The sequence below is a fragment of the Pseudoflavonifractor phocaeensis genome, assembly GCF_038439875.1.
Classification (GTDB): domain Bacteria; phylum Bacillota; class Clostridia; order Oscillospirales; family Oscillospiraceae; genus Vermiculatibacterium.
Window position 1 is genome coordinate 1 of the sequence record NZ_JBCDMT010000006.1, and the last position, 57,516, is coordinate 57,516.

General features: G+C 62.5%; 55 protein-coding genes (1 of these 55 only partly in view). 45 read left to right on the forward strand and 10 right to left on the reverse strand.

The window, feature by feature from the left end; genetic code table 11:
• Positions 1-235: 235 nt before the first annotated feature.
• Positions 236-1,243 carry an O-antigen ligase family protein gene (locus AAEU42_RS11880; protein WP_342233779.1) on the forward strand — a complete coding sequence of 336 codons (1,008 nt, stop codon included), beginning with the start codon at positions 236-238 and terminating at the stop codon, positions 1,241-1,243.
• Positions 1,244-1,285: 42 nt separating this feature from the next.
• Positions 1,286-3,001, forward strand: coding sequence for a WG repeat-containing protein (locus tag AAEU42_RS11885; protein WP_342233780.1), 1,716 nt, complete (start codon positions 1,286-1,288; stop codon positions 2,999-3,001).
• A gap of 27 nt (positions 3,002-3,028) precedes the next feature.
• Here the strand turns inward: AAEU42_RS11885 and AAEU42_RS11890 are convergent, their stop codons facing one another.
• The gene (locus AAEU42_RS11890; RefSeq protein WP_342233781.1) at positions 3,029-3,277 is read right to left on the reverse strand and encodes a helix-turn-helix domain-containing protein; all 249 of its coding nucleotides are present in this window, start codon (positions 3,275-3,277) and stop codon (positions 3,029-3,031) included.
• Between the two features lie 243 nt (positions 3,278-3,520).
• Here AAEU42_RS11890 and AAEU42_RS11895 point away from each other — a divergent pair, with 243 nt between their 5' ends.
• The 7 genes from AAEU42_RS11895 to tuf all read left to right on the forward strand — a co-directional run bounded on the left by AAEU42_RS11895 (position 3,521) and on the right by tuf (position 12,925).
• On the forward strand, positions 3,521-6,937 hold the full coding sequence (locus AAEU42_RS11895) for an S-layer homology domain-containing protein (protein WP_342233782.1): 3,417 nt from the start codon (positions 3,521-3,523) through the stop codon (positions 6,935-6,937).
• Between the two features lie 95 nt (positions 6,938-7,032).
• Entirely contained in the window at positions 7,033-7,713 is a 681-nt protein-coding gene (sfsA, locus tag AAEU42_RS11900) for a DNA/RNA nuclease SfsA (protein WP_342233783.1), read from the forward strand.
• Between the two features lie 351 nt (positions 7,714-8,064).
• Positions 8,065-8,307: a L7Ae/L30e/S12e/Gadd45 family ribosomal protein gene (locus AAEU42_RS11905; RefSeq protein ID WP_342233784.1), complete on the forward strand. Its 243-nt coding sequence runs from the start codon at positions 8,065-8,067 to the stop codon at positions 8,305-8,307.
• Between the two features lie 83 nt (positions 8,308-8,390).
• Positions 8,391-8,813: a 30S ribosomal protein S12 gene (gene rpsL / locus AAEU42_RS11910; protein WP_342233785.1), complete on the forward strand. Its 423-nt coding sequence runs from the start codon at positions 8,391-8,393 to the stop codon at positions 8,811-8,813.
• 204 nt (positions 8,814-9,017) lie between these two features.
• Positions 9,018-9,488 carry a 30S ribosomal protein S7 gene (rpsG, locus tag AAEU42_RS11915; protein WP_342233786.1) on the forward strand — a complete coding sequence of 157 codons (471 nt, stop codon included), beginning with the start codon at positions 9,018-9,020 and terminating at the stop codon, positions 9,486-9,488.
• Between the two features lie 14 nt (positions 9,489-9,502).
• Entirely contained in the window at positions 9,503-11,611 is a 2,109-nt protein-coding gene (gene fusA, locus AAEU42_RS11920; RefSeq protein ID WP_342233787.1) for an elongation factor G, read from the forward strand.
• Positions 11,612-11,722: 111 nt separating this feature from the next.
• Complete coding sequence (tuf, locus tag AAEU42_RS11925) at positions 11,723-12,925, forward strand: elongation factor Tu (RefSeq protein WP_342233788.1); 1,203 nt, start codon at positions 11,723-11,725, stop codon at positions 12,923-12,925.
• Between the two features lie 122 nt (positions 12,926-13,047).
• Here tuf and AAEU42_RS11930 read toward each other — a convergent pair whose 3' ends face one another.
• Positions 13,048-13,698, reverse strand: coding sequence for a nitroreductase family protein (locus AAEU42_RS11930; protein ID WP_342233789.1), 651 nt, complete (start codon positions 13,696-13,698; stop codon positions 13,048-13,050).
• Between the two features lie 33 nt (positions 13,699-13,731).
• On the reverse strand, positions 13,732-14,316 hold the full coding sequence (locus AAEU42_RS11935; protein ID WP_342233790.1) for a TetR/AcrR family transcriptional regulator: 585 nt from the start codon (positions 14,314-14,316) through the stop codon (positions 13,732-13,734).
• 197 nt (positions 14,317-14,513) lie between these two features.
• On the opposite strand from AAEU42_RS11935, the gene AAEU42_RS11940 reads away from it, so the two are divergent.
• From AAEU42_RS11940 to AAEU42_RS11970, 7 genes are all read left to right on the forward strand, one after another.
• Complete coding sequence (locus tag AAEU42_RS11940; RefSeq protein ID WP_342233791.1) at positions 14,514-15,068, forward strand: helix-turn-helix domain-containing protein; 555 nt, start codon at positions 14,514-14,516, stop codon at positions 15,066-15,068.
• A gap of 214 nt (positions 15,069-15,282) precedes the next feature.
• A complete protein-coding gene (locus AAEU42_RS11945; RefSeq protein WP_342234025.1) occupies positions 15,283-16,155 on the forward strand; it encodes an alpha/beta hydrolase in 873 nt (290 codons plus the stop codon).
• 29 nt (positions 16,156-16,184) lie between these two features.
• Positions 16,185-17,621: a Na+/H+ antiporter NhaC gene (gene nhaC, locus AAEU42_RS11950; RefSeq protein ID WP_342233792.1), complete on the forward strand. Its 1,437-nt coding sequence runs from the start codon at positions 16,185-16,187 to the stop codon at positions 17,619-17,621.
• A gap of 47 nt (positions 17,622-17,668) precedes the next feature.
• The gene (locus AAEU42_RS11955) at positions 17,669-19,015 is read left to right on the forward strand and encodes a D-serine ammonia-lyase (protein WP_342233793.1); all 1,347 of its coding nucleotides are present in this window, start codon (positions 17,669-17,671) and stop codon (positions 19,013-19,015) included.
• Positions 19,016-19,316: 301 nt separating this feature from the next.
• Complete coding sequence (locus tag AAEU42_RS11960; protein ID WP_342233794.1) at positions 19,317-20,168, forward strand: mechanosensitive ion channel family protein; 852 nt, start codon at positions 19,317-19,319, stop codon at positions 20,166-20,168.
• Between the two features lie 3 nt (positions 20,169-20,171).
• Positions 20,172-20,741 carry a hypothetical protein gene (locus tag AAEU42_RS11965; RefSeq protein WP_342233795.1) on the forward strand — a complete coding sequence of 190 codons (570 nt, stop codon included), beginning with the start codon at positions 20,172-20,174 and terminating at the stop codon, positions 20,739-20,741.
• A gap of 463 nt (positions 20,742-21,204) precedes the next feature.
• A complete protein-coding gene (locus AAEU42_RS11970) occupies positions 21,205-22,602 on the forward strand; it encodes a hypothetical protein (protein ID WP_342233796.1) in 1,398 nt (465 codons plus the stop codon).
• A 129-nt stretch (positions 22,603-22,731) separates the two neighbouring features.
• Here AAEU42_RS11970 and AAEU42_RS11975 read toward each other — a convergent pair whose 3' ends face one another.
• Positions 22,732-23,202, reverse strand: coding sequence for a DUF4830 domain-containing protein (locus AAEU42_RS11975; RefSeq protein ID WP_342233797.1), 471 nt, complete (start codon positions 23,200-23,202; stop codon positions 22,732-22,734).
• A 91-nt stretch (positions 23,203-23,293) separates the two neighbouring features.
• Here AAEU42_RS11975 and AAEU42_RS11980 point away from each other — a divergent pair, with 91 nt between their 5' ends.
• The 15 genes from AAEU42_RS11980 (at position 23,294) to trmFO (ending at position 40,513) form a co-directional block, all read left to right on the forward strand.
• On the forward strand, positions 23,294-24,007 hold the full coding sequence (locus tag AAEU42_RS11980) for a pseudouridine synthase (protein ID WP_342233798.1): 714 nt from the start codon (positions 23,294-23,296) through the stop codon (positions 24,005-24,007).
• A 141-nt stretch (positions 24,008-24,148) separates the two neighbouring features.
• Positions 24,149-25,240, forward strand: coding sequence for a PucR family transcriptional regulator (locus tag AAEU42_RS11985; RefSeq protein WP_342233799.1), 1,092 nt, complete (start codon positions 24,149-24,151; stop codon positions 25,238-25,240).
• A 101-nt stretch (positions 25,241-25,341) separates the two neighbouring features.
• Positions 25,342-26,034, forward strand: coding sequence for a cell division ATP-binding protein FtsE (gene ftsE, locus AAEU42_RS11990; protein WP_342233800.1), 693 nt, complete (start codon positions 25,342-25,344; stop codon positions 26,032-26,034).
• Positions 26,018-26,917 (forward strand): permease-like cell division protein FtsX, encoded by a 900-nt coding sequence (gene ftsX / locus AAEU42_RS11995; protein WP_342233801.1) that lies wholly within the window; start codon positions 26,018-26,020, stop codon positions 26,915-26,917. Before ftsE ends, ftsX begins: the two co-directional genes overlap by 17 nt.
• A gap of 24 nt (positions 26,918-26,941) precedes the next feature.
• The gene (locus tag AAEU42_RS12000) at positions 26,942-28,207 is read left to right on the forward strand and encodes a murein hydrolase activator EnvC family protein (protein WP_342233802.1); all 1,266 of its coding nucleotides are present in this window, start codon (positions 26,942-26,944) and stop codon (positions 28,205-28,207) included.
• A 61-nt stretch (positions 28,208-28,268) separates the two neighbouring features.
• Entirely contained in the window at positions 28,269-29,435 is a 1,167-nt protein-coding gene (locus tag AAEU42_RS12005; protein WP_342233803.1) for a S41 family peptidase, read from the forward strand.
• 87 nt (positions 29,436-29,522) lie between these two features.
• Positions 29,523-30,251 (forward strand): hypothetical protein, encoded by a 729-nt coding sequence (locus tag AAEU42_RS12010; protein ID WP_342233804.1) that lies wholly within the window; start codon positions 29,523-29,525, stop codon positions 30,249-30,251.
• A gap of 87 nt (positions 30,252-30,338) precedes the next feature.
• Entirely contained in the window at positions 30,339-30,815 is a 477-nt protein-coding gene (greA, locus tag AAEU42_RS12015; protein WP_342233805.1) for a transcription elongation factor GreA, read from the forward strand.
• A gap of 52 nt (positions 30,816-30,867) precedes the next feature.
• Positions 30,868-32,370 (forward strand): lysine--tRNA ligase, encoded by a 1,503-nt coding sequence (gene lysS, locus AAEU42_RS12020; protein WP_342233806.1) that lies wholly within the window; start codon positions 30,868-30,870, stop codon positions 32,368-32,370.
• A gap of 79 nt (positions 32,371-32,449) precedes the next feature.
• Positions 32,450-33,832 (forward strand): TrkH family potassium uptake protein, encoded by a 1,383-nt coding sequence (locus tag AAEU42_RS12025; RefSeq protein ID WP_342233807.1) that lies wholly within the window; start codon positions 32,450-32,452, stop codon positions 33,830-33,832.
• Between the two features lie 322 nt (positions 33,833-34,154).
• Positions 34,155-34,817 carry a potassium channel family protein gene (locus AAEU42_RS12030; protein ID WP_342233808.1) on the forward strand — a complete coding sequence of 221 codons (663 nt, stop codon included), beginning with the start codon at positions 34,155-34,157 and terminating at the stop codon, positions 34,815-34,817.
• Positions 34,817-35,569 carry a TrmH family RNA methyltransferase gene (locus AAEU42_RS12035; protein ID WP_342233809.1) on the forward strand — a complete coding sequence of 251 codons (753 nt, stop codon included), beginning with the start codon at positions 34,817-34,819 and terminating at the stop codon, positions 35,567-35,569. The genes AAEU42_RS12030 and AAEU42_RS12035 overlap by 1 nt, the downstream gene beginning before the upstream one ends.
• 18 nt (positions 35,570-35,587) lie before the next feature.
• Complete coding sequence (gene dprA / locus AAEU42_RS12040) at positions 35,588-36,808, forward strand: DNA-processing protein DprA (RefSeq protein ID WP_342233810.1); 1,221 nt, start codon at positions 35,588-35,590, stop codon at positions 36,806-36,808.
• A 41-nt stretch (positions 36,809-36,849) separates the two neighbouring features.
• Positions 36,850-39,171 (forward strand): type I DNA topoisomerase, encoded by a 2,322-nt coding sequence (gene topA, locus AAEU42_RS12045; RefSeq protein ID WP_342233811.1) that lies wholly within the window; start codon positions 36,850-36,852, stop codon positions 39,169-39,171.
• Positions 39,172-39,208: 37 nt separating this feature from the next.
• The gene (trmFO, locus tag AAEU42_RS12050) at positions 39,209-40,513 is read left to right on the forward strand and encodes a methylenetetrahydrofolate--tRNA-(uracil(54)-C(5))-methyltransferase (FADH(2)-oxidizing) TrmFO (RefSeq protein WP_342233812.1); all 1,305 of its coding nucleotides are present in this window, start codon (positions 39,209-39,211) and stop codon (positions 40,511-40,513) included.
• Here trmFO and AAEU42_RS12055 read toward each other — a convergent pair.
• Entirely contained in the window at positions 40,499-40,741 is a 243-nt protein-coding gene (locus AAEU42_RS12055) for a hypothetical protein (protein ID WP_342233813.1), read from the reverse strand. The genes trmFO and AAEU42_RS12055 overlap by 15 nt on opposite strands.
• A gap of 80 nt (positions 40,742-40,821) precedes the next feature.
• Here AAEU42_RS12055 and AAEU42_RS12060 point away from each other — a divergent pair, with 80 nt between their 5' ends.
• The 4 genes from AAEU42_RS12060 (at position 40,822) to rnc (ending at position 43,716) form a co-directional block, all read left to right on the forward strand.
• Positions 40,822-41,025 (forward strand): helix-turn-helix domain-containing protein, encoded by a 204-nt coding sequence (locus tag AAEU42_RS12060; protein WP_342234026.1) that lies wholly within the window; start codon positions 40,822-40,824, stop codon positions 41,023-41,025.
• A gap of 654 nt (positions 41,026-41,679) precedes the next feature.
• A complete protein-coding gene (plsX, locus tag AAEU42_RS12065) occupies positions 41,680-42,729 on the forward strand; it encodes a phosphate acyltransferase PlsX (protein ID WP_342233814.1) in 1,050 nt (349 codons plus the stop codon).
• Between the two features lie 82 nt (positions 42,730-42,811).
• A complete protein-coding gene (gene acpP, locus AAEU42_RS12070; RefSeq protein WP_342233815.1) occupies positions 42,812-43,045 on the forward strand; it encodes an acyl carrier protein in 234 nt (77 codons plus the stop codon).
• A 2-nt stretch (positions 43,046-43,047) separates the two neighbouring features.
• On the forward strand, positions 43,048-43,716 hold the full coding sequence (gene rnc / locus AAEU42_RS12075; RefSeq protein ID WP_342233816.1) for a ribonuclease III: 669 nt from the start codon (positions 43,048-43,050) through the stop codon (positions 43,714-43,716).
• A 52-nt stretch (positions 43,717-43,768) separates the two neighbouring features.
• Here the strand turns inward: rnc and AAEU42_RS12080 are convergent, their stop codons facing one another.
• From AAEU42_RS12080 to AAEU42_RS12090, 3 genes are all read right to left on the reverse strand, one after another.
• Entirely contained in the window at positions 43,769-44,458 is a 690-nt protein-coding gene (locus tag AAEU42_RS12080) for a TIGR01906 family membrane protein (protein WP_342233817.1), read from the reverse strand.
• The gene (locus AAEU42_RS12085) at positions 44,445-45,119 is read right to left on the reverse strand and encodes a lysoplasmalogenase family protein (protein ID WP_342233818.1); all 675 of its coding nucleotides are present in this window, start codon (positions 45,117-45,119) and stop codon (positions 44,445-44,447) included. Before AAEU42_RS12085 ends, AAEU42_RS12080 begins: the two co-directional genes overlap by 14 nt.
• Before the next feature lie 96 nt (positions 45,120-45,215).
• Positions 45,216-46,097 carry an effector binding domain-containing protein gene (locus AAEU42_RS12090; RefSeq protein ID WP_342233819.1) on the reverse strand — a complete coding sequence of 294 codons (882 nt, stop codon included), beginning with the start codon at positions 46,095-46,097 and terminating at the stop codon, positions 45,216-45,218.
• 205 nt (positions 46,098-46,302) lie between these two features.
• Between AAEU42_RS12090 and smc the strand changes: the two genes are divergently transcribed.
• The 9 genes from smc to rsfS all read left to right on the forward strand — a co-directional run bounded on the left by smc (position 46,303) and on the right by rsfS (position 56,023).
• Positions 46,303-49,875 (forward strand): chromosome segregation protein SMC, encoded by a 3,573-nt coding sequence (gene smc / locus AAEU42_RS12095; protein ID WP_425288218.1) that lies wholly within the window; start codon positions 46,303-46,305, stop codon positions 49,873-49,875.
• Between the two features lie 221 nt (positions 49,876-50,096).
• Complete coding sequence (locus AAEU42_RS12100; protein WP_342233821.1) at positions 50,097-50,336, forward strand: hypothetical protein; 240 nt, start codon at positions 50,097-50,099, stop codon at positions 50,334-50,336.
• A gap of 17 nt (positions 50,337-50,353) precedes the next feature.
• Positions 50,354-51,253, forward strand: coding sequence for a signal recognition particle-docking protein FtsY (ftsY, locus tag AAEU42_RS12105; RefSeq protein ID WP_342233822.1), 900 nt, complete (start codon positions 50,354-50,356; stop codon positions 51,251-51,253).
• 50 nt (positions 51,254-51,303) lie between these two features.
• Positions 51,304-52,020, forward strand: a complete 717-nt coding sequence (gene rph, locus AAEU42_RS12110) for a ribonuclease PH (protein ID WP_342233823.1) — start codon at positions 51,304-51,306, stop codon at positions 52,018-52,020.
• Positions 52,021-52,024: 4 nt separating this feature from the next.
• Positions 52,025-52,624, forward strand: a complete 600-nt coding sequence (locus AAEU42_RS12115) for an XTP/dITP diphosphatase (RefSeq protein WP_342233824.1) — start codon at positions 52,025-52,027, stop codon at positions 52,622-52,624.
• Complete coding sequence (yhbY, locus tag AAEU42_RS12120) at positions 52,608-52,913, forward strand: ribosome assembly RNA-binding protein YhbY (RefSeq protein WP_342233825.1); 306 nt, start codon at positions 52,608-52,610, stop codon at positions 52,911-52,913. Before AAEU42_RS12115 ends, yhbY begins: the two co-directional genes overlap by 17 nt.
• A 22-nt stretch (positions 52,914-52,935) precedes the next feature.
• Positions 52,936-54,135, forward strand: coding sequence for a nicotinate (nicotinamide) nucleotide adenylyltransferase (gene nadD / locus AAEU42_RS12125; RefSeq protein ID WP_342233826.1), 1,200 nt, complete (start codon positions 52,936-52,938; stop codon positions 54,133-54,135).
• A gap of 11 nt (positions 54,136-54,146) precedes the next feature.
• A complete protein-coding gene (locus AAEU42_RS12130) occupies positions 54,147-55,628 on the forward strand; it encodes an LCP family protein (RefSeq protein ID WP_342233827.1) in 1,482 nt (493 codons plus the stop codon).
• A 29-nt stretch (positions 55,629-55,657) separates the two neighbouring features.
• The gene (gene rsfS / locus AAEU42_RS12135) at positions 55,658-56,023 is read left to right on the forward strand and encodes a ribosome silencing factor (RefSeq protein WP_342233828.1); all 366 of its coding nucleotides are present in this window, start codon (positions 55,658-55,660) and stop codon (positions 56,021-56,023) included.
• A gap of 43 nt (positions 56,024-56,066) precedes the next feature.
• On the opposite strand, the gene AAEU42_RS12140 is transcribed toward rsfS, so the two are convergent.
• Positions 56,067-56,363 carry a hypothetical protein gene (locus AAEU42_RS12140; protein ID WP_342233829.1) on the reverse strand — a complete coding sequence of 99 codons (297 nt, stop codon included), beginning with the start codon at positions 56,361-56,363 and terminating at the stop codon, positions 56,067-56,069.
• Between the two features lie 322 nt (positions 56,364-56,685).
• Here AAEU42_RS12140 and AAEU42_RS12145 point away from each other — a divergent pair, with 322 nt between their 5' ends.
• On the forward strand, positions 56,686-56,994 hold the full coding sequence (locus AAEU42_RS12145; RefSeq protein ID WP_342233830.1) for a helix-turn-helix domain-containing protein: 309 nt from the start codon (positions 56,686-56,688) through the stop codon (positions 56,992-56,994).
• Positions 56,995-57,488: 494 nt separating this feature from the next.
• Here the strand turns inward: AAEU42_RS12145 and AAEU42_RS12150 are convergent, their stop codons facing one another.
• Positions 57,489-57,516, reverse strand: the 3' end of a protein-coding gene (locus AAEU42_RS12150) for a sigma-54 interaction domain-containing protein (protein WP_342233831.1). The gene runs 1,391 nt beyond the window's last position; 28 of the gene's 1,419 nt are visible here — the last part of the coding sequence; its start codon lies beyond the right edge, outside the window; it ends in the stop codon at positions 57,489-57,491.

The following is a 57,516-nucleotide window of genomic DNA, read 5'->3' on the forward strand; positions in this document are numbered from 1 at the left end:
ACAAAAAGGACTGGTCAATGACCAGTCCTTTTTTGCGTTTTGATTGACTTTCTCTGGCTGGAGTGTTATTCTGATACTACGAACACGGAATAAATGAGAGGATGTAACTCCGATGCCCCAATTTTTGGCGGTAGTAGCTTGTACTGCAGTTCTGGTGCAGGGCGGCTATTTTCCGGCGTTTTTTTTATGGGCAGGTGTGTCCCTGGGAATTGCCATATTGATAAGCCGGCGGGAATTGCGCTGCCCCAGACCGCTGTGGTTTTTGCTGGTGCTGGCCGGATGGTATCTTCTCTCCAGCCTGGTGAATGGACCGGCCGCTCCGGGGCTTTCACAGGCGGCTCTGCCGCTGGTGTGCTGTCTCTTTGCGCTCCTCTGTTTGTCCCTGGAGGTGGGGGAGCGGCGGGAGCTGCTGGTTTGGGTCTGCCGGTTCGGCGGCGGGGCCGCCATCGCCGCCCTTTTGGCCTTTTTGGGGATCCTTCCTATCCCGGGAAGTGTGACCGCCCAGCGGCTTCAATTTACGTTTCAGTACGTCAACGCCGCCGCCGTCTGGTTTGCCGCAGTGCTTCTCCTGCGGGGGGAACTCCGCGACCCGTGGGTGAACCGTCTGAGCCCCTTTGTGGCGGCCGCCCTGCTGCTGACCCGGTCCGCAGGGGGGATCGGCGCTTATCTTGCCATTCAGGCTTTGGTTTTGCTGGCCCAATATGGGAGGAAGAACTGGAAAGCCTGGGTCGTATCCGGAGCGGCGGTCCTGGTGGGCGCCGCCGCCGTGGCGACCCGCTTTCACCAGGCGCTCGGCACCTTTCAGGAACGGCTTGTGCAAAGCATGGATGGATTGCGAGGGATGCTGGCCGCTCCGCTGTTTGGCTACGGTGCCGGGAACTGGCCACAGGTGAAGGAATTGTTCCAATCCTACGATTACCGGGCCCAGGTGGTCCACAACAGCTATGTACAAGCAGGGGTGGAGGCGGGGTTCCCCGCCCTGCTGTTTTTGGCGGCGGCCGTGGTGTTGGCGCTTTTCCTCCTGAAGGGGAGCTCCCCGGCTTTGAAAGGGGCGGCTATCCTGATCCCGCTCCACGCCGTGATGGACTTTACCCTGTGCTTTTTTGCGGTGGACGCGCTGGCCATCGCCGCCGTTGCCCTGGCCGCGGGAAAGACCGGTAAGCCTCTGCCCAGGTGGCTGGCCCGGGCGGCGGGCGCTGTATGTTTGGTATTTTTTATCCTGCTGATCGTCTTGCGGCGGTGAGCGGGACAAAAATAAAAAGAGGAAACGAAAGAGGGAAACAGTATGAACAAGTGGAAAAAGTTCTTGGCGACCGCTTTGACGGCGGGCATGATTCTGGGGCTGATGCCCACGACGGCCTGGGCCGCCGCGGCCAGAGTCATCGTGGAGCCCACCTACGTCTATGGGCAGGTGTACAACTTCGACGCCAACAACACCGCCCAGGTGAGCGACGCCGAATGGAAGCCCATGACGGTTACCGCCAGCGACGCCGGCCTGACCGCCGCGCCCGCCAGCAGCCTGAGCGCCTATCAGGATGAGGCCACCGGAAAGTACGGCTATCGGGACGAGAACGACAAGATCGTCATCTCCGCCGCCTATGACGACATCTTCACCTGGAGCGCCGACGACTCCGTAAAGCTCCTGATCGTCGACAAGGACGGCAAGGACGGCGCCATCGACCGGAAGGGCAAGACGGTCATTCCCTTCCAGTACAGCTACCTGTGCCCCGCCTATGGCACCGATGGCAAATATTATGAGGCCATGACGGAGGAAGGCTGGGGCGTGCTGGACGCCAGCGGCAAGACGGTCATTCCCACGGTCTACGATTATATCACCAATTATGACGAGCTGCCCGGCGGCGTGCCCGTCTTCTGGGCAAGCCAGGGAGAAAGCGACGTCCTGGTGAGCGCCGTCAACGGCCAGCCGGTCTTTACGGTCCCGGCGGAGGTCTATGTCAGAGGAGACTTTAACGGCGGGAACCTTGTGGATGTGTGGAACAGCGCTATCCAAAAGGGCGGCTATATGGACGTTACCGGCAATCTGGCCGTGCCCTGCATCTTCGACGAAGTCCGTTCCTTCGTGGGCGATCTGACCTACGTGGGGATGAACGTGGAAGACAGCTATGACAGCAAATTTGCCGTGATGAACAGCCAGGGCGTGCTGCTGACCGACTATATCTACGACTATCCCTACGAGCTGTCCGGCGGGGACGGCCTTATTTCCGTGCGGGATCCCGAGACAAAGCTGTTTGGCTATATGAACGCCGCCGGCATGGTGGTCATCCCCTGCCAGTATGACACGGTGAGCAATTTTACCAACGGTCTGGCCGTGGTCAGCACGTATGATGCGGAGACCTACAACAACTCCTTCGGCATCATCGATACCACCGGCGGCATCGTGCTGCCCATCCAGTACGCCGATATCGGCGGCTCCTGGGAGAGCTACGACGGCGTGTCCGACTACGTGTGGATCGCCCAGCGGGTGGGCTATGAAAAGTATTACGGCCTGGCCAAGATCGACCGCACAGCGGCTTCCACCCCCGCCCCGGTGGAAAATCCCACCGCCCCCACCGCCGTGCCCACCAGCTACCCCGTTATCCTGGACGGCCAGCAGGTGGCCTTCGACGTCTACGCCATGAAGGACGCCAACGGCAACGACACCAACTACTTCAAGCTGCGCGACGTGGCCTTTAAGCTCAACGGCACCCCCGCTCAGTTCAACGTGGGCTGGGACGGCTCCGTCACCATCACCACCGGCGCGGCCTACGAGGCCAACGGCTCCGAGATGTCCGCCCCCTTCTCCGGTCCTCAGAGCGTCAGCGATGTGAAAACCACCACGCTGGTCAACGGCATTGAGACTGCGCTGGAGACCATCACCCTCACCGACGCCGGAGGCAGCGGCTATACCTATTATAAGCTGCGCGACCTGGGCGCCGCCTGCGGATTCGTGGTGGACTGGGATGCCGCCGCGGGCGCCATCGTCATCAATACCAAGGCCTGAACCTGAAACGAAGAAAAAGACAGCCGCTTAGCGGCTGTCTTTTTTTCGTGCTTTACCGGCGGGAGGGTAGGGCTCCGCCATGTCGGTCCGGCCCAGGAGATAATCCACGCTGGTGCCGTAGAGCTCGGCGATCTCCGCCAGCAGCTCGGGCACGATGGAGTTGACCCCATTTTCATAAGCGGAGTAGGTTCTCCGGTTAATGCGAAGCAGGTCTGCCACCTGCTGCTGGGTCCAGTCGTGATCCTCCCGCAGAGAACGTATTCTCGGATAAATCATGTGAGCCTCCGAAATCAAGCTTTTCTTTAGTATATACGGCGGAAATTCCGGCATTTGATTTTGGCATGATTTCTGCCGTTGACTTATGGCAGAATTTCTGCCATAATATGTTAAGGACGGACGCAAAACGGGAATTGGCAGAGAACAACGGGAATAAAAAATAACTTTTTCCGGCAATATTGGGAAAAAAGTTCCGCCTTTCCCACGGGGTGCGCCGCTGTTACAACAAAGGAGGGTATATTTATGAAACGCGCAAAGATTCTGTCCCTGCTTTTATCCTTTGCCCTGCTTCTCTCTCTGGTGACCCTTCCGGCCGCCGCCGGAGACAAGGGGGCCTTTCCCGATGTGGAGGGCCATTGGAGCGAGGAATCTGTGGGGCGCTGGGCCGGGTATGGGGTCCTGAACGGAGATGAGAACGGGACCTTCAGCCCGGATAAATCCATGACCAGAGCAGAGTTTGCCACGATGCTTGTGAATCTGATGGGCTATACCGAGAAGGCCCAAAACACCTTTCAGGATGTGGCGGCCGACGCCTGGTACGCGGATGCCATCCTTAAGCTGGCGGCCGCTGGCGTGGTGAAGGGCGACGGCGTCAACGCCAACCCCGACGCGCCCATCAGCCGGGAGGAGGCCGCCGTGCTCCTGTGCAGGGCCATGGGGATCGAGCCCGGCGGAGACGCGGGGCTGGAGTTTGCGGACCGGGGCGCCGTGTCCCCCTGGGCCCAGGGGGCGGTGGCCGCCCTGTCTGAGCGGGGCATGATTTCCGGCGTGGGGGAGAATACCTTCGCTCCCGGCCTGGATATCACCCGCGCCGCCGTGGCAAAGATGGTGGACAACATGGTGGCCGCCTATGTGGTGGACGACGCCGCGGAGCTCACCGGCGAGATCAATGGCGTGGTCATTGTGGCCGCCAACGCCGACGTGGTCCTCAAGGACGCCGCTTTGAGCGAGAACCTGATCGTCGCCCCCAAGGCTGGGGAGGCCGTCGTGACCCTCGCGGGCAAGACCGTGGCCGAAGGCAAGATCCTGGTGGACTCCGCCTCTTCCAGCCTGACCGTGGAAAAAACCGCCGCCGCGGGCGATATCATGGTATCCGCCCCCAAGGCTCAGGTGGCGGTGGAGGGCAAGGCGGGCTCCGTCGCGGTCTCCGGGCGTGCCGGCGGCGCCAGCCTTACCGTGGCGGAGACCGCTTCCGTGGACAGCGTGTCTACTGAGGCCGCCGGGACAAAAATGGAAGTGGCCGGGGAGGTAAAGGCCGTGGCCGTGGCGGAGAGCGCCGCCGGCGCGGACATCACCGTGTCCAAGGGCGCCAAGGTGGACAGCGTGGCCCTGGAGGCCGAGGGGGCCAAGCTGGCTGTGGCCGGCGCCGTCAAGAATGTGGAGGTGGCCCCCACCGCTTCCGGCACCGCCCTGACCGTAGAGAAGGGAGCCACCGTTTCCAAGCTGGAGACCTCCGCCGACGGCGTGAAGGTGGACGGCAAGGGTAAGGTGGAGAACATGACCGTCACCGCCGGTGAGGGCGTAAGCGTCTCCAAGGATACCTCCGTCAAGGTGGAGAATAAGGGAGACAGCACCGTCAGCGTGGGTGACAAGGACGTGAAGCCCGGCGGCAGCGGCACCGGTTCCGGCACCACCGGCTCCGGCGGCGGCTCCAGCTCCGGCGGCGGCTCCAGCTCCGGCGGCTCCTCCCATTCCCACAGCTACGTGGACGGGATATGCTCCTGCGGAGGGATCGACCCAGCGGCGGCCCAGGCCGACAGCGAGGAAACGCTGGCCGCCGCCCTGGCGGGGGAGGCGGGCACCATCGTGCTCACTGCCAACATCACCACCGCGGCCCAGGTCAATGTGACCCGCGCCGTCACCATCAATGGAAACGGCAAGACCCTGACGGCCAGCAGCCGGGCGGGGGAGGCGGCCCAAAAGGCCGGTATCCTGGTCAGCTCCGGCGCCAACGCCGTCAAAATCACGAATCTGACCGTATCCGGCCCCAATACCACACCGGCCGGCAATGGCGAGAAAAAGTGGGATGACGGCGAGTACGGCATCAAGGTCTATGATTCCACCCAAGTCCTGCTGGACAAGGTCACCGTGACGGCTGCAAACGCCGGGATCCAGGTGAACTCCGCCACGGTGGCCCTGTCCGGCACCGTCACCGTCTCTGGAAATGAGTGGGGCGGGATCGAGGTGTGTAAGAGCGAGAGCGGCGACGCCCTTCCCGCCGGTACGCTGAACATCAACGGGGCCACTGTGGTCTGCACCGACCAGGATATCCCCGCCGTCTGGATCGACGGCACGACTGCGGACGCCGGTATTGTGAACGGCGCAGAGAAGCTCTATACCTATACTACTCCCGCCCCCAAGCCGCAGATCTACTACTTTACCGACACGGCCTGCGCCGGAGCCGCGGCGGCCGTTACCGGACGGGCGCTGTACACCGGCCTGGCCGCCGCGATGGCCGCCGCGCGGAGCGGCGACACGGTAAAGCTGCTGAAAGACACAGCGGTGGACGCCGGTGCGCTGACCGCCGCCTGGAACAGGACCGCCGAAATGGAACTGACCCTGGATCTTGGACAAAAGACGCTGACCGTCACCGGCCAGTCCAGCGTGGCCCTGGGATATGGGGACAGCCGGGTGCCGCAAAACACGGTCTCAGACCAGAAGGGCTTCCAGGCGGACTATACCATCAAGAACGGTTCCATCATAGCGGAGAATACAGCGGGCGGTACCATTGCCAACTTTGTCGTGGAGACAGGCCAAAAGCTGACCCTGAACGGGGTGGACGGAGACATGCGGTTCCGCGGCAACGGCAGTGCCTTCTTTGTCCGCGGCAGGGACGCCGCTTTGACTGTCATAGACAGCAAGATCACCTCTACCGGGGTTTATGCCGTTTCCACGAACGCCAACAATGAGGTCAACTACGGCGTCAAAATTGACATCAGGAACTCTGAGCTTGTCACCGACTCGAGTGACGGGGACAACTGCGCGCTGTGCGTCAACGTTCCGGCCACCGTCACCATTGCGGATTCGAACATTACCGGGGAGAGGCAGGCCGTGCTTATTCGCGCCGGTACCGTCACGATGACCAACTGCACACTGACGGCGCAGGGGCTCCAATACAATCCCGGCCAGGGAAACCTGACCAAATTTTATGAGGAGGACAAATGGGGCGGCGGCGATGAAGTCCCCTACGGCGCGCTGGTGGTCGGTCGCGGCGTCGGCACCGGCACCTCCTACCCGGGACCCATCGAGCTGACCCTGGATAAATGTACTTTTTCCTGCTCCGGGGCGGCGGAAGAGCTGAAAGATTATGAAAGCGCCGTCTATATTGCCAAATGCGGCGGCAGCAACACGCTCACCGTGACCGCAAATGACTGCACCATCCTCGACGGCAATGTGATTGTCAAAGATGTCCCGTTTGGCTCCAATCCCTTTCAAGATGCGGGCGGCAGTGAGGTTACGATCTATGATAGTATCGCGGCGATGAAAGAGGCCAACGTCCAGGGGACTGCCGAGACCGGGAACGACCTCGGGATAGGTGACCCCGCCGGGACCGGGGAGCCCGCCGAGAGCGGAAATGACCCCGGGAAGGACGACTCCGCCGGGGTCGGAACGCCCGATGCGGCCGGGGAGCCTGCGCAGGCGGAAGACTCCGCCGCGTAAGCCTCACCGTTTGGGGTATTTTGTCTATCCGCCGCTTTGCCTTCCTTTTCATTTTCCCGTAATTGTGGTACGATATCCGGCAGGAAGGTGAAGAAATGCGCTATCCCAATATACACAAGGCCCGGTTCCTCGCCCGGCCCAACCGTTTCATCGCCCGGGTCCTCCTGGAGGAGGAGGAGCTCACCGTCCACGTGAAGAACACCGGCCGCTGCCGGGAGCTCTTAGTGCCGGGGGCCCCGGTGTGGCTCGTCCGTTCCGGCAACCCGTCCCGTAAGACCGCCTACGACCTGGTGGCCGTGGAGAAGGCCGGGCGGCTTATCAATATGGATTCCCAGGCCCCCAACGCCCTCTTCGCCGAGTGGGCCCGAGCCGGTCATTTCGTTCCCGGACTCACCCTTCTGCGCCCAGAGACCACCTGGGGGAATTCCCGCTTTGACTTTTACTGGGAGGCGGGGGCGCGGAGGGGATTTACGGAGGTAAAGGGCTGCACCTTGGAGGAGGACGGCTGGACCTACTTCCCGGATGCCCCCACGGAGCGGGGGGTCAAGCACCTGGAGGAGTTGGCCCGGGCCAGGGCCGAGGGCTTCGAGGCCGCGGTCTGCTTCGTCATCCAGATGGCGGATGTGGACGGCTTTTCCCCCAACGACCGTACCCATCCCGCCTTTGGCGAGGCCCTCCGCCGGGCCGCGGATCAGGGTGTGGAGGTGCTGGCCCGCCAGTGCGCCGTGTCCCCGGGAGAGGTCTGGATAACCGGCCCGGTGGAAATAAGATTGTGATTTGCAGGATTGTGAATGACCGGCAAAAAAACAATTTCGGGATTGATATAGGGCGTAAAGAGGGCTGCGCGACGCGCAACAAGGCAAAGGCGCCGGGACTTTCTGTCCCGGCGCCTTATTTCTTGCGGTCCGGTGAAAACGCGCATGCTTCCGGGAGAGAGGGAGCGTGATTTTTATGGGGAGAGGCGGCTCGGAGGGAGCCGCCTCCCCTTTATGCGGAGGGCGCAGGTGAAAATTTTTTGTCGATCGGAATTTCCTTGACTTCACAGGGGGTATATGGTATAATTCCAACTTGCGCAGGTGTTTCCCCAAGGGGGCATTCTGCCCATTTCCAGACAGGAGGCCGGCTGAATGCTCACGGAACTTTCCACAAATGAGATCGTCGTGGGTGCCAAGCAGGTCAAGCGGGCCGTGGAAGCAGGCACCGCCCGGCGGGTCTTTTTGGCCTCCGACGCGGATCCTCGGGTCGTGGACCCCATCGCCGCCGCGTGCGGGGAGAAGGGACTGCCCACCGAGACCGGCTTTTCCATGAAGGAGCTGGGCAAGGCCTGCCAGATCGCCGTTGGCGCGGCTGTGGCCGCCATCCTGGCGTAAGCGCTCTATTTTGGTTTTAGCGGGATATTTTAACTCTTATCCTGTTAAAATATAGAATCAACAAGAAAGAAAGGAGGAAAATCATGCCTACGTTTAACCAACTCGTCCGTAAGGGCCGTCAGCAGGCGTCTTTCAAGTCCAACTCCCCCGCCATGCAGTTCGGCCTGAACACCCTGAAGAACAAGGCCACCGACCTGCCCTCTCCTCAGAAGAGAGGTGTCTGCACCGCTGTGCGTACCTCCACGCCGAAGAAGCCGAACTCCGCGCTTCGTAAGATCGCCCGTGTGAAGCTCACCAACGGCTACGAGGTCACCGCCTATATCCCCGGTGTGGGCCACAACCTGCAGGAGCACTCTGTGGTTATGATCCGCGGCGGCCGTGTCAAGGACCTGCCCGGCGTGCGTTACCACATCATCCGCGGTTCTCTGGACACTCAGGGCGTCAGCGGTCGTATGCAGGCCCGTTCCAAGTACGGCGCCAAGCGGCCCAAGGCCGGCAAGAAGTAATTTTTCTTCGGAAAAATTACGAACCATTGAAGTGAACTGTTGCGCGGCACGCGCAAGGCAGCAGCCTTGCTAAAGAGCGCTTATTTATATAGGCGTTTCTTCGGCGGGCACTGGACAAGCAGGCACTTGTCTTACACGGGACGCCCGGGCGCGACCCGGCGTTTCGAGTACCTATGAAATCATATTATGAAGGAGGGAAGCAAAGTGCCCAGAAGAGGAAACGTACCCAAGCGGGAGATTCTCCCCGATCCTATTTATAATTCCGTTCTGGTGACCAAGCTCACCAACAGCATCATGCTCGACGGCAAGAAGGGTATTGCCCAGAAGGTCGTCTACGGTGCTTTTGACATCATCCAGGAGAAGTCCGGCAAGGACCCCCTGGAGACTTTCACCACTGCTCTCGAGAATATCATGCCTTCTCTGGAAGTCAAGGCCCGCCGTGTCGGCGGCGCCACTTACCAGGTGCCCATCGAGGTCCGTCCCGAGCGGCGGCAGACCCTGGGGCTGCGGTGGCTGACCAGCTACTCCCGCAACCGCAGTGAGAAAACCATGAAGGAGCGGCTCGCCGCTGAGATCATGGACGCCGCCAACGGTGTGGGCGGCGCGGTCAAGAAGCGTGAGGACGTCCACAAGATGGCCCAGTCCAACCAGGCCTTCGCCCACTACCGCTGGTAATAAGGAGTTAAAGTATGCCTAGGAAAGTTACCTTAGAGAATACCCGGAACATCGGTATCATGGCGCACATCGACGCCGGCAAGACCACGACCACCGAGCGTATCCTCTATTATACCGGCGTCAACTACAAGATCGGCGAGACCCATGACGGTACCGCCACCATGGACTGGATGGCCCAGGAGCAGGAGCGCGGCATTACCATCACCTCCGCCGCCACCACCTGCTATTGGAAGGGCACCAAGGACCAGTTCCCCCAGACCCGGATCAACATCATCGACACCCCGGGCCACGTGGACTTCACCGTGGAGGTGGAGCGCTCCCTGCGCGTGCTGGACGGCTCTGTGACCGTCATGTGCGCCAAGGGCGGCGTGGAGCCCCAGTCCGAGACCGTCTGGCGCCAGGCCGACCACTACAAGGTCCCCCGCATGATCTACGTCAACAAGATGGACATCATGGGCGCCAACTTCTACCACGTCCTGGAGATGATCCACGACCGTCTGAAGTGCAACGCCGTGCCCATCCAGCTCCCCATCGGGAAAGAGGAGACCTTTAAGGGGATCATCGATCTGGTGGAGATGGACGCCGACGTCTACTACGACGAGATGGGCAAGGACATGCGGGTGGAGGAGATCCCCGCCGACATGATGGAGCTGGCCAAGGAGTACCGGACCAAGCTCATCGACGCCTGCGCCGATCTCAGCGATGAGATCATGGAGCTGGCCCTGGAGGAGAAGGAGATCCCCGCCGACCTGATCCGCAAGGTCATCCGTCAGGGCACCATCGACAACAAGTTTGTCCCTGTGTGCTGCGGCACCTCCTACAAGAACAAGGGCGTGCAGAAGCTGCTGGACGCTATCGTGGACTATATGCCCTCCCCGGTGGACATTCCCGCCATTGACGGCGTGAACCCCGACACCGGCGAGGAGGACACCCGTCCCGCGGACGACGACGCCCCCTTCTCCGCTCTGGCCTTCAAGATCGCCACCGACCCCTTCGTGGGCCGTCTGTCCTTCGTGCGTGTTTACTCCGGCATGCTGAATACCGGCACGTCCGTTCTGAACTCCACGAAGAACCAGAAGGAGCGCATCGGCCGTATCCTCCAGATGCACGCCAACCACCGCGAGGACATCGAGACCGTTTACTCCGGCGACATCGCCGCCGTCATCGGCCTGAAGAACTCCACCACCGGCGACACCCTGTGTGATGAGAAGCATCCCATCATCCTGGAGTCCATGGAGTTCCCCGAGCCCGTCATCCGCGTGGCCATCGAGCCCAAGACCAAGGCTGGTCAGGAGAAGATGGGCCTGGCGCTGATGAAGCTGGCCGAGGAGGACCCCACCTTCAAGACCTGGACCGACGAAGAGACCGGCCAGACCATCATCGCCGGCATGGGCGAGCTCCATCTGGAGATCATCGTCGACCGTCTGCTCCGGGAGTACAAGGTCGAGGCCAACGTGGGCGCGCCCCAGGTCGCCTACAAGGAGACCATCAAGAAGAAGGTCGAGCAGGAGACCAAGTACGCCCGCCAGTCCGGCGGTAAGGGCCAGTACGGCCACGTCCGCATCACTGTCGAGCCCAACGAGCCCGGCAAGGGTTACGAGTTCGTCAACGCCATCACCGGCGGCGTCATCCCCAAGGAGTATATCCCCGCCGTCGATCAGGGCATCCAGGGCGCCATGCTGGCCGGTGTGCTGGCTGGCTATCCCGTGGTGGACGTGAAGGTCACCCTGACTTACGGCTCCTACCACGAGGTGGACTCCTCCGAGATGGCCTTTAAGATCGCCGGCTCCATGGCCTTCAAAGAGGCCTGCCGGAAGGCCAACCCCATCCTGCTGGAGCCCATCATGAAGGTCTCCGCCATCGCCCCCGACGAGTATATGGGCGACGTGATGGGCGATCTGAGCTCCCGCCGCGGCATGATCCAGGGCACCGAGGCCCGCACCGGCGCCACCCAGATCGACGCCCTGGTGCCCCTCAGCGAGATGTTCGGCTATGCCACTGACCTGCGCTCCTCCACCCAGGGCCGCGGCCAGTACACCATGGAGCCCCACAGCTATGTGGAGATCCCCAAGGGCATCGCCGATAAGATCATTACTGAGCGGGGCCGCAAGGACGGCGAGTAAAAGCGATTTTTATATTGCTTTTTCCGGCCCGATACGGTAAAATATTCTCGCATTTCTCTCAGCATTGAACATCATAAACACATATCGTGTATTATAAGGAGGATTATCAAAATGGGTAAGCAAAAGTTTGAGCGCAACAAGCCCCACGTCAACATCGGCACCATTGGCCACGTCGACCACGGCAAGACCACTCTGACCGCCGCCATCACCAAGTGGCTGGCCATGCAGGGCAAGGCCGACTTCGAGGATTACGCCAGCATCGACAAGGCTCCCGAGGAGCGCGAGCGCGGCATCACCATCAACACCGCCCACGTGGAGTACGAGACTGAGGCCCGCCACTATGCCCACGTCGACTGCCCGGGCCACGCCGACTATATCAAGAACATGATCACCGGCGCTGCTCAGATGGACGGCGCCATCCTGGTCATCGCCGCCACCGACGGCCCCATGGCCCAGACCAAGGAGCACATCCTGCTGGCCCGTCAGGTGGGCGTGCCCGCCATGGTCGTGTTCCTGAACAAGGCTGACCTGGTGGACGACCCCGAGCTGATCGAGCTCGTCGAGATGGAGGTCCGTGAGACCCTGTCCTTCTACGAGTTCCCCGGCGACGATATTCCCATCATCAAGGGCTCCGCTCTGAACGCCCTGACCAGCGAGTCCACCGATCCCAACGCTCCCGAGTTTGCCTGCATCAAGGAGCTGATGGACGCTGTCGACAGCTATATCCCCACTCCCGAGCGTAAGACCGACATGCCCTTCCTGATGCCCGTCGAGGACGTCTTCACCATCTCCGGCCGCGGCACCGTGGCCACCGGCCGTGTGGAGCGCGGCGTGGTGAAGATGAACGACACCGTCGAGATCGTGGGCCTGATGGACGAGAAGAAGTCCACCGTCGTCACCGGCATCGAGATGTTCCACAAGATGATGGACGAGGCTCAGGCCGGCGACAACATCGGCTCCCTGCTGCGCGGCATCGCCAAGACCGACATCGAGCGCGGCCAGGTCATCTCCAAGCCCGGCTCCATCCACCCCCACACCAAGTTCCGCGGCCAGGTGTACGTCCTGAGCAAGGACGAGGGCGGCCGTCACACCCCCTTCTTCAACAACTACCGTCCTCAGTTCTACTTCCGTACCACCGACGTGACCGGTGTCATCTCCCTGCCCGAGGGCGTCGAGATGTGCATGCCCGGCGATAACGTGGAGATGGACGTGGAGCTGATCACCCCCATCGCCATCGAGGAAGGCCTGCGCTTCGCTATCCGCGAGGGCGGCCACACCGTTGGTTCCGGCGTCGTCATCGCCATCAACGAGTAATTATTGCTCACGTTTATGAAAAGAGGACCGGCTTTTGCCGGTCCTCTTTTTTTATTTAAAAAGTTATCACAAGGGAAAAGAACAGCGCGGCGGGATAAGCCCCGCCGCGCTGTTCTTTTCTATTACAGGCGCCCGGCGCCGAGCTCAAAATGATACCGGACGATCCCCAGGTCGATGTGGCCGTACCTGCCGGATCCGACTTCAAACTTGGCCTGTTCTCCCTCCAGGGTGATCAGGAAGTCCTGTTTGTTCATGGCGGTGGGAGCCAGCATGGCGGCCGCCATCCCTTTTCGGAACCACTCGGGCATATCCCCTTCGGCCCGGCACAGCGCTTCCAGAGGCTTGGAGCGGTGGGGCACGCCCTGGGACGCGCCGTACCCCAGGGCCAGCACGCATACCAAGGCCTGGCCCGCTCCCACGGCGGCCCGGCAGCGGTTCTTTTTATAGGTGGCCGCCACCCAGCAGGTATTCAGTCCCAGCTGTTGAGCCCGCAGGGCGATTCGCTCCCCGTAATAGCCCAGCGTTTCCTCCGCCTGACCGCCGGCGGGACCCACCAGCGCGATATAGTTGGATACGTTGCGGAAGCCGCCGTAATGGGCCATAAGGCCTTTGAATATGTCCTTGTCTCCCGTGATGAGTTGGATGGACAGCCCGCCCTCCTGGTTGCAGAGGTCGATCTCCTCCCGCAGGGCCGCGATAAGGGAGCCCTCGATGGGCCTGTCCTCATAGCTCCTGACCGAGTGCCGGGCCGTCATTGCCTCGTAAATCGTCATGTTGATTTCCTTTCTGCCGCAGAGCGGCCGGGTCTAAAACAAGGTGATTTTCTCAGAGAGCAGTTTCTCCGTCAGGGCCCCCCAGTCTCCATCATAGTGGAACCCTTTCATATTGGCCATGGCCGCCAACCCGTGGACTGCGGCCCACATGACCAGCAGATCGTCCCGCCGCTCCTCCGGCGGGACACGGCACCGCTCCATCTCCTGGAAGGCTTGGGCCCTGAAGATCCGGAAGGGCTCGAATTCCCCCTCGAAGGAGTCCTCGGTGAGACGGATGCCGAGATTGCCGTTCTCGTAGAGAAAGGAAAAGTAGTGGGGGTTCCGGGCAAAAAAATCCACGTAGGCCCGGCCCATGCGGAGCGTGGCGCAGCCGGTCTGTCCATCTGCGGCCTGCTGTGACAGAATGCCGCAGAACCGTTCGGTCACGTACCGCCGCATCTCCTCCAGAAGGGCCTCGGCGGTGGGAAAGTGGTTGTAGCAGGCGGCGGGGGAGACGTTCAGCCGCCTGGCCAGCTTGCGCAGGGAAAAGTTTCCGCGCCCCTCCTCGTGGATCAGGGCCAGCCCCTCCTCGATCAGCCCGGTCCGCAGGTTTCCGTGGTGGTATGGTCTTTCTCCCATATGAGGACCTCTCTTCCGATGTAAACAGTTGTTAATATGATGGCATAATATCACAAATGTGAACGGGTGTCAATATTGGGAGCTGGATTTCGGGGAGACGGAGCGGGGCGGCGGCATTTCTCCCGCCGGCGGCTTGCAAGGCGGCGGAGGTTGTGATAAAATAAGGAAAAATATGTGAAAGCGATTGAGGTCGTAAAATGGACGAACTGGAGATCGGGAAAAAAGTACGCAATTACCGTACGGCACAAAAAATGACCATCCGTGAACTGGCAGAGGCGACGGGGCTCACCGCCTCGATGCTCAGCCAGATCGAGCGGGATTTGGTCAACCCCTCGATCAACACCCTGAAGTTGATCTCCAAGGTGCTGGGCGTGCCCATTTTCCGCTTTTTCAAAGAGGACATGGCGGCCCGGGACATGATCGTGCGCCGTGACATGCGCAAGACCATCGGACGGCCGGAACACAAGGACGTCATGTATGACCTTCTGACACCGGACACCTCCGGAAACATTGAGTTCTGCCTCATGCGGATCCCGCCGGACAGCGACAGCGCCGACGTCTCCCAGACCCACAGCGGGGAAGAGGTGGCCTATGTGGACGAGGGAGATGTGGAGATCACCGTGGCGGGGGAGTGCTATGAGCTCCACGCCGGTGACAGCATCCGGATTCCACAGTTTACGGAGCACTCCTGGAAAAACAGGACCAGCCAAATGGTGAAAGTCATTTTTGCCATCTCGCCGCCCAGCTTTTAAAGACCGGAAAGCCGCCCCCAATAGGGGCGGCTTTTTTTGCGGCCAAATTTGGCCTGAGGATTCAATTTTTCCTTGGGCAAATCGACAAACTCTCACTTGAGAAGTTATATATAATTAACAAAAATAATCTATACTAATTTTATTTGCGGCAGAACCGTTGACAGAGCAAGGGAGTTAAACTATACTGAACGTAAGAAAGCAATAATTAATTTATATATCTCAAAGCGCCGCATCAAATTGGGCGCAGGCATCAAAGGGAGGATATACGGTGGAAAGATTTGTGACGTGTGAAAGCAATGGCCTGACGCTGCGGGGCATGCTCCATGTTCCGGAGGGCCGGGAGGGGAAGCTGCCTATGGTCGTCCTGTTCCATGGGCTGTTCGACGACCGGTCGGAGATCAACTTTGTCCATACGGAGCTGTCCCGGCGGCTGTGCGAGGCGGGGATCGCCAGTGTGCGCTTCGACTTCGCGGGCAGCGGCGACAGTGACGGACGGTTTGAGGATATGACCGTCTCCCGGGAGGTGGCCGACGGCAAGGCCATCCTGGACTATGTCAAAACCCTGGAGTTCGTGGATCTGGACCGTGTGGCCATCCACGGCCTGAGCATGGGCGGCTGCGTGGCCTCCATGGTGGCGGGGGAACGGGACGCCGACGTCTGCGCCCTGAGCCTGTGGTGCCCGGCGCCGGACGTGGTGTACAACATGCGGGGCAAGGTGCTGTGCGGCCAGGATGTCTCCGACATCGAGGAGAAGGGCTGCGCGGACGTGGAGGGCGTGAAGCTGGGCGTCGGGTTCTACTACGACGCGCTGAAGATCGATCCCTTTGCCGTGGCGGCCAAGTTCACCAAGCGGGTCAACCTGGTGCACGGGGACGAGGACATCACCGCCTCCGCGGACTGTTCCAGGCGTTACAAGGAGATCTACGGAGACCGGGCCCAGCTGCTCATCGTCCAGGGGGCGGAGCACCGGTTTAAATCCTTCGCGTTCCGCCAGGCGCGGATGGATTCGGCTATGCGGTTTTTGACCAGAGAGCTGTTGGGCGAGGAAAAGGGGGTCGGCTCATATCTTGAAACGCCCGTAAAATAGCCAGATGTTGTGTTGAAAGGAAGAGAAGTATGGAAACAGAGAAAAAAGTCAAAGAGCGCAAAGCACCCTCTCCGGCCTTCGCGGTTGGGTCCTTTGTGGTCATCATCGCCGTGCTGGTGATCCTGATCAACCTGAACGTGGACACGACCATGTCCGTGTTCGTGGCGGCCATCATTGCCGCGGCCGTCGCTTTTATCCTGCGCATCTCCTGGGCGGAGACGGAAAAGACCCTGCTTCGCGTGGTGGCGGATTGTATCCCCACCTTCCTCATCGTCATTATGGTGGGCATGCTGGTGGGCATCTGGATGGCCGGCGGCACCGTGCCCTCCCTGATGTACTACGGCATGAAGCTGATCTCCCCCAAGATCCTGGTGCCCCTGGCCTTCGTGCTGTGCGCCCTGAGCGCTGAGTTTACGGGAACCTCCTTCGGCAGTGTGGCCACCATGGGCCTGGCCATGGTGGGCGTGGCCTCCACCACCTCCATCCCCGTGCCCCTGGTCATCGGCGCGGTGGTCTGCGGCGCCTGGTTCGGCGACAAAATGTCCCCCCTGTCGGACACCACCAACCTGGCTTCCGGAGTCAGCCGTGTGCCCCTGTATGAGCACATCAACTCCATGATGTACACCACCATCCCCGCCGCCGTGGTGGCCCTGGTGCTGTTTACCATTGCGGGCCTTGTGTACAGCGGCGGTGAGATGGACTCCAGCAAGGCCGACCTCATCTGCGCTACCCTGACCCAGCACTTCAAGATCAATCCCATCCTCATCCTGCCCGCCGTTCTGGTGCTGCTGGTCTCCGTGTTCAAGCTGCCCGCCCTGCTGGGCATGGGCATCACCGTGGTGGTCAGCGCCGTCTTTGCCATGGTGTTCCAGGGCGTGGGCCTTGTGGAGCTGATGAACTGCGCCGCCAACGGCTTCTCCATCGAGACCGGCGTGGCCCTGGTGGACCCCATGCTCAACCGGGGCGGCATCTCCAGCATGACCGGGCTGCTGGTCACCTTCATGATCGCCAGCGTCATGGGCGGCATCATCACCGCCACCGGCATCCTGGACGTGCTGGCCAAGGATGTGCTGCTGAAGTTCATCAAGAACAGGACCGTCCTCGTGACCGTCACCCTGATCTACTGCTACATCGTCAACTTCCTCACCGCCGGCGGGCAGACCGTGTCCATCATCGTCACCCAGCAGACCTTTGAGGACGCCTTTGACCGGATGGGCATCCACCGCAGGGTGCTCTCCAGGACCCTGGAGGATTCGGGCACTCTGAGCGCGCCCATCGTCCCCTGGGGCGTGGCCACCCTGTTCGTGATGAGCACCCTGGGCTGCGGCACCGAGTACATCAAATTCGCCTGGTTCATCTTCATCGTCCCCATCTTCTCCATCCTCTGCGCCGCCACCGGCATCGGCATCTGGGACAAAGAGGGCAACCCCATGTGGAAGCGGGGCAAGAAAGTGGCGAAGGTCTGATCCGGGGGCATAGAAACTTGTATTTCGCGTAAGGAGAAACAGAACCTATGAAGGTAATTGAAGGTAAGACATTGGAGGAGTGGGAGCGTGCCGTCCCGGTCATCCGGGACCTGACCGCCCTGCGGGAGACCATGTGGCTGGACGGGCACAAGCTCCCGGCGGCCCAGGCCGCCGGGGCGTGCCCCCTGGGGATGCCGGACATCCGGGAGGCTGAGGCCAGGCTGGCCCGCTTTGCCCCCTATCTGGCGAAGGTGTTCCCCGAGACGGAGCAGGCGGGGGGCATCCTGGAATCCCCCCTCCGGGAGATCGGCGGGATGGCCGAGGAACTGGGGGTTGAGGGGACCCTCCTGCTGAAGTGTGACAGCCACCTGCCCGTCTCCGGCTCCATCAAGGCCCGGGGCGGCATCTACGAGGTGCTGTGCGTGGCCGAGCGGATCGCCCTGGAGAGCGGGATGCTCACCCTGGAGGAGGATTACAGGGTCCTGGCCGAGCCCCGGTTCGTGGAGCTCTTTTCCAAGTACGGCATCGCGGTGGGCTCCACCGGCAACCTGGGCCTGTCCATCGGCATCATGAGCGCCAAGCTGGGCTTCCGGGTCACGGTCCACATGTCGGCCGACGCCCGGCAGTGGAAGAAGGACATGCTGCGCAGCAAGGGCGTCACGGTGGTGGAGTATTCGGACGATTACAGCAAAGCCATCACCGAGGGGCGGGCCCAGGCGGAGAAGGACCCTTGCTGCCACTTCGTGGACGACGAAAACTCCAAAAACCTCTTCCTGGGCTACGCGGTGGCGGCGCTCCGGCTGAAAAAGCAGCTGGAGGAGCGGGGGACTCCCGTGGATGAGGCCCATCCGCTGTTTGTCTACCTGCCCTGCGGGGTGGGCGGCGGTCCCGGGGGTGTGGCCTTCGGCCTGAAAGAGGTCTTTGGCGACCACGTCCACTGCTTCTTTGCCGAGCCCACCCACGCCCCCTGTATGACGCTGGGCATGGCCACCGGCCTCCACGCCCAGGTGTGCGTCAACGATTTCGGCATCGACAACCGCACCGCCGCCGACGGCCTGGCGGTGGGGCGTCCCTCTCAGTTCGTGGGCAAGCTGATAGAACCCTTCCTGTCCGGGTGCTATACCATTTCCGACGAGCACCTGTACCGTCTGCTGACCACCCTGGCCGACCGGGAGGGGATCCATCTGGAGCCCAGCGCCCTGGCCGGGATGACCGGTCCCGGATGGATCCAGGACAGCAAGCCGGGCAAGGAGTACCAGCGCCGGGAGGGCCTGACCGGCAGACTGCCGGAGGCGACCCACATCGTCTGGGCCACCGGCGGCAGCATGGTCCCGGCGGCGGACTGGCAGGCGTATTATCAAAGAGGCAGGCAGCTTCTTGCGGACAACGCGTAAAAACCGCTTCGGCGCGGGGCCGCCCTCAGAAAGAAGCGCGCGGCTTCCCTGTGCCCTTTCTCAATGAGTGCTGTAAGGAACCCCGGCATCCGTCAGGATTGCCGGGGTTCCTTTTGCTTTCTCTGGAAATGCCAAAGGAAAGATTTTGCGTGCCCTCTGTGGCGGTTTTTCCGTTCTGGGTTCAGTCCTTGCGGGCCGGGGGCCTCTGCCTGTGACCAGAAATTCATTGCTTTTTTACCGGTTCTGACGTAAAATAATCGGTATTGAACACCATCGACGGGAAAGGGGGGAGGCGCGGGACATGCCGAACGGAACAGATTCCACTGAGACCACGCAGACGGTTTGGAATATCCTGACCCTTCTGAAAAAACAGCTCATCAGCTGGGAGAGCCTGCTGGAACTGGCGCTTCTGCTGGCGGTGTGCCTGATCGCGGTGAAGGTGCTGATGGCTCTGGCCAGGCGGGCCATCTCCCGGACATCCCTGGATAAGAGCGCCCACCGGTTCCTCCTCTCGGCCCTGCGGGGGGTGCTGCTGCTGGTGGTCCTGTGCGTCCTGCTGGGCTATCTGGGGATCCCCACGGCCTCCCTGGTGGCGGTGCTGGGCGTGGCCGGACTGGCGCTGTCCCTGGCCCTCCAGGGTATCCTGGCCAACCTGGCGGGGGGCTTGATGCTCCTGGGGTCCAAACCCTTTACGGCGGGGGACTACGTGGAGGCCGGCGGGGTCAGCGGCACCGTGGTGGAGATCGGGCTTGTCTACACCAAGCTGAGCACGGTGGACAACAAGATCATTTTCGTGCCCAACGGGGAGATCTCCGCCAAGACCATCGTCAACTATACCTCCGCCGACAAGCGTCAGATCGAGCTGAAGTTCAGCGCCTCCTATGACGCGCCTCAAAAGACGGTAAAAGAGTGCATCGCCCGGGTGGTGGGGGAGCACCCCAAGACCCTGCCCACGCCGGAGCCCCTCATTCGGGTCTGCCGGTACGGCGACAGCTCCATCGAGTATATCCTGCGGGTCTGGTGCGCCACCGAGGATTACTGGCCGGTCTACTACGACCTGCTGGAACAGGTGAAGGAGGCCTTTGACGGAGCCGGGGTGGAGATGACCTATAACCATCTGAACGTCCATTTGCGAAAGGAAAAAGGAGAATAGACCATGGGAAGTAACACGAGCGCCGCCGGGAAGGGCCTGCGGCTGGTATTCTGGGGAAATCTTCTGCTGGTGGCTTCGGCGGTTCTGGCCTGTGTGGCGGCTCTGGGGCCGGTGATCACCGTCCTGTACGTGGCCGTCGACCTGATCGGCCTGGTTCTGTCGGCCCTGGGGCTGGCCAAGGCTATGTCGGTCCACGGGGGCTACCGCACCGCCCTGTTCTTTATCCTGATCGTGCTGGTCTGCGATGTGCTGGCCGCCATCACGGGGAGCTGGGTCTACCTGCTGCTGCGGGCCGTTTCCGCCATCGTGTCCTACATGGGCATGGCCTACGTCTGTGACTCCACCGTCCAGCTGTGCATGGGCGAGCGGGGGATGGCCGATTTGGAGGACAAGGCCCGGAAGATGTACCTGGGCTGCGCCGCCGTGGTGGTATTCTGCCAGCTTTTGAGCGTGGTGAACGCCCTGGGGGACATGGGAGGCTTTATGAATCTGCTGTCCCGTGTGGTGCAGGCCATCGGGTGCATCTATTACATGTACTTCCTCCATCTGGGGAGCAAGGCCCTGGCGAGATAAGAAAAAGGGTGCCCTGAAAAGGAAATGCCATGTAAAAAGGAGTCAGTTTACAAACTGGCTCCTTTTTTGTATTTATAAGGGCGAGAGGCTATTAGGCCGGGGCAAATGTTGATACACCCCATTATAATCCAACGAAAAAGAGGGGAGTGCCCAGGATGATCTATCAATATGACTGGATGACGAATCAGCCCTGAAAGACTTATTGAGGGAACAGGCGTGAAGCAGGTCATTCTTAAAAATACCGCTTTGGATTTCAAATGAACAAACTTAACTATGACATAATTTGTAAGGGATTGACAAATCAAGTCGAATTTGGTATTATGTAGGTGCCGGCTGGATAGCGGGCAGGTAAAACATGCACCTGGATAGGTTCTGGAAATATTGTAATTATGTATTTCAAGAGCCGACTTGTATAGTTGGCTCTTTTTGTTTCCAGAACCGCAATAGTGAAAGGAGACAAAACATGTTGAACAGAAACACAAGCGTCATTATCAAGTTCGATTTTTCCACTGAGCAGACAGTCGGAGAAATCACCAAGATCGTCGGGCTTACCAAGGCCAAGTATCTTATTCCTGTCATTGATTCCCTGGACCTGGAGGCAAATCCTCGTTCTTCCAAAACCGGCCCTGTAACCGATGCGATTCAGGAATCGATCGAAACAGATCCCGATGTTTTCCCCTTTAAGACAAAAGGCATTCTGCTCGCAGCGTCTCAGTATGAACGGCTGGATAGAGGCCGCGTCAAAGTAACTCCTGATAATCCTAATATTGAGGGGATTCTGGACGGTGGTCACAATGCGCTTGCCATCGGCCTGCATATCCTGAAAAAGGCGATGGAGCATGGGGAGGTGTCTTTCCCCAAGGGGGCAAAGACGTGGGACGAGTTCAAGCAGCTGTGGCAGGCGAACCGGGATGTGATTGATGAGTATCTGGATGCCGTGAGAAAAGATCCTGATATCGGCAGTCTGAACTTTTATGTGCCGGTTGAGCTTCTGGTTCCCCGCAGTGCGGATGAACTGGCCTCTGTTGAAGCATTCAAAAACGACCTGCTGGAAATCTGTGCGGCAAGAAACAATAATGTGCAGCTGCAAGTATCCGCCAAGGCAAACCAGCTGGGGTATTTCGATGCATTGAAGTCCCTCATGGATAAGCGCAATCCTGCCCTCAGCAATCGAATCGAGTGGAAAACCAATGATGGCGGCGACATTAAGGCGCAGGATATTATCGCGCTGGCATGGATTCCCTTGAACCTTATTACGCCGGTCAAGGACACAAACGGGAGAACGCTTGAACCCGTCCTCGCACAGAATATTTATCGGGGAAAAGGCGGCTGTCTGAAGCAATTCGAGAAGCTGATGAGCTCTCCGGAAGTTACTGCTGAAACTTCTGGGGATTACAAGCGGGAGCTTGAAAATCTCGAAGTGGGTTCTGCATTTAAAATTGCGGTTGAGCTGCCTGAACTTTACGATTATATCTATGCGGTGTTCCCTGAGCTGTACAATGCCGCCGGCGGCAGCTACGGACGAATTACCGCCGTTAAAAAGCTGAATGAAAAGCGGAAAGACAAGAGGACCCCGTACACCGATGTCGAGATTGAGACCATTAGTCCCGAGGGGTTTATTGTTCCGCTGGTGTATGGGCTTCAGGCGTTGATGGAAAAATATGAGGACAACGGGCGAAGCGAGATCCGCTGGACGCATACGCCAAAGATTTTCCTTCAGAATAATCTGAAGAAAATCGTTGCTCATTATGCGGGCATTTTTAGTATGTGTGACTATGATCCTCAGAAGATCGGCAAAAATCCTCAAAGCTACGCGCAGGCGCTGGCCGGTTTCAAAATGGCCATTGCAGGTATCCTTTAATCATTAACTGCCAAGAAAAAAGACCCCCGCCCACTTTCAAAAAGTCGGGCGGGGGTCAACTGCTTTGCTGAGCAAAACAGCTTCCTGCTTATCTCGATTACATTGTTTGGAAAGGGCGCCCTTTCTGTGTTATCCCGGCATGGCCAGGCCGTGAAGGAAATCCTCGCCCACGATCTCACCGGCCACCACCGTGTTCTTGCAGATCAGCAGGTGGGCCTGGACCCCGGCCTCCCCGGTGGGATAGTTCAGGATATCGTAAGTGTAACGCTTGATCCGCTTGCCCGCGTACTTTGTCAGGTCGAAGCCCTGGTCCGCCTGGAGGGACATGTACTGGTCGTACTCCGGACCAAACTCCTTGGGGAGCTCCAGCTCCTCCACCTCCGCCGCGTCGTCCGGCACCTGCCAGCCCCAGGCCGTGAGGTAGGCCGCCCGGTCCTCCGCCGTCTTGACCCCTTTGGGGCTCACTGCGGCGGAGGCCGCCGTTCCCCTCGTGCCCAGGAATACGGCCGCCAGCACCGCCCCGCAGAGCACCACCGCGCCCACCAGGACCAGCGCCGTCTTGCGCCGGTCGATCTTTGCTGTCCAAATAAACACCGCCATCGCCCCTTTATTCAGCCTTGCTCAATTTCTATGGGAAATGGGGCGGAAATATGATAAGATAGAGCCAAAGAAAAAACAGGGGGGCGGCATCGTGGAGCGCCTGGATAAGATATTGGCCAATACCGGCCGGTGGTCCCGGAAAGAGGCCGCCGAGCTGATCCGCACCGGACGGGTGACGGTGGACGGGGCCGCCTCCCTCCGGCGGGAGGAGAAATTTTCCGAGGGGGCCCGGTTTCAGGTGGACGGGGAGGAGCTCTCCGGGGAAAAGCGGGTGTACCTGATGCTCCACAAGCCGGCGGGCCTGGTCTCGGCCACCGACGACCCCAGGCAGCCCACCGTCCTCTCTCTTCTGCCCGAGCACCTGCGGCGGGTGGGGCTCTTCCCGGCGGGACGGCTGGACAAGGACACGGTGGGCCTGCTGCTTCTCACCAACGACGGCGCCCTGGCCCACGGCCTTCTCTCCCCCCGCCGCCACGTGGAGAAGACCTATCTGGTGCGGGTAGACGGGGCGCTGGACGAGGGGGACGAGCGGGCCTTCCGGGAGGGGATGACCCTCCAAAGCGGCCTGCGCTGCCTGCCCGCCGGGCTGGAGCGGCTGGGCCCGGGGGAGGCGCTGGTGACCCTGTGGGAGGGGAAATACCATCAGATCAAGCGGATGATGGCCGCCCGGGGAAAGCCGGTGGTGTACCTCAAGCGGCTCACCTTCGGCCCTCTGGTTCTGGACGAGGCCCTGGCCCCCGGCCGGTGGCGGGAGCTGACCAGGGCGGAATTGGAGGCCCTCCGGGCCGCCGGTGGGACAGGATAAAATGAGATTCGGCATTTTCCACAAAAATCTTTCAATTTGCTATTGAAAAGGGAGAAAAAAGCCGTTATAATAAAAGGCGTTGAGTGTTGTAAACCAAAGATTGACCGCCCGGGTGGGAATTAAAGCAAGGAGGCATTCCAGATGTCCAACAGGATCTTTCAGAGTGTCGTTTTACAGATGAAGGAAGGGACGGACCGGGCGGTAGGCGTTATCGACGCCGAAGGCACCGTCGTGGCCTGCGACGAGCTCTCTCTGATCGGAGAGCGCTGGGGCGGCGTGGTGGACCAGCTCAATGCCGCCGACGGCGGCATGGTCCACTATGAGGGAAGGACCTTCAAGACCCTGGCCAGCTGGGGCGCCCAGTTCGACTATGCCGGTTTTGTCCAGGGGGAGGACGACTTCGCCCGCTCCCTGTGCCACCTGGCCGCCGTGGCCTTCAACGGGGCCAAGCAGAGCTATGAGGAGAAGCACGACAAGGGGACCTTTGTCAAAAACATCATCTCCGACAACATCCTCCTGGGGGATATCTATGTCCGGGCCAAGGAGCTGCACTTTGTGTGCGACGTGCCCCGGGGGGTCTTCCTGGTGCGGCAGGCCGAGCCCGCCGACCCGGCCATGATCGACGCCATCCAGGCCATGTTCCCCGATAAACAGATGGACTTCGTGCTCTCCATCAGCGAGACCGACGTGGCCGTCATCAAGCAGCTTCCCGAGGGGACCGAGGGCAAGCGGCTGGATAAGATCGCCCAGCAGATCGAGGAGGGCCTGGTGTCCGAGCTGGATCTGAAGGCGGTGGTGGGCATCGGCACGGTGGTCACCAACATCCGGGACCTGGCCCGCTCCTATAAGGAGGCCCAGATGGCCATCGAGGTGGGCAAGGTCTTTGACACCGAGCGCAGCGTCATCAACTACGACAACCTGGGCATCGGGCGGCTCATCTACCAGCTGCCCACCACTCTGTGCGAGATGTTCCTCCAGGAGGTCTTTAAGAAGAACCCCATCGACGCTTTGGACCAGGAGACCCTATTCACCATCAACAAATTCTTCGAGAACAACCTGAACGTGTCCGAGACCGCCCGGAAGCTCTTCGTCCACCGCAACACCCTGGTGTACCGGCTGGAGAAGATCAAGAAGCTGACGGGGCTGGACCTGCGGGAATTTGACGACGCCATCACCTTCAAGGTGGCCCTGATGGTCAAGAAGTACCTGGTCTCCCGGGGCATCGACAACTAAAGCGGGTACATATTTTAGATACGAATGACGATTGACAATCGAACCTGGACGGACCGACCGTCCGCGTCTGATTGTCAATCGTTGTTATGAGGAGCTTGCGAATGATACGCCTCTTAGACATTCAAAAGACCTATGATAACGGCACCAAGGCCCTGAAAGGGGTCTCCATGCGCATCGACGACGGGGAGTTCGCCTTCCTGGTGGGCCCCTCCGGCTCGGGCAAGTCCACCATCATCAAGCTCATCACCGGGGAGGTCCACCCCTCCGGCGGGCGCATCATGGTGAACGGGTACAACCTGAACAGCATCCGGCCGGGCCAGATCCCCTATATGCGCCGCACCCTGGGGGTCATTTTCCAGGACTTCCGGCTCATCGACAAGAAAACGGTGTGGGAGAACCTGACCTTCGCCATGCGGGCTGTGGGGGCCTCCCCCCGGGAGATCCGCAAGCGCATCCCCTACGTGCTGGACCTGGTGGGCCTGAGCCGGAAAGAGGACCGCTACCCCACCCAGCTCTCCGGCGGGGAGCAGCAGCGTGTGGCCATCGCCCGGGCCCTGGTGAACAACCCCCAGATGATCATCGCCGACGAGCCCACGGGCAATCTGGACCCCCAGCGGTCTTTGGAGATCATGATGCTGCTGGAGAAGATCAACGAGCTGGGCACCACCATGCTGGTGGTCACCCATGAGAAGGAACTGGTCAACCGCTTTTCCAAGCGGGTCATCGCCATCGAGGGCGGACGGATCATCAGCGACGAGACGGGCGGGTATTATAACAATGAAGAGACATTATAATCTGAGCTATTATTTTTCCGAGGGCTTCCACTCCATCTTCACCCACGGTCTGATGTCCTTTGCCGCCGTGTTCATGATCGTGGCCTGCCTCATCATTATGGGGTCCTTTTCCCTGGTGGCGCTGAACCTGGAGAACAAGCTGGGGGATCTGGAGCGGGACAACGAGTTTTTGGCCTTCGTGGATGAGAGTTACAGCCGGGAGGACGCCCTGGCCCTCCAGACCAAGCTGGAGGCCCTGCCCAACGTGGCCTCCGTGACCTTCACCACCAAGGAGGAGGCCAAGGCCAACTACGCCGACCAGTTTGCCCAGGATAAGAACGCCGGGCTCTATGCCGACCTCCCGGACGAAGTGTTCCGGGACCGCTACTCCGTTCACATGGAGGACATCGCGAAAATGCAGGAGACCATGGACCAGGTCCGGGGGGTGGCAGGCATCGTTAACCTCCAGGCCGCCCCCGAGGTGGCCCAGGGCTTTGTGCTGGTGCGCAACGTGGCCACCGGCGTGGCCCTCATCCTCATCGTGCTCCTGCTGCTCATCTCCCTGTTCATCATCTATAACACCATCAAGCTGGGCACCTTCACGAGGCGGGACGAGATCGCCATCATGAAAATGTGCGGCGCCACCAACGGCTTTGTCCGGGGGCCCTTCATCTTTGAGGGCATGCTCTTGGGCCTGGCCGGCGCCGTTATCGCCTTCCTTCTCCAGTGGGGGGTCTACGGCTTGATCGCCCAGGCCATCAACACGGGGGAGACCATCCAGCTCTTGGACGTTGTCCCCTTCCAGGCCATCGCCGCCAGGGTGCTGGGCGTCTTTGCCGCCACCGGGCTGGTGGTGGGCACCGGAGGGTCGGTCATGGCCATCCGGAAGTTCCTTCAGGTTTAAGCGCCGCGGTCGGAGGGAAGTACATTGAAACAGCAGCCTCAGACAAAAAAGAAGAGCGCCAGGCCGGACTGGCGGCGGATCGTCACGGTCCTCCTGGCCCTGGTGATGGTGCTGGCCCTGGTGCTGCCCCTGCTGGGCAGCGCCTTCACCCTCATGGCCCGGGCGGCCAGCCAGAGTGAGCTGCAAAGCCAGATCTCCGGGCTCAAGGGGGACGCCGCCGACACCAAGGCCCGGAAGAAAGAGCTCCAGGACCAGCTGAAGGCCATCGAGAACGACAAGGCCAAGGCTTTGGAGCGCAAGCAGATCTTGGACCAACAGTTGGCCGCCATCGACGCCCAGGTGGCCAATACCCAGAGCCAGATCGACACCTATGTCAGCCTCATCGCCGAGCAGGAGGTGGCCCTGGCCGACGCCCAGGCCAAGGAGGCGGCGGCCTACGAGAGGTTCTGCCAGCGGGCCAGGGCCATGGAGGAGGCGGGCACCGTCTCTTACTGGTCGGTGCTCTTCGAGGCCAAGGACTATACCGACCTTCTGGACCGGCTGGCCCTGGTGGACGAGATCATGGAGTACGACAACACCGTGGTGGACACCCTGGCGGCGGCCCGGCAGGAGGTGGAGGAGACCCTGGCGGGACTTAACGAATCCAAAGCCGCCCTGGACGAGCAGAAGGCCGAGCTGGACGCCCAGCGGGCCGAGCAGGCATCCAAGGTCAAAGAGGCCCAGGCCCTCTTTGATGAGCTCAAGGGCCAGGCCGCCGCGGCCGAAGCCCTGGTGGCGGCCGAGGAGGCCGAGGAGAAGAAGATCAACAACCAGATCGCCCAGAAGCAGAAAGAGCTGGACCGGCTCATCGCCTCCCAGCAGATCACCTTCACCACCGGCTCCGGGTACCATTACCCCCTGCCCTCCAGCAATACGCACATCACCTCCTACTTTGGACCCCGGACCCACCCCATCACGGGCAAGTACAACAACCATACCGGTATCGACATCGCCGCCCCCGGCGGCACCACCATCACCGCTGTCCAGGGCGGGGTGGTCACCATCTCGGCCTATGCCCCCAGCTCCTACGGCAACTACGTGGTGGTGAGCCACGGCAACGGCATGACCACCCTCTATGCCCACATGTCCTCCCGGGCGGTGAGCGAGGGCCAGGTGGTGAGCCAGGGCCAGACCTTGGGCTACGTTGGCATGACCGGCTCCGCCACCGGCAACCACCTTCACCTGGAGCTGCGGATCAACGGGGTGCGCCAGGACCCCCGGAGCATGTTCCCCGGTGTGAATTTCTACTGAGCGGACTTCAAGCGGGCGGAGAATGACTCTCCGCCCGCTTTGCGCTGAAAGGATGACCCAAATGAGGCAAAGACATTTTTCTACCCTTCAACTGCTGCTCTCCGCCCTGGGCGGGGCGGTGGCCGCCCTGGCCCTGGCCCTGCTGGCGGCCTGGGTGGTCCTGGGCCCCCAGGCGGTGCCCCTGCTGGAGGGGCTGGCGGTGATCCGCACCCAGTTCGTGGGGGACTATGACCCCCAGGCCATGACGGACGGCGCCCTGGCGGGGATGGTGGACGGCCTGGGCGACCGGTGGAGCCACTATCTGACGGCGGAGGCCTACGAGGCCCAGAACCAGCGCCGTACCAACACCTATATCGGCGTGGGTATCACCGTGGGATTCGAAGACGAGCGGGGCATGACCATCCTCTCTGTAAAAAAAGGCTCCCCGGCGGGAGAGGCCGGCGTGGAGGCGGGAGAGATCATCACCGCGGTGGACGGCGCCTCCGTGGCCGGAGAGGCCCGCTACGACGGCTCTGAGGCCGTCATGGGGGAGGCGGGCACCCCGGTGGCTCTTACCCTCCTGGCTCCCGACGGTGCAGTGCGGGAGGTCACGCTCCTGCGTGGGGCGGTGGAGACCGACCCGGTCTCCAGCGAGCTGCTGGACGGCGGCGTGGGCTATATTAAGGTAGAGAATTTTTACTCCAACAGCGCCAAACGCCTCCGGGAGGAGGTGGACGCCCTTCTGGACCAGGGGGCCCGGGCTCTGGTCTTCGACATGCGGGACAACGGGGGCGGCTACGTGGGAGAGCTCACCGATATGCTGGACCGCCTGCTGCCCGAGGGGCCCATTTTCCGCACCCGGAGCAAGGGGGGGCCGGAAGAGGTGGTGGAGTCCGACGAGGAACACGTGGGCGTGCCCATGGCGGTGCTGGTGAACGCCAACACCTACTCCGCTGCGGAGCTCTTTGCCGCCGAGCTTCGGGAGGCGGCGGGGGCCCCGGTGGTGGGGGAGGAGACCTCGGGCAAGGGCTATTCCCAGCAGGCCATCGCCCTGGCCGGCGGCGGAGCGCTGAACCTGTCCACCGCCAAGTATTTCACGGGGGAGGGGGTCTCCCTCATCGGCACAGGAGTGACCCTGGACGCCCGGGTGGCCTTCTCCGACCAGGACGCCGCCGCCCTGGCGGCGGGAAAGCTGGACCACGGCGCCGACGCCCAGCTCCAAAAGGCGCTGGAGCTTTTGGGATATTAAATGAACGGGCCTTCCGGAAGGGGGCCCGTTTTTTCGGGAATACCCGCCTTCCCGGCCGCATACCATCCCCTGAAAGGGGGCTGGCCCATGGTGGGATGGATTTACTGGACGGGGGAACGGCGGTGGCGGCCCAGGGTGGAGCCCCAGCGGGTCCTGGGGCTGCCCCTGCTGGCGGTGGGCCTTCCGGCGGGAGGGCGGGGCCGCAGGCTCCGGCAGGGGGCCAGGGCGCTGCTGCGCCAGGGGGCCCGCCGGGCCCTGGCCGCCCCGGGGTTCGACGGCTGGGAAGAGCTGCGGGAGGCGGGGGTCTCTCCGGTGGATCCCCTGCCCCTGTGCCGCGCCAAGGGGGCTGGGCTGGCCCTAGCCCTTTTGGAACATATGCCCGAGCGGCGGCGGGCCGTGGCCCTCCGGGGTGGGCGGGCGGACGAGACGGCCTGGGCCCTGGCGGAGGAACTCTGCCCCCGGGTGGGCGCCCTCCTACTGGACCTGGACAGGGGAGAGGAGGAGCTGGCGGCCCATCTGAGGGGGCGGTACGGGGCGGCGCCCCTCCATTTGGGCCAGGGGCCGGCGCCCGCCGTATCCCTGGAGCTGTCCCCCCGGAACAGCCCGGCGGGGACCCCGCTGCGGCTGTGGGGGGAGCCGGAATTGGCGGGTCTGACCCTGGGCCTGGGGCGGGAGGAGCTGCCCCGGGAGCTGGAACCCCTGCCGCTGCTGGAGCTGCTCTGGGAGACCGGACGGAGGACACTGGAAGAAATCACCATCCTTCCGGGGCGGAAGGCCCTTGACAGGACGGGAGAAAATACATATAATACAGGATAATGTAAAAGGGACATGTATTTAACTGAGATGAGCCGGCAACGGCTCTTTTCTCATGGAATAGGCAATTAAAGAAAGGTGACTAGAGCCATGGCGAAGCAGTATAAACTGACCCCGAAGCGCCTGCAAGAGCTGCAGGAAGAGCTGACGTACCTGAAGACCGTCCGGGAGCGGGAAGTTGCCGAGCAGATCAAAGAGGCCCGGTCCTTCGGGGACCTGAGCGAAAACAGCGAGTACGACGAGGCCAAGAACGAGCAGGGCAAGCTCTACTCCCGCATCGCGGAGGTGGAGGAGGTCCTGGCCAACTACGTCATTATCGAAGAGCATGCCGCCGACGCCAACGCCGTCGGTCTGGGCAGCCTGGTGAAGGTGCTGGACAAGGAGTTCAACGAGGAGGAGAGCTACCACATCGTGGGCTCCCAGGAGGCCGACCCCATGCAGGGCCGCATCTCGGAGGACTCCCCCTTCGGCAAGGCCCTGCTTGGCAAGGTGGTGGGGGACGACGTGGACGTGGAAGCCCCCGCCGGCATCCTCCACTATCAGGTGCTTGCCATCCAGAAGGCCTGACCTTACCAAAGAAATCGAGAGCCGCCCGCGGCTTTGAATAGGAGAGTACAAGATGGCAGAGGAACAGAAGAACAGCGCCCCCCAGACCGAGCAGGAGCTCTCCGAGCTGCTGCGCCTGCGCCGGGAGAAGCTGGCCGCCCTCCAGGAGGCGGGGGAGGACCCCTTCCAGCAGACCCGGTTCGCCTGGGACGCCACCTCCCGGCAGATAAAGGAGAACTTTGACGCCATGGAGGGCCAGAGCGTGAAGGTGGCCGGGCGGCTTATGTCCAAGCGGGGGATGGGGAAGGTCAGCTTCTGCGACCTCCAGGACCGGGACGGCCGCATCCAGCTCTACGCCCGCCAGGACGAGATGGACGAGGCGGTCTACAAGAAATTCAAGAAATTTGACATCGGCGACATCGTTGGGGTGGACGGCGAGGTGTTCCGCACCCAGCGGGGGGAGATGAGCGTCCGGGCCAAGGACATCACCCTCCTGTCCAAGTCCCTGCTGCCCCTGCCCGAGAAGTTCCACGGCCTTCAGGACAAGGAGCTGCGCTACCGCCAGCGGTACGTGGACCTCATCATGAACCCCGAGGTGAAGCGGAACTTCATCATCCGCTCCCAGTTTATCAAGCACGTGCGCAACTTCATGGACGCCAGAGGCTACATGGAGGTGGAGACCCCCGTCCTCAACACCATCTCCGGCGGCGCCACCGCCAAGCCCTTCATCACCCACCACAACACCCTGGACCTGGATATGTACATGCGCATCGCCACCGAGCTGCCCCTGAAGCGGCTCATCGTGGGCGGGCTGGACCGGGTGTATGAGATCGGCCGCATCTTCCGCAACGAGGGCATGGACCCCAAGCACAACCCCGAGTTCACCACCATCGAACTCTACCAGGCCTACGCCGACTTCAACGATATGATGGACCTCTTCGAGGACCTGCTGTCCTCCGCCGCCAAGGAGATTCTGGGCACTTACGAGCTGGAGTGGCAGGGGGAGAAACTGGACCTGACCCCCGGCTGGCCCCGGCTGACCATGGCCGAGGCCGTGAAGCAGTACGTGGGCATCGACTTCATGGCCATCGACTCCGACGCCGAGGCGGTGGCCGCCGCCAAGGCCCATGGCGTGGAGCTGCCCGAGACCGCCGACAAGACCTGGGGCAACGCCCTCTATGAGTGTTTCGACCAGAAGGTGGAGGAGAAGCTCATCCAGCCCACCTTCATCACCATGCACCCGGTGGATGTCTCCCCCCTGGCCAAGCGCTCCCCCAAGGACCCCCGGCTCACCGAGCGGTTCGAGCTGTTCGTCTGCCGCTCAGAGATGGGCAACGCCTTCTCTGAGCTCAATGACCCCATCGACCAGAAGGGGCGTTTCCAAAAGCAGGTGGAGCTGCGGGACAAGGGAGACGACGAGGCCGGCATGATGGACGAGGACTATATCACCGCCCTGGAATACGGCCTGCCCCCCACGGGCGGCCTGGGCATCGGCATCGACCGGTGCGTCATGATGCTGACAAATTCCGACTCCATCCGGGACGTTATCCTGTTCCCCACCATGAAACCCCTTTGAGATTTGACTGGCATACCGGCGGCATTGCTTCGCCGGTATGCCTTTCTGCGTTCCCACCCTGAGGAGAGGAGGGTGCCGTTTGTACGAACGGATCGCCCGGTTTATCCAAGATCATTTTATCCGCGGGCGGCGGCTTAATCCCACCCGGCTGGTGGCCATGTCCTTCGGCTTGATCATCCTGATCGGGGCTCTGCTCCTCACGCTACCCATCGCCGCCCGGTCCGGGGAGAGTGCGGGCTTTTTTACGGGGCTGTTCACCGCCACCTCGGCCACCTGCGTCACGGGGCTCGTGGTGGCCGACACTTGGCTGACCTGGTCCCCCTTCGGGCAGGCGGTCATCCTGCTGCTCATTCAGCTGGGCGGGCTGGGCTTCATGACGGTCATCACCCTCATCTCCTTCCTGTTCCACCGGCGCATCGGATTGTCCGAGCGGCTCATCATGGTCTCCACCCTGAACCTCAACGACCTGGACGGGGTGGTGCGGGTGGTCCGCCGGGCCCTGGCTGGGACGGCGGTCCTGGAGACGGCGGGGGCTGTGCTGATGGCCACCCGGCTGGTGCCCCGGTTCGGGCTGCTGCGGGGGATCTGGCACGCCGTGTTTCATTCCGTGTCCTCCTTCTGCAACGCCGGCTTCGACCTGATGGGCGGGGAGACCGGGCCCTACTCCAGCCTGTCCGCCTTCCACGACGACCCGGTGATGCTGCTGACCACGGCGGGGCTCATCATCGTCGGGGGCCTGGGCTTTTTTGTCTGGGAGGACGTGGCCCGGAAGCGCAGCTGGAGGAAACTGACATTGTACACCAAGCTGGTGCTGTGTCTCACCGGCCTGCTGCTGGCGGGGGGGACGGTGTTTTTCCTCCTGGCGGAGGGGGGCAACCCGGACACCCTGGGGGGGATGCCCCTGGGGGAGAAGTGGCTCAACGCCTTCTTCCAGTCCACGACCCTCAGAACGGCGGGCTTCAACGTCATCGACCAGGGGGCCATGCGGGACAACTCCATGGTCATGAGCTGTATCCTCATGCTCATCGGCGGCTCCTCCGGCTCCACCGCCGGCGGCATCAAGACGGTGACGGTGTGGGTGCTTTTCATGGTGCTTCTCACCGGCCTGAGAGGGCGGGAGAGCATCACCTTCCGGGGCCGGACCCTGCCCGCCCGCCGGGCCATGAACGCGGTCAACCTCTTTTTGATGGTGCTGCTCCTCTTTGTGGGGGGCGCCATGCTCATCTCCCTGGCGGACGGGGTGCCCTTCCTCCACGCGGCCTTCGAGACGGCCTCCGCCTTGGGGACCGTGGGGCTGACGGCGGGGATTACCGCCTCACTGTCCAGGGTGTCCCAGGCCCTCCTGATCCTTCTCATGTACACCGGGCGGGTGGGAGTGCTGTCCTTCTCCATTGCCTTCCTCATGCGCAGGAAGGACGCTTTGCACATCAAATACCCCGAGTTCAATATCATGATCGGGTGACCCCCCCAAAAAGCCTTCCCCCGGGGGAAGGTGCCCCCGCAGGGGGCGGATGAGGGGAGCCTATTGAGATTTCCCCCACCCACCGTAAAGGAAGTGCTCATATGAAAACATTTGTTGTCATCGGCCTTGGCCGCTTTGGCACCGCCGTGGCCGCCCCAAAAGCGCGTCCCGCGCTTCCGGGGACCCCCCGGATTTGATTGCTCGGGCCAAATGAATTGGCCCTGCGTGGGTGTTTCGCCCACAGGCGAAACACCCCAACGCGCCAAAAGGCGCGAACCGCAGCCACGGCTGCGTCCGTGGGAAGCGGAAGGAGGATGCATCTATGAAAACATTCGTTGTCATCGGTCTTGGCCGCTTCGGCACCGCCGTGGCCACAGAGCTGTCCGCCCTGGGGCACGAGGTGCTGGCCATCGACGGCCTGGAGGAGAACGTGCAGAAGGTGGCCGACCAGGTGACCCACGCCGTGGCGGGGGACGCACGGGACCCCGCCGTGCTGCGGGCCATGGGGGTGCGCAACTACGACTGCGCCATCGTGGCCGTGGGGGATGACGTGGGCAATTCCGCCCTCATTACCCTGAACCTCAAGGACATCGGCATGAAAGAGGTCATCTGCAAGGCCCAGAGCCACGTCCACCGGAAGGTGCTGGAGAAGATCGGGGCCGACCGGGTGGTGTTCCCTGAACATGAGATGGGGGTCAAGCTGGCCCAGGGCTTGTCCTCTTCCAACGTGCTGAACTTCATCGAGGTTTCCGACGACTACGGCATCGTGGAGCTGGCGGTGCCCAACTCCTGGCGCTATCACAGCATCCGGGAGCTGGACGTGCGCAACACCTACCACGTGAACATCATCGCCGTGCGCAAGGCCAAGGACGCCGACCATGCCCTGGACGTGGCGCCGGGGGCGGAGTATGTGCTGGAGAACGGGGACCACGTGGTGGTCCTGGGCCGCAGCGAGGCCATCAACCTTTTGCACGAGGTGAAGTGATGGAGCAGGTCACCAGCCGCCAGAACCCTCTGTTCCAGCAGATCCGGAAACTGAACGCCTCCGCCTCGTTCCGCCGTAGCCAGGGGTTGTTCGTCTGTGAGGGGCCCAAGCTTCTGGCGGAGGCCCTCAAGTGGGGCTGGCGGGTGCCTGCCGTGGTCTCGGCCCAGGGGACGGCCCTGCCCGAGATTCCGGGGGCCCGCCGGGTGGAGACCCCGGGGGATGTGCTGAAATCCCTGGCGGACACCCAGAGCCCCCAGGGGGTGGTCTTTCTCTGCGCCCTGCCCGGCGCCGCTCTGCCGGACAAGCTGGAGCCGGGCCGCTATCTGGTGCTGGACGGGGTCCAGGACCCGGGCAACCTGGGGACCGTGTGGAGGACCGCCGACGCCATGGGGGCCAAGGGCCTCCTTCTCACCGGTGGCTGCGCCGATCCCTTCGGGCCAAAAGCGGTGCGGGCCACCATGGGGGCCTGCTTCCGCCTGCCTGTGTGGCGGGGGGAGCCCCGGGCGGTGAAGGCCCTTCTGGACGCCTCCGGCATTCCGTTCTACGCGACGGCGCTGCGGGAGGATACGGTGGACGTCCGCCGGGCGGACCTGTCCCGGGCCGCCGTGGTGATCGGCAGCGAGGGGAGGGGCATCTCGGAGGAGATGCTGGCCCTGTGCGAAAAGGCTCTGAAGATCCCCATGGAGGAGAAATGCGAATCTCTGAACGCCGCCGTGGCGGCGGCGGTGGTCCTCTGGGAGGGCTGGCGGTAGTCGAAAGGAGGCCCAGGTATGGCTAACCTGAAATACTTTCTCTGGCTCACCACCCGCCGGGGCTTCCAGCCCGCAGAGGCGGGGAAGCTGCTGGAGCGCTTCGGCACCCCCGAGGCGGTCTATTTTGCCGATCCGGAGGAATACGGGCTGCTGGGCCTCCCGGCGGCCAAGCGGAAAGCCCTGGAAGACAAGGACCTGTCCGGGGCGGAGCGGATCCTGGCCGACTGCGACCGGCTGGGCATCCGCATCCTCACCATCCAGGACGCCAACTACCCGGAGCGGCTGGCCCAGATCTATGATCCGCCCTGCGTCCTCTACCTCAAGGGGCGGGAGCTGGCGGTGGACGAAGAGCTGGCCATCGGCGTGGTGGGGACAAGGAGCTCCACCCCCTACGGCGAGGGCCTGGCGGGAAAGCTGGGCCTGGAGCTGGCCCGCTCCGGGGCAATGCTGGTCTCCGGCATGGCCGAGGGTATCGACGCCGCCGGCATCCGGGGCGCCCTCAAGGGTGGGGGCGGCGTGGTCAGCGTGCTGGGGGGCGGCATCGACGTAGTTTACCCCAAGCAGCACCGCTGGCTCTACGCCGACGTGGCCGCCGCGGGCACCCTGGTCAGTGAATATCCGCCGGGCACCGAGCACGCGGGCTTCCATTTTCCCGTCCGCAACCGCATCCTCAGCGGCCTGTCCCTGGGCGTGGTGGTCGTGGAGGCGGGGGAGCCCAGCGGCGCCCTCATCACCGCCCACGCGGCCCTGGAGCAGAACCGGGAGGTATTCGCCTTCCCCGGCCCCGCCGACGGACCGGCCAGCCTGGGGGCCAACCGGCTGATCCAGCGGGGAGAGGCCAAGCTGGTCCTCTCCGCCCGGGATGTTTTGGAGGAGTTCGCCGCCCAGTTTCCAAGCCGGGTCCATCCCCTGCCGCCCATGGAGGCGGAGGCGGTCCGGGAGCGGCTGGAAGCCCCCGTTCCCGAGGGGAAAGAAGAGAAACCGGCGGAAAAAGAGGTTGACAAGGAGCGGCCGCGGGCATATATTTCTTTATCAGACGACCCCGAGGCCTTTACCGACGACGAGCGGGACCTCCTTCTGGCCCTCCAGCGCCGGGCCCTGACGGCGGACGACCTGGTGGAAGCTGTCCAGATCCCCGCCCGCCGGGTCCTCTCCGCCCTCACCATGCTTCAGGTGCGGGGGCTGGTGGAGGAGCGGCCCGGAAAACGATTTACAGCAGCGGTGCTTCTGACGCCGTAATGATAGAACCCCGGAGGTATAATGTGGCTACAAAAACAAATATGAACCTTGTGATCGTGGAGTCCCCGGCAAAGGCGAAGACCATCACCAAATATCTGGGCCCCGGCTTTGAGGTCAAGGCCTCCATGGGCCACGTCCGGGACCTGCCCAAGAGCAAGATCGGCGTGGACCCCGACCGGGATTTCGCCGTGGATTACCAGCCCATCAAGGGCAAGGAAGACATTATCGCGGATTTGAAGAAGGCCGCCAAGAAGAGCGACAAAGTCTTTCTGGCCACCGACCCCGACCGTGAGGGCGAGGCCATCTCCTGGCATTTGAAGGAACTGTTGAAGCTCCCCGACGAGAGCACCTACCGGGTGACCTTCAACGAGATCACCAAGAAGGTGGTCAACGAGTCCATCGCCGCCCCCCGGCAGATCGACATGGACCTGGTGGACGCCCAGCAGGCCCGGCGGGTGCTGGACCGGGTGGTGGGCTACCAGATCTCCCCCCTGCTGTGGAAGAAGATCCGCCGGGGCCTCTCCGCCGGGCGGGTCCAGTCCGTGGCCACCCGCCTTGTGTGCGAGCGGGAGGAGGAGATCCGGGCCTTCGTCCCCCAGGAGTACTGGTCCCTGGACGCCGACCTGGAGCGTGTGAAACCCAACGTGGGCCGGTTCACCGCCGGGTTCTACGGCAAGGAGAAAAAGCAGGAACTTACCAGTGAAGGGGAGGTCAACACCGTTATGGAGGCGGTGAAGAACGAGCCCTTCACCGTCACCGGCGTCAAGCGCCAGGACAAGACCCGCAACCCCTCGCCCCCCTTCACCACCTCCACTCTCCAGCAGGAGGCGTCCCGGAAGCTGGGCATGGCCCCCCGGCGCACCATGGCCATCGCCCAGCAGCTCTACGAGGGCGTGGACATCACCGGCGAGGGCACCGTGGGTCTTATCACCTATATGAGAACCGACTCCCTGCGGCTGTCCGACGAGGCCATCGACGCCGCCAGGAACTTTATCCTGGGGCGCTACGGCAAGGACTACTATCCTCCGGAGACCCGGCACTATAAGGCCAAATCCGGCGCCCAGGACGCCCACGAGGCCATCCGGCCCTCCAACGTGAACCTGGTGCCCGAGGACATCAAGAAGGACCTCACCAGCGAGCAGTTCCGGCTCTATAAGCTCATCTGGAGCCGCTTCCTCTCCTGCCAGATGTCCTCCGCCGTCTACGATTCCGTCACCATCGAGGCCGCCTCCGCCGGCTACCGCTTCCGGGCCAACCACACCGCCCTCAAGTTCGCCGGCTACACCGCCGTCTACGTGGAGGGCAAGGACGAGGAGGACGAGGTCCACCAGTCCCCCCTGCCCGATTTGAAGGAGGGGGAGGCCCTGGACCTGAAGGCCCTCAAGCCCGAGCAGCACTTCACCACGCCTCCCGCCCGGTACACCGAGGCCAGCCTCATCAAGGCCCTAGAGGAAAAGGGCATCGGCCGCCCCTCCACCTACGCCCCCACCATCTCCACCATCGAGAGCCGGGAGTACGTGGTGAAGGAGGGGAAGTATCTGCGCACCACCCCCCTGGGAGAGGTGGTCACGGGCCTGATGAAGGATAAGTTCCCCGACATCCTGGACTATGACTTCACCGCCCAGATGGAGAGCCGTCTGGACCAGGTGGAGCAGGGCAAGGAGAACTGGAAGGCCCTCCTGAAGCACTTTTACGGGGATTTCTCCAAGGAGCTGGAGAAAGCGGAAAACGACCTGGACGGGGAGCGCATCAAGGTCCCCGATGAGGTCTCCGACGAGATCTGCCCCCTGTGCGGGCGGAACCTGGTGTTCAAGTCCGGCCGGTTCGGCCGGTTCCTGGCCTGTCCCGGCTGGCCCGAGTGCGGCCACACCCAGCCCATCGTGGTGGAAATGCCGGGCAAGTGCCCCAAGTGCGGGGGCCGCATCCTGAAAAAGACCTCCAAGCGGGGCTATACCTACTACGGCTGCGAGTTCAACGTGGTCAAGGAGGGCAACCCCCACGAAAAGTGCGACTTCATGACCTGGGACGTGCCGGTGGCGGACAACTGCCCCACCTGCGGCAAGACCATGTTCAAGCGCTCGGGCCGTGGGGCCAAGAAGCCCTTCTGCGCCAACCCCGACTGTCCGGATTTCCTGCCCGAGGACCAGCGGGGCTACTATAAAAAGAAAACCGACGGCCAGGGGGAGAAGGCGCCCGCCGAGGGGGCGGAGGCCCCCGGGGAGGGAAAGAAAGCCCCGGCGAAGAAGGCCGCCGCCAAAAAGGCCCCGGCGAAAAAGCCGGCGGCCAAGAAACCCGCCGCCAAGAAACCGGCGGCGAAAAAGACCGCCGCGAAGAAGACCACAGCCAAAAAGACGAAGGAATAAGCGGGCGTGACCGCCCGCCGGAGAGGAGGCCCCACCCATGGAACCCGTCATCATCATCGGCGCCGGGTTGGCAGGCTGTGAGGCCGCCTGGCAGCTGGCGAAGCGCGGCGTCCCCGTGGAGCTTCACGAGATGAAGCCCCAGCGGATGACCCCCGCCCACCACAGCCCGGACTTCGCCGAGCTGGTCTGCTCCAACTCCCTGCGCTCCGACCAACTGGAAAACGCCGTGGGCCTTTTGAAGGAGGAGCTGCGCCGCCTGGACAGCCTCATCCTCTCCTGCGCCGACGCCCACCGGGTGGAGGCGGGGGGCGCCCTGGCGGTGGACCGCCACGCCTTCTCCGCCGCCGTGACGGAGAAGATCAGAAGCCACCCCCTCATCACCGTGGTGGAGGGGGAGGTCACCGCCCTCCCGGCGGAGGGGAACGTCATCATCGCCGCCGGGCCCCTGGCCTCGGAGGGGCTCACCGCCGCCATCCACGCCGCTTTCCCACAGAGCGCCACCCTCAATTTCTTTGACGCCGCCGCCCCCCTGGTGTCCTTTGAGAGCGTGGTCATGGACCATGCCTGGTTCGCCTCCCGCTACGACAAGGGCACGGCGGACTACATCAACTGCGCCCTCTCCCGGGAGGAGTATTTTGCGTTCTGGAAGGAGCTCACCGCCGCCCAGGAGGCTGAGGTCCACGGCTTCGAGGACAAGAGCGTCTTTGAGGGCTGTATGCCCGTGGAGGTCATGGCGAGAAGGGGGGAGGACACCCTGCGCTACGGCCCCCTCAAGCCCAAGGGCCTCAAGGACCCCAGGACCGGCCGGGAGCCCTACGCCGTGGTCCAGCTCAGAAAGGACAACGCCCAGGGCAGCGTCTACAATCTGGTGGGCTTCCAGACCCATCTGAAATGGCCGGAGCAGAAGCGGGTGTTCTCCATGATTCCCGCCCTGAAAAACGCCGAGTTTTTGCGCTATGGGGTGATGCACCGCAACACCTATCTGCGCTCCCCCGGCTTTTTGAACCGCTATTACCAGGTGAAGGAGGCCCCCCGCCTCATGTTCGCCGGGCAGATCACCGGCGTGGAGGGCTACGTGGAGTCCACCGCCTCCGGCGTCCTGTGCGCCATCGAGCTGGCCAGACGGCTGGAGGGGAAGGCCCCGGCGGATTTCCCCCAGGAGACCGCCATCGGGGCCCTGGCCCTCTATATCTCCAACGAGAGCGTCACCGACTTCCAGCCCATGAACGTGAATTTCGGCATCCTGCCCCCTCTGGGCTACAAGATCAAGGGTAAGCGGGAGAAGAACGCCGCCATCTCTCAACGCGCCCTGGACGCCCTGGCGGGGTTAATAATTCAATAATTCCGCCCCCAGGCGCAGACCGAGCAGGAAACAGTACATCCGCTCGAAGGCCATGCAGTCTGCCTGGATGCCGATGAGCCGGTCGGTATACTCCTCGCCAATCAGGTCGGAAATGGCAGTGATGGCGTCTCCTTCCAAGTGGCACAGCTCAGTATAACGTTTGTTTGTACCAAACAGGCTTTCGACCATTTCTGAGAGAAACTTGGGGAATTCGTTGGTAATGTCCATAATTATCACCTCGCTATTAGCGATATTATAGTATCGCTAATAGCGGATAATGTCAATAGAAAGTTGGTGGAAAAGTGGAAGTGTTTTCGGAGCGCCTGCGTCAAGTGCGCATAAAGGCTGGTGAAAGCCAAAAGAAGTTAGGAGAACTTCTTGATGTTTCCCCCAGTCAAATCAGCGATATGGAGAGCGGGCGAAGAGGGACGACGATTGAAAAACTAGCCCTTATTTGCCGTCACTACCACGTTTCCGCCGATTATCTCTTAGGCCTTTCTGACGAGTGTTGACAGGGCACGGCCCTGCCAGGGGCCTTCCTTTCCCCTGTGGGAAAGGAAGCGAAAGGACACCAGGGGGAGAGAGTTCCGACTCTCTCTCCCCCTGGCCCCCCTCTCTCAACGGCCAAAGGAGGGGGACTGCGGTCTCCCTCCTTTGGAAACCACCCCAGGCTGTACACAAGAGCGTGGGAAAACCCCGCCGCCGCACTTCGTAGCGCCGCCGGGGTTCGGCAGGTCTTAGGCTTCCCCTGGGGGAAGCTGTCTGCGAAGCAGACTGATGAGGGGAACTTATCTCTCTAGCAGAGCCTTTCGTGTTTTCCTCAGTTCCCCTCATCCGTCAGCCCTCCGGGCTGCCACCTTCCCCCGAGGGGAAGGCTAAGAGCAGGACCAGCTTGTATCAAGAACACGTCAGCGGCGAGCGGCGCAAGAAGGACCACGTGTCGTACAGATGCTCCCGTGCTTTTCCCCCTATCAACAGGCAGTAGACCTGCTACTAGAAAGGGAAACTGCGTGCAAGGCTGCACCAGAGACTTTTCTTTGGGGGTCTGGGGCGGCGTTTCTTTTCCTCGGGAAAAGAAATGTCCCCCAGATAAGCGCACGTTTGACGTGCAATCAGTCAGCCAATAAAAAGACCACTCTTCCCCAATCACCAAGGAGGTAATTCAAATGAAGATCATCGTAGACGCCATGGGCGGCGACAACGCCCCCCAGTCCAACGTCAAGGGCGCGGTAGAGGCCGTCCGGGACCTGGGCGTGGAGGTCACCCTGGTGGGCCGTGGGGACGACATCCTCTCCGCCCTCAAGGTCCTGGGCTGCGACGCCCCCCCGCCGGGCATCGAGATCGTCCACGCCTCCGAGGTGGTGGATATGGAGGACAACCCCGCCACCGCCTTCAAGGAGAAGAAGGACTCCTCCCTCACCGTGGGGCTCAACCTGGTGAAGGACGGCAAGGGGGACGCCTTCGTCTCCGCCGGGTCCACCGGGGCCCTGCTCTCCGCCGCCACCCTGGTCACCAAGCGCATCCGGGGCATCCGCCGGGCGGCCCTGGCCCCCCAGATCCCCACCCCCAACGGCGGGGCCATCCTCATCGACTGCGGCGCCACCGCCGAGTGCACCCCGGAGTACCTCCTCCAGTTCGCCTTCATGGGCTCCTACTACGCCGAGCACATCATGGGCCGCCCGGAGCCCCGGGTGGGCCTGCTGAACATCGGCGCCGAGGAGGGCAAGGGCACCGACCTCCAGCGGGAGGCCTACGCCCTGCTGAAAAAGGCGGGGGAGGAGGGCCGCATCCACTTCACCGGCAACGTGGAGGCCCGGGACGCCATGCTGGGGGCGGTGGACGTCATCGTCTGCGACGGCTACTCCGGCAACATCTTCCTCAAGACCATGGAGGGCACCGCCCTCTTCCTCAACGGCAAGCTGAAGGCCATGTTCAAGAAGAATCTCCTTACCAAGCTGGCGGCGGTATTCGTCTCCGGGGGTCTGAAGGATTTGAAAAAGACCCTGGACTCCCGGGAGGTGGGGGGCACCGCCCTGGTGGGCATCTCCAGGCCGGTCATCAAGGCCCACGGCTCCTCCGACGACTACGCCATCAAGAACGCCATCGCCCAGGCGGCCAAATTCGCCGGGGCGGGCATTATTGAGAGCATCACCGAGAACATCGAGTATATGAAGCTGCCGGTGATCAGAGCCGGGGCCGAGGCGGAGAAAATTTGATTTCCCCCTTGACAGGCAGGAAGAGATTGCCTATTATCATAATGCCTGGAAACAGTACAAAGGGATAGGAGTTCGATCAGTTATGATTTTTGAGACAGTGGCGAAGCTGCTCTCCGAGCAGTTTGGCATGGAACCGGCCGACATCACCGAGGAGACCAGCTTCGAGGACCTGGGCGCCGACTCCGTGGATATCGTGGAGCTCTCCATGGCCCTGGAGGAGGAGTTCGACATCGAGGAGATGGGCGAGGAGGACCTCACCAACGTCTCCACCGTGGGCGATCTGGTGAATTATCTCAAGGCCAAGCTGGGCGAGTGAGCATGGAGACGTTGGAGGCCAAGCTGGGCTACCACTTCAAGGACCGGGCCCTGCTGGAAAACGCCCTGACCCACAGCTCGTACGCCAACGAGAACCGGGGGGCTCTGGGCAGCAACGAGCGGCTGGAGTTCCTGGGGGACTCGGTGCTGGGTATGGTGACGGCGGATTTCCTCTTCAAGGAGCACCCCGACCTCCCGGAGGGGGACCTGACCCGGACCCGGGCGGCCCTGGTGTGCGAGGAGAGCCTGGTGGAGGTGGCCGATCTGCTGGACCTGGGGGCCTACCTGAAGCTGGGCCGGGGCGAGGAGGCCGGCGGGGGCCGGGAGCGGCCCTCCATCCGGGCCGACGCCGTGGAGGCGGTGCTGGCCGCCGTCTACCTGGACGGCGGGCTGGTGGAGGCCCGGAAGATCATCCAGCGGTTCATCCTGGACAAGGAGACCGAGAAGAGCGCCAGCCGGGACTACAAGACCACCCTCCAGGAGTTGGTCCAGCGGGAGAGCGGCCAAGTGCTGACCTACCGGCTCACTGGTGAGAGCGGCCCCGACCACGCCAAGGTCTTTTCCGTTGAGGTGGACCTCAACGGCCAAAAGGTGGGCGAGGGCACCGGCCACAGCAAGAAAGAGGCCGAGCAGATGGCGGCCCGTGCGGCCATCGCCAGGCTGGATCAATAACGGAACACTGGAAAGCGGGCATCCCGGCCGGGATGCCCGCTTTTTTTGCGCCTCAGAGGGCTCTGGCTTCCTCATACACGTTCTTGGGCGTCCGGCGCCAGTGGACCAGCTCGGTGATCAGGGTCACCAGCACCGCTCCGCCCAGGGCCAGGCCCAGGACCAGGGCTCCCGCCCGGGCCCAGAAGGCCTCGGGGAGGATGCGGATGATCTGGTCGGTGCCGGCGTCGAAGATCCAGTTGGTCTTGCCGGGGAAGAAGACGGTGTGAAAGGCGGTGAAGAGCCCCTCAAAGTCCAGAAGGGCCCAGGCCGCCAGGACGAGGAAGAAAACCAGCATCCCTGCCATGGCCCAGAAGGCGGGGTCCCGGCCCCAAAAACGGTAGGCGGAGCGCCGTCCCAGCTTTAAGGTTAAGGCCAGCACGGCCAGCGCCGCGGCGCTGGTCCCCAGGAGAATGAAGTCCAGCCGGAAGAGATCCCTGCAGTCGGCAAAATGGGCCCTGCCGCTCTCCGACCATTTCAGCGTCCCGGTGCCGAAGGGGGCGTCCTTCACTAAGTAGTCCATCACCTCGTCGAAGGCGTCCCGGATGGTATCCTCGCTCCAGCCGGTCCGCTGGGGGAGGGCCAGGCTGTCGATCTGGGCGTAGTAGAAGGGGCGGCAGAGGATGGGGGCGGCGATGGCGGCCGTCAGCAGGAACAGGGCCAGAAAGAGGGAACAGAGGATAGAGAGGGGTTTAGAAGGTTTCATAGGGGTCTCCTTTCATTTGCTGGGAGAGGACGATCAAGACCTGGGAGGGCAGGTAGAACAGCCACATGCCCACCCGGGTGAAGCTGGGCAGGATCCCCAGGTTCCACCCGCCCACGCACAGGTCGCAGGCGACGAAGAGGCACAGCCCAAGTGAAAAGCGGTTTCGCAGAGGGTGGTTCAGGACGTCTGAGGGCCTGCTGGTGACGAAGGGGAGGGCGGACTCGCAGGCGTTGGCCGCCAGGTTGGAAAAATAGAAGAGGGACAGGGCGGGGAAGATATCCCGGCCCGACAGGGCGGAGACGATCAGGGCGGCGAGGCCCGCCAAACGGAAGAGGGCGTACCGGCTGATCCACCCGCCCCGGTGGCGGTAGAGGCGGTATGCGTAGAGGAGCTGGACCACCAGGAAGAGGGTGACCCCCGCCTCATAGCGGCTGTCCAGCACCAGCAGGAACCAGTCGGCTCCCACGGTGAAGCACAATGCCAGGGCCACCAGCCGCCCGTCGGCGGTCCCCAGACCGGTGAGGGAGGCCAGAAGGCACAGGCAGATGGCGGCGAACTTCACCCAGGTGGAATCCCCCCACCGGGTCAGGTCCAGGATCAGGAACCAGAGGTAGAGTCCTACCGCCAGGATGGGAAAGACCCGTTCCCGGAACCGCCTCATCCCCTCACCCCCTTTTTTCCATCATACCACGCCGGGGCGGGAAGGACAAGACCGCGGCGCCCCCGTCCGCGAATGGCGGGCGGGGGCGCCGTGATTTTATTTCCGTTCCACCGCGACCCAGATCTCGCACTCGTAGTCGGGGGAGGACATGTCTCCGTCGGAGTAGGCCTCAATGTCGATGCCGCCCGTGGGCGCGTAGTCGGCGGTGGGGAAGAATTCGGCGTAGATCCGCCGCCAGGTGTCTTGGATGGCTTGGGGCATGGCCCCCCGGCAGGGGAAGACCGCCCAGGTGGCGGCGGGGATGGTGTTCACCCGGAACCCCTCGGGGGCCGGCTCCCGCCCGCTGTACCCGACGGCGATGGAGTAGGGGAACTGCCGGGGCTCCCCCTCACCCCGGGAAGTGCCGTAGCAGATGCCCAGGATCTTTTTCGCGGGCTCCGCCGAAGCGGCGCGGCAGAGGGTGGGGATCACGCCCTCCTTGCGGGCCTGGTTCCAGAACGCTGGGATCTCCGCCTGGCGCAGCTCCTCGTCCTCCGGGAACCACTTGACCTTCTCCAGCACACGGAATGCCTCTTTTTTCACGATTTTGTAGTCCATGGTATGGCCGCCTTCCAATATCAATTTGACATGAAGGCGGGAGAAAGATTTGAGCTTGACGCCGGGCAGCTTGGCCTGGGACGGCGTGAGGCCGTGGAACCGGGTGAAGGCCCGGGCGAAGCTCTCAGGGCTGTCATAGCCGTATTTGAGAGCCGTGTCCACCACCCTGGCCTCCCCGGCGGTCAGCTCGGTCCCCGCCTGGGTGAGCCGCCGGGCGCGGATGTATTCCCCCAGGGTGACGCCGCACAGGATGGAAAACACCCGCTGAAAGTAGAAGCTGGAGGAGCAGGCCCGTTTGGCGATCTCCTCATAGTCCAGCTCCCCGGTGAGGTTGTCCTCCACATAGTCGATGGCCCGCTGTATCCCGGTGATCCAGTTCAAATCTCTCTCCCCCTTCCGCCTGATCTCAGAATAGCGGATTCGTCCGCTTGTGTCGTGACTTTCTCTGCCCGCCGCTGTCAGACGGGACAAGGCTATCTTAACACGGGGAAGGTCCCGCTTCAAGACAGTGAAAAGAGTTTGCATTGGGGGGCAAAAATTGATATAATATCTTATTCATAACCATTTATACTGCGAGGTGTACGCCTTGTACTTAAAAGCCTTGGAAGTCCAGGGGTTCAAATCCTTTCCCGACAAGACCGTCCTCTCCTTCGGGGAGGACATCACCGCCATCGTGGGGCCCAACGGGTCGGGCAAATCGAATATTTCTGACGCCATCCGCTGGGTCATGGGGGAGCAGTCCACCCGGGCCCTCCGGGGGGGCAAGATGGAGGACGTCATCTTCGGCGGCACCGCCAAGCGTAAGCAGCTTGGCTTCGCCGAGGTCTCCCTCGTGCTGGACAATACCGAGCACATTTTCCCCAACATGGACGAGAGCGAGGTCATGGTCACCCGGCGGTACTACCGCTCCGGGGAGAGCGAGTACTACATCAACCGCCGCTCGGTGCGGCTCAAGGACGTCAACGAGCTGTTCATGGACACGGGCCTGGGCCGGGAGGGGTACTCCATCATCGGACAGGGCAAGATCGATGAGATCTTGTCCGTCAAGTCCGCCGACCGCCGGGAGGTCTTTGAGGAGGCCGCCGGCATCTCCCGCTACCGCCACCGGAAGGAGGAGGCGGAGCGCAAGCTGGAGCGGACCGAGGAAAACCTGACCCGCATCAACGACAAGATCGACGAGCTGGAGCTCCAGGTGGAGCCTCTGCGGGTGTCGGCGGAGAAGGCCAAGAAGTACCTCATCCTCCGGGACGAGCTGCGGGGGTTGGAGATCTCCCTGTGGCTGGAACAGCTGGAGCACATCCGCACCGGCGCCATCAAGCTCCAGTCGGACTATGAGAACGCCGTCCGCCAGAAGGAGGAGACCCAGGCCCAGGTGGAGAAGCTCTACGCCGCCGCCGAGGAGATCTCCGCCCAGATGCGCCAGAAGGACATGGACGTGGAGGGCATCCGCTTCGAGATGATGGGGCGGCAGGCCGACGCCAACGAGTGTGAGAACGCCATCGCCGTTTTGAAGGCCAACATCCAGAACAACCTGGAGAACACCGACCGGCTCCAGCGGGAGCTGGAGGCCCAGGAGGGCCGGGCCGGTTCCATTGGGGAGCAGATCGGCCAGCGCCGGGAAAGGCTGGAGCGCATCGTCCAGGAGACCGCGGCGCTGGAGGAGCAGCTGCGCGCCCGCCAGGACGAGGCCGACGAGCTGGGCCGGAACGCCGGGACCCTGGCCGCCCAGATGGAGGCCCTGCGGCAGAAGGAGGCGGTGGAGACTGCCTCCGCCGCCGAGGCCAAGGCTCTCCTCTCCGCCCTGGCCGCCGCCGCCCAGGAGGTCATGGACCGGGACGAGGCGGTGCGGCAGGAGCTGGCCGCCGGGGAAGAGCGGCTGGAGAGCGCCCAGCTGGAGCGGAAGGCGGCCAAAAAGGAGCTGGACCAGGCCCGGGAGGACCGGGACTCCATCAAAAACATCATCAGCGGCTACGCCCTCCGGCTGGACGGGCGGAACCGGAAGGCCAAGGAGGCCGAGGAGCGGCACGTGAAGCTCCAGATGGAGGCCAACGCCCTCCAGTCCCGCATCCATATGCTCACCGAGATGGAGAAGCTCTACGAGGGATACTCCAAGGCGGTGAAGCTGGTGATGGGGGAGTCCGAGCGGGGGCAGATGAAGGGCATCCTGGGCCCCGTGGCGGGGCTTCTCCGGGTGTCCGGGGAGTACACCGTGGCCATCGAGACCGCCCTGGGCGCCGCCATGCAGAACATCGTGGTGGAGCGGGAGGAGGACGGCAAGGCCGCCATCCAGTACCTCAAGCGCCGGGACGGGGGGCGCTGTACCTTCCTGCCCCTGAACGCCATCCGGCCCAGCGAGTTCCGGGACACTGGCGTGGTGGATGAGCCGGGCTTCGTGGGCATGGGTGACGAGCTCATCGAGTGCGACAAAAAATATGAGGTGGTGTTCTCCTCCCTCCTGGGCCGCACCGTGGTGGCGGAGGACATGGACGCCGCCATCGCCATGGCCCGGAAATACCATCACAGATTGAAGATTGTCACCCTGGACGGCCAGGTGTTGAACCCCGGCGGCTCCATGACCGGCGGCTCCGCCTCCCGGACGGCGGGCATCCTGTCCCGCCAGGGGGAGCTGGAGCGCCTGCGGGAGCAGGAGGGGGGCATCCGGGAGAAGCTCTCCGCCGCCGCCAAGGAGCTGGAGGAGGCCCGGCGGGAGGTCACCGGCGCCCAGTATGAGATGGACGCCGCCCAGGCCCAGCAGCGCCAGCACGAGGACGATATCCTGAAGCTGGAGGAGCGGGAGCGCCATCTGGCCGCCCAGGTAGCCGACCTGGAGCGCCAGCGGGACGAGCTGAAGGGCGAGCTGGAACAGCTGGCCCAGCGGGCCGAGCGCACCGAGGCGGACACCGCCAACGCCCGGGCCCGCATCGAGGCGCTGGAGGGCTCGGCCGCCGCGCTCCGGGCGGAGGCCGACGGCAAGGCCCAGGGGCAGAACGAGCTGCGGGAGAAAAACGAGGCCATCAGCGGCCAAATCGCCCTCCTCAACGCCCAGAAAGCCGCCCTGGAGGCCGAGGGACAGGCGTCGGAAAAGGCCCTCCAGGAATTGGAGGAGCTGCGCCGGGACATGGTGGGGGACCGGGAGGACCGCTCCCGCCGCATCGAGGAATTGAAGGCCCAGAACGAGGAATTGAGCGGGCAGATCCGGGAAAAAGAGGAACGCCTCCAGTCCATCAAGACTGAGAATGCCGCCCGGCAGGCTGACATCGCCCGGCTCAACCAGGAGAAGCTGGATCTGGAGGGCAGCCGCACCCAGGCGGACAAGGCCAGCCGGGATAAAAACAGTGAGCTGCTGGCCATGGAGCGGGAGGTCTCCGTTCTGGAACAGAAAAAGACCACCGCCGAGATGGAGGAAAAGCAAATCCTGGATAAACTCTGGGAGACCTATGAGCTCTCCCACGAGGCGGCCAAGGCCCAGCGGGTGGAGCTGGAGAGCGTGCCCAAGGCCCAGCGCCGGGTGGGGGAGCTGAAAAGAGCCATCTCAGGCCTGGGCAATATCAATCTGGATGCCATTGACGAGTTTACCAGGATCAATGAGAGGTATACTTACTTTACCGACCAGCGGGACGACGTGCGCAAAGCAAAGGCCGATCTGGAGAAGGTCATCGCCGACGTCACCGGGGAGATGGAGCGCATTTTCGGCGAGCAGTTCGTGAAGATCAACGAGGCCTTCCAGCAGACCTTCCTGGAGCTCTTCGGCGGCGGCAAGGCCACCCTGGAGCTGGATGACCCCGACGACATCCTGAACTGCGGCATCGAGATCAAGGTCCAGCCCCCGGGGAAGAGCCTGAAGATTATCACCCTGCTCTCCGGCGGGGAGAAGGCCTTCGTGGCCATCGCCCTCTATTTCGCTATTTTGAAGGTCCGGCCCACCCCCTTCGTGGTGATGGACGAGATCGAGGCCGCCCTGGACGACTCCAATGTCCGGCGGTTCGCCCACTATATGCGCCTGATGTGCGCCAACACCCAGTTCATCGTCATCACCCACCGCCGGGGCACCATGGAGGAGGCCGACACCCTGTACGGCGTCACCATGCAGGAGCAGGGCGTCAGCCGGATGCTGTCCATCAACCTGAACGACGTGGAAAAAGAGTTGAACATCAAGTGACGTTATGGGGCCCCATCGCAGATGGGGCGGCACGATAAGCACCGTAAATCCGAAGCGAAGCGGAGGATTTGCGCAGGGAGGCTTTGCCGACCGAGCATTTGAAATGTATAGGGGCCCCCGGCGGGCCGCAGGCCCGTTGGGGAAGTCAGCCGGATGCTGTCCATCAACCTGAACGACGTGGAGAAAGAGCTGAACATCAAATAACGACGGGAGAAACGCATTTGGACTTCAAAACATTGAAAAAGACCACCAGCGCGCTGATGGTGGCCGCCATCCTGTTGCTGGCGCTGGGGCTGTTTCTGGACCTTCCCCTGCTCACCGGCCTGGCGCTGGCGGCCCTGGTGGCGGCCTTCGCGCTGGAGCGGAAATTCCACCGCTGCCCCCACTGCGGCCAATATCTGCGGGAGCTGCCAACCGAGGCGGAAAAGTGCCCCAAGTGCGGGGAAGGCCTGCACGAGTAAGACGGGAGGACTGACATTTGGGCTTTTTTGAAAAGATCAAGGCGGGGCTGACCCGCACCAAGGAAAATATCGGACACTCCTTCGACCAGCTCTTCGCCGGGGAACTGGACGACGATTTTTACGATCAGCTGGAGGAGACCCTCATCCTCTCCGACATGGGGGTGGACACCGCTCTGGCGGCCAGCGAGGCCCTTCGGCAGAGAGCCAAGGAGGAAAAGATCAAAACCGCCCCCGAGGCCCGGGATGCCCTGAAGGCCATCTTGACCGACATGCTCACCGTGGGCCGGGGGGAACTGGATCTGACCAGCCGCCCCGCCGTGTGCCTCTTCATCGGGGTCAACGGGGTGGGAAAGACCACCACCATCGGCAAGCTTGCCGCCGCTCTGAAGGCGGACGGCAGGCGGGTGCTCATGGCCGCCGGGGACACCTTCCGGGCGGCGGCCGCCGACCAGCTGGAGATCTGGTCCCAGCGGGCGGGGGTGGATATCGTCCGCCAGAGCGAGGGGGCCGACCCCGCCGCAGTGGTCTTTGACGCCCTCACCGCCGCCAAGGCCCGGAACGCCGACGTGGTGCTGGTGGATACCGCCGGGCGGCTCCACAACAAGCAGAATTTGATGAACGAGCTGGGCAAGATTTCCCGGGTCATCGACCGGGAGCTGCCCGGGGCCAGCCGGGAGACCCTGCTGGTGCTGGACGCCACCACCGGCCAGAACGGCCTCATCCAGGCCCGGCAGTTCAAGGAGACCGCGGGCCTTACCGGCGTGGTGCTCACCAAGCTGGACGGCACCGCCAAGGGGGGTATCGTGGTGGCCATCGCCCAGGAGCTGGGTGTGCCTGTGAAATTCATCGGCGTGGGGGAGGGCGTGGACGATTTGATGCCCTTCGACGCGCCCCAGTTCGTGGAAGCCCTGATCTGAGACCACCCCGCGGATCAAACAGAGATCATCATATGTCAGGAGGAATGGACATGTCCCGTATCGACGGCCGGGCCGGCGATCAGCTGCGCCCCATCGGGATCATCCCCGGCATCAACAAATTCGCGGAGGGCTCCTGCCTCATCCGCTGCGGCAACACCCACGTGCTCTGCTGCGCCAGCGTGGAGGACCGCACTCCGCCCCACGTCCCCGAGGGGGAGGGCTGGGTCACCGCGGAGTACTCCATGCTCCCCCGGGCCAACCGGGAGCGCTCCAAGCGGGACATCGCCAAGCTGAAGCTCTCCCCCCGCTCCGCCGAGATCCAAAGACTGGTGGGCCGCTCCCTCCGGGCCTGCGTGGACATGAAGAAGCTGGGGGAGCGGTCCATTACCGTGGACTGCGACGTGCTCCAGGGGGACGGGGGGACCCGCACCGCCAGCGTCACCGGCGGCTTCGTGGCCCTGTCCCTGGCACTCTATAAGCTGGTCCAGGACGGGACCATCCCCGAGATGCCCCTCATCGACTGCGTGTCCGCCGTGTCGGCGGGCATCGTCAACGACCAGCTCCTGCTGGATTTGTGCTATGAGGAGGACTCCGCCGCCCAGGTGGACCTGAACTGCGTCATGACCGGCTCGGGGAAGCTGGTGGAGCTCCAGGGCACCGGCGAGGGCCGGGCCTTCACCATTGAGGAACAGCGGGCCCTGGTGGATCTGTGCGCCAAGGGGATCCGCGAGATCCAGGCCATACAGAAGGCCGCTCTGGGAGGTTGAGACCATGAAGATGGTATTGGCCAGCAAGAACCCCCATAAGCTGGTGGAAATGAAGGATATCCTGGGCCACATGGGCGTGGAGGTGGTGCTGGAGTCCGACGTGGGGGTGGACGTGGACGTGGAGGAGACCGGCGAGACCTTCGAGGCCAACGCCGCCCTCAAGGCCCAGGCCGTCGCCGCGGCCGCGGGCCTGCCCGCCATCGCCGACGACTCCGGGCTCTGCGTCACCGCCCTGGGGGGCGGCCCCGGCGTCTACTCCGCCCGGTACGGCGGGCCGGGGCTGACGGACCAGGAGCGCTACCGCCTGGTGCTGACGGGGCTCAGCGGCCAGCTGGACCGCAGCGCCAAATTTGTCTCCTGCATCTGCTGCGCCTTCCCCGACGGGACGGTGCTTACCGCCCGGGGGGAGTGCCCCGGCATCATCACCTACGCGCCCCGGGGGGAGGACGGCTTCGGCTACGACCCCATCTTCCTCGTCCCCGAATACAAAAAGACCTTTGCCGAAATGACGGCGGAGGAGAAGAACGCCATTTCCCACCGGGGACGGGCCCTCGCCAAATTTAAAACGGAATTGGAGAATTATCTGCATGGAACTGACCAGTAAACAGCGCGCCCAGCTCAGGGGCATGGCCAACAGCCTGGACCCCGTGGTCCACATCGGGAAGGGCGATCTGGGGGAGAACCTCATCCAGCAGGCCGAGGAGGCCCTGGAGGCCCGGGAGCTCATCAAGTGCCGGGTGTTGGAGACCTCGGAGCTCACCGCCCGGGAGGCCGCCGAGGCCCTGGCCAGAGCCACCCGCAGCGAGGTGGTCCAGGTCATTGGAACAAAATTCATTCTCTATCGTCAAAGCCACAAAAAGGAGAAAAAGGACAAGATCCTGCTGGTGAAATGAGACAGGGAAGGGGGCGTCCAGCGTGAAAATCGGTATCTACGGCGGGACCTTCAACCCGCCTCATCTGGGGCATCTGACCTCGGCCCGGTTCGCCATGGAGGCGTTGGGGCTGGAGAAGCTCTTGTTCGTTCCTGCGGGGGAGCCGCCCCACAAGGTGCTGCCGGAGGGCTCACCCACGGCTGAGGACCGGCTGGCCATGACCGCCATCGCCGCCGACGGGATGCTCCTGAAGGACGCGGTGGAGGTGGACGGCACCGAGCTGCGCCGGGGGGGGAAGAGCTATACCTCGGACACCCTGCGGGAATTTCACGCGCGGTTCCCGGACGACGAGCTGTGGCTGCTGATGGGGACCGACATGTTCCTCACCCTGCAGAACTGGCACGAGCCGGAGGTCATCTGCTCCCTGGCCCATTTGTGCGCCTTCTCCCGGACCCAGTCGGACTCGGGGGAGCTGCTGGCCGTCCAGGCCAAGTACCTCCGCGACACCTTCGGCGCCGATGTGCGGACCATCCAGCTGCCCCAGATCACCCCCGTGTCCTCCACCCAGCTGCGGGAGCTGCTGGAGCGGGGAGAGGGGAGCGGATACCTGTCCCCCGCCGTCTACGGCTACATCCTGCGCCGGGGACTCTACGGCACCCACGCCGATTTGAAGCGCCTCACCGACGGACAGCTCCGGGCCTGTTCCTACTCCATGATGAAGGCCAAGCGCATCGCCCACGTGGGCGGCGTGGAGGAAGAGGCGGTCCGCCTGGCCCGCCGCTGGGGGGCCGACGAGGAATTGGCCCGCCGGGCGGGGATCTTACATGATTGTACAAAATATTACAGTTTGGAACAACAGTTGCAAATTTGTGAGGAATATGGTATCGTTTTGGATGATTTGGAGCGGGTGAGCGTGAAGCTCCTGCACTCCAAAACGGGGGCCGCTCTGGCCCGCCATGTGTTCGGCCAGCCGGACGAGGTCTACTGGGCCATCTACTACCACACCACCGGCAAGGCGGACATGACGCTGCTGGAAAAGCTCGTCTATCTGGCCGACTACATGGAACCCAACCGGGATTTCCCCGGCGTGGAAGAGCTGCGGAAGCTCTGTTACGAGGATTTGGACGCGGCCCTGCTGATGGGGCTGGAGATGAGCATCGACGACCTCAATGAGCGGGGCGTGCCCATCCATCGGAATACCCAGGGCGCCCGGGACTGGCTGCTGGAACACCGGAAAGGATAAATCAAACGCCTATGAGCCAAGAAAGAGACAACAAGGGCGGCAAGCGCCTGCCCAAAGAGACTGGGGGCGCCCCCCGCCGCCGGACCGCCGGACAGAAGAGCGGGAGCCCCAGGCCCAAGCGCACGGGGAAGGATCTGATCCGTCACCGGATTTTTGTGGTCGCCACCGTCGTGGCGGCCATCATAGTGGCGGCGTTCGTGCTCTGGAACATCTTCTCCGCCCCGCCGGACGTGGATACCCCCAATATCACCCGTCCGCCTCAGACCACTACCACAGTGGATCCGGAGACGGGGGAGGAGATCGAGGTAGAGGTCCCGGGCCTGTCCGCCGACCGGAAAAAAGAGTTTTATACCTTCCTGCTGGTGGGGCAAGATACCTTTGGCGGCGGTAACACCGACACCATGATGCTGGCGGCCTACGACGTGCCCAACCAGACCTTGAACGTCATGAGCCTGCCCCGGGACACCTTCGTCAATTATAACGGCCGCAAGGTGCTCTTGAACTCGGTCTACAACCGGGCCGGGGGAAGCAGGGACGGCAAGGGCATCGCGGCCCTGAAGAAAGAAGTGGAGGAGTTCACCGGCATCCCGGTGGACTACCACGTCATCGTCCAGTGGGAAGCCGTGGGGGAGCTGGTGAACGCCATCGACGGGGTGGAGTTCGATGTGCCCCGGCGGATGTACTACAACGACCTGTCCCAGGGCTTCAAGATCGATCTTCAGCCCGGGATGCAGCACCTAAACGGCGAGCAGGCCATGCAGCTCATCCGCTGGCGCCACAACTCCGACGACAGCGGGCATATCCTCAACTCCGGCTACGCCAACGGGGACCTGGGCCGCATCCAGACCCAGCAGGATTTCATGAAGGCCATCATCAAAAAATGCCTCCGGCCCGAGGTGATCCTCACCAACCTTGGGGAGTATATCACCATCTTCCAGAAGAACGTGGTGACCAACCTGAGCGTGTCCAACATGACCTATTTTGCCAAGTCCGCCGTGGGCGGGCTGGACATGGACAACGTGGAATTCATCACCATGCCCTGGAAGAACGCCGGGGACGGCTCCCACGTCCTGCCCGTGGCCAGTGAGCTTTTGAAGGCGGTCAACGCGGGCTTCAATCCCTATAAAGAAGATATCCGTTCCCACGAGCTGGACATCGTCACCAGCATCGACCTGCCCGCCAAATCCACCCCCAGCGCCGAGCCCTCGGAGACGCCGGACACGGAGCCTTCCGAGAGCCCGGACGCCTCCCAGACGCCCACGCCCACCAACACCCCCAACGGGGACGAGCCGGTGGCCCCGCCGGGGGTGACCACCACGCCCAGGCCCAGTGAGAGCCCCAAAGCCAGCGCCGCGCCCAACCCCAGCGCCAGCGCGGAGCCCTCCCCGGCCCCGGCGGAGAGCCAGCCCCCCGCCACTGCCCCGCCGGAGCCCACGCCGCCCCCCGCCACCCAGCCGGTGGAGGAGGAGCCCCTGCTCCCGCCCGGAGTGTAACGCTGAGAGATAAAAGGAGAAAATTGCCTATGAATACCCCCAAAGAGGTGGCCCTTCTGCTGGCCAAAGCGTTGGACAGCAAGAAAGGGCTTGACATCAAGGTGCTGGAGACCGGTCACCTGACCACCCTGGCCGATTATTTCGTCCTGTGCTCCGCCACCTCCACCACCCAGATCAAGGCCCTGGCCGACGCCTGCGAGAAGGCCATGAAGGAGGAGGCCGGGGAGGTCCCCCACCACGTGGAGGGCCACCGGGGCGGCACCTGGGTGCTGCTGGACTTCTCCGCCGTGGTGGTCCACATCTTCAACGAGGAGGCCCGGGAGTTCTACGACCTGGAGCGGCTGTGGAGCGACGCCACGCCGGTGGATCTGACCGGCATCGTGACCGAGAACTGAAACAGTTAAAAGACGGGCGGGGCAATTTGCCCCGCCCATCTTTTTATGTGTCCGGCGTGAAATAGGGGAGGAGACGAAGGCACTCAGCCTTCGTTTTTTTGTTTCTCTCCTCCCATTCCCGGAAACAACGCTCTCCCTCTGAAATATCTTCCCCTGTGATGCCCGCACGGGACAGGAAACGCTGGGTGGTTTCCTGAATAAATCTCCGCCGTCCACGAGGCGGCTTGCCGCCAAGGGCCTTTTTTCGCATGGCCTTTCCTGCCCGCCGGTGCTGGTCCCGGCGCTTCTTTTTGGCGAGGAGGCCATCTATAAAAAGCCCTGTGGAGATACGGTCCAGCATATAAGCGTAGTAATCCCTGGCGCTAGGCGGGGAATCCTTATCCCGCCGAAGCTCCAGAAGGATGCCGGCCTGGGTGGGGTCCGGGTCTGACAGGAGGTTAAAGACAGTCTGCTTCCACAGTCTGCGCTTTTTTTCCAAGGAGAGCGGCTCCGTGGCAAGGAAGAGTTGGTTTAAATAGTATTCTTCAGATTTATCATCCATAGATTTACTCCCCTACATCAATAAATATAACAGATACATTCTTGCGAGTCAATAAAGTAACAAGAATAAATCTGTCAGATTGATGAAGATTACAAGGTACAATCATTCGCGGGGTGAGAGTATGGATGCTAATGATATTCGCAAACGAATCACACAGCTTCGTTTACAAAAGAATATTTCAGAGCGCAAATTGAGTAAATATCTTGGATGGAACGACAACTACATTCAGGACATTACCAGTGGAAAGTCTTTGCCCTCTATGGTTAGATTTTTGCAGTTGTGCGATTACTTTGGCATTACCCCCAAAGAGTTTTTTGACGATGAAGTAGAAAACCCGGCCTATCTGCGGGAACTCATCGCCGATCTGAAGCACCTGGACGCCAAGCAGTTGGAAGCGGTGCATTTAATGGTCAAAAATATGAAACGATAAGAGGAAGCCCGGAGCGGTAAGCTCCGGGCTTCCTTCATTTTTGGCGGGAGAGCCGACGGCAGGGTTTTTTCACGAGAGTGGAGACTGGGGACTCCTTGTTTGGATTCTTTTCCAGGGGCAGGACAAAGGCTTCCCCTGGGGGAAGCTGTCGAGCGAAGCGAGACTGATGAGGGGAACTTATCCCCATACGTCCCCGGCCAGCATAGCTGGCCGGCCACCGCTAAAAACTTGCCACTGGCAAGTTTTCTTCACGCTATGGCCCCTCATCCGTCAGCCCTTCGGGCTGCCACCTTCTACCCGCAGGGCATGAGCTGTCCGTAAGCGGCGCAGCCGCCAACGGACAGCCAACCCCGTGGGGAAGGCTAAGGGCGTGCGTAATAGAAGATGGGCTCTCTTCATTGATTTCGCTTTGCCCTTCAACTTCAACGACTGCGCATACATCCAGTGGCCCTAAGCTGACGTTACGGGACGCCAGTACCCGTGGGAAACCAGAGTTACTCCCTTGTGTATTTCGCGATTTTC

Coding starts and splice junctions, on each gene's coding strand:
- AAEU42_RS12005 (WP_342233803.1), top strand. CDS start 28,269: ATGAGGCAAAGACATTTTTCTACCCTTCAACTGCTGCTCTCCGCCCTG.
- AAEU42_RS12030 (WP_342233808.1), top strand. CDS start 34,155: ATGAAAACATTCGTTGTCATCGGTCTTGGCCGCTTCGGCACCGCCGTG.
- AAEU42_RS12010 (WP_342233804.1), top strand. CDS start 29,523: ATGGTGGGATGGATTTACTGGACGGGGGAACGGCGGTGGCGGCCCAGG.
- AAEU42_RS12145 (WP_342233830.1), top strand. CDS start 56,686: ATGGATGCTAATGATATTCGCAAACGAATCACACAGCTTCGTTTACAA.
- AAEU42_RS11960 (WP_342233794.1), top strand. CDS start 19,317: ATGCCGAACGGAACAGATTCCACTGAGACCACGCAGACGGTTTGGAAT.
- AAEU42_RS12035 (WP_342233809.1), top strand. CDS start 34,817: ATGGAGCAGGTCACCAGCCGCCAGAACCCTCTGTTCCAGCAGATCCGG.
- AAEU42_RS12115 (WP_342233824.1), top strand. CDS start 52,025: ATGAAGATGGTATTGGCCAGCAAGAACCCCCATAAGCTGGTGGAAATG.
- acpP (WP_342233815.1), top strand. CDS start 42,812: ATGATTTTTGAGACAGTGGCGAAGCTGCTCTCCGAGCAGTTTGGCATG.
- rpsL (WP_342233785.1), top strand. CDS start 8,391: ATGCCTACGTTTAACCAACTCGTCCGTAAGGGCCGTCAGCAGGCGTCT.
- AAEU42_RS12140 (WP_342233829.1), bottom strand. CDS start 56,363: ATGCTGGACCGTATCTCCACAGGGCTTTTTATAGATGGCCTCCTCGCC.
- dprA (WP_342233810.1), top strand. CDS start 35,588: ATGGCTAACCTGAAATACTTTCTCTGGCTCACCACCCGCCGGGGCTTC.
- AAEU42_RS11885 (WP_342233780.1), top strand. CDS start 1,286: ATGAACAAGTGGAAAAAGTTCTTGGCGACCGCTTTGACGGCGGGCATG.
- greA (WP_342233805.1), top strand. CDS start 30,339: ATGGCGAAGCAGTATAAACTGACCCCGAAGCGCCTGCAAGAGCTGCAG.
- trmFO (WP_342233812.1), top strand. CDS start 39,209: ATGGAACCCGTCATCATCATCGGCGCCGGGTTGGCAGGCTGTGAGGCC.
- rph (WP_342233823.1), top strand. CDS start 51,304: ATGTCCCGTATCGACGGCCGGGCCGGCGATCAGCTGCGCCCCATCGGG.
- tuf (WP_342233788.1), top strand. CDS start 11,723: ATGGGTAAGCAAAAGTTTGAGCGCAACAAGCCCCACGTCAACATCGGC.
- AAEU42_RS11935 (WP_342233790.1), bottom strand. CDS start 14,316: ATGGGAGAAAGACCATACCACCACGGAAACCTGCGGACCGGGCTGATC.
- lysS (WP_342233806.1), top strand. CDS start 30,868: ATGGCAGAGGAACAGAAGAACAGCGCCCCCCAGACCGAGCAGGAGCTC.
- AAEU42_RS12130 (WP_342233827.1), top strand. CDS start 54,147: ATGAGCCAAGAAAGAGACAACAAGGGCGGCAAGCGCCTGCCCAAAGAG.
- AAEU42_RS11890 (WP_342233781.1), bottom strand. CDS start 3,277: ATGATTTATCCGAGAATACGTTCTCTGCGGGAGGATCACGACTGGACC.
- nhaC (WP_342233792.1), top strand. CDS start 16,185: ATGGAAACAGAGAAAAAAGTCAAAGAGCGCAAAGCACCCTCTCCGGCC.
- ftsX (WP_342233801.1), top strand. CDS start 26,018: ATGAAGAGACATTATAATCTGAGCTATTATTTTTCCGAGGGCTTCCAC.
- rsfS (WP_342233828.1), top strand. CDS start 55,658: ATGAATACCCCCAAAGAGGTGGCCCTTCTGCTGGCCAAAGCGTTGGAC.
- ftsE (WP_342233800.1), top strand. CDS start 25,342: ATGATACGCCTCTTAGACATTCAAAAGACCTATGATAACGGCACCAAG.
- plsX (WP_342233814.1), top strand. CDS start 41,680: ATGAAGATCATCGTAGACGCCATGGGCGGCGACAACGCCCCCCAGTCC.
- AAEU42_RS11970 (WP_342233796.1), top strand. CDS start 21,205: ATGTTGAACAGAAACACAAGCGTCATTATCAAGTTCGATTTTTCCACT.
- AAEU42_RS11895 (WP_342233782.1), top strand. CDS start 3,521: ATGAAACGCGCAAAGATTCTGTCCCTGCTTTTATCCTTTGCCCTGCTT.
- AAEU42_RS11905 (WP_342233784.1), top strand. CDS start 8,065: ATGCTCACGGAACTTTCCACAAATGAGATCGTCGTGGGTGCCAAGCAG.
- AAEU42_RS11940 (WP_342233791.1), top strand. CDS start 14,514: ATGGACGAACTGGAGATCGGGAAAAAAGTACGCAATTACCGTACGGCA.
- AAEU42_RS11985 (WP_342233799.1), top strand. CDS start 24,149: ATGTCCAACAGGATCTTTCAGAGTGTCGTTTTACAGATGAAGGAAGGG.
- rnc (WP_342233816.1), top strand. CDS start 43,048: ATGGAGACGTTGGAGGCCAAGCTGGGCTACCACTTCAAGGACCGGGCC.
- AAEU42_RS11965 (WP_342233795.1), top strand. CDS start 20,172: ATGGGAAGTAACACGAGCGCCGCCGGGAAGGGCCTGCGGCTGGTATTC.
- AAEU42_RS11930 (WP_342233789.1), bottom strand. CDS start 13,698: ATGACGATTTACGAGGCAATGACGGCCCGGCACTCGGTCAGGAGCTAT.
- sfsA (WP_342233783.1), top strand. CDS start 7,033: ATGCGCTATCCCAATATACACAAGGCCCGGTTCCTCGCCCGGCCCAAC.
- AAEU42_RS12085 (WP_342233818.1), bottom strand. CDS start 45,119: ATGAGGCGGTTCCGGGAACGGGTCTTTCCCATCCTGGCGGTAGGACTC.
- AAEU42_RS12055 (WP_342233813.1), bottom strand. CDS start 40,741: ATGGACATTACCAACGAATTCCCCAAGTTTCTCTCAGAAATGGTCGAA.
- AAEU42_RS11955 (WP_342233793.1), top strand. CDS start 17,669: ATGAAGGTAATTGAAGGTAAGACATTGGAGGAGTGGGAGCGTGCCGTC.
- AAEU42_RS11975 (WP_342233797.1), bottom strand. CDS start 23,202: ATGGCGGTGTTTATTTGGACAGCAAAGATCGACCGGCGCAAGACGGCG.
- fusA (WP_342233787.1), top strand. CDS start 9,503: ATGCCTAGGAAAGTTACCTTAGAGAATACCCGGAACATCGGTATCATG.
- topA (WP_342233811.1), top strand. CDS start 36,850: ATGAACCTTGTGATCGTGGAGTCCCCGGCAAAGGCGAAGACCATCACC.
- AAEU42_RS12080 (WP_342233817.1), bottom strand. CDS start 44,458: ATGAAACCTTCTAAACCCCTCTCTATCCTCTGTTCCCTCTTTCTGGCC.
- yhbY (WP_342233825.1), top strand. CDS start 52,608: ATGGAACTGACCAGTAAACAGCGCGCCCAGCTCAGGGGCATGGCCAAC.